This window comes from Actinoplanes sp. NPDC051343 (assembly GCF_044455125.1).
Classification (GTDB): domain Bacteria; phylum Actinomycetota; class Actinomycetes; order Mycobacteriales; family Micromonosporaceae; genus Actinoplanes.
This window is the reverse complement of sequence record NZ_JBITEL010000021.1, coordinates 57,203-113,124: the sequence shown is the minus strand read 5'-3', so window position 1 is coordinate 113,124 and position 55,922 is coordinate 57,203. Positions and strand designations below refer to the sequence as shown.

Below are 55,922 nucleotides of genomic sequence, written 5' to 3'. Positions count from 1 at the left end.
CGCGGCCCCGAGACCACCCTGGTCGCCGACGTCGCCTCCCCCGGCATCAGCGCGGCCGCCCGCGCCCCGTTCTACGCCGAGGCCCGCATCGACTGGTACCTGCTGGCCGAGCCGGACTTCGCCACCTACACCACGGTCACCCTCCACCTGCTCCACCGCGAGGGCACGGCGTACCTCCGCCACACGACGGCCCAGTTCGGCCAGACGCTGACCTCCCGGCAGCCCTTCCCCCTGACCGTCAGCACCACCGCCCTCCTCGACTTCTGACCCCTCTTGCTGTATGACTACTAGGCGTGCGACTATCTTCGGCATGACCGCATGCGACACTTTGCTGGTGAGCGAACTGCACCGCGATCACCCGGGGCCGTGGACCGAGGCCGAGTTCCTGGCGCTCGGCCCGACCCCCGAGCGCATCGAACTGATCGACGGGAGCCTCCGGGTGAGCCCGGCACCGAACCGCCCACACCAAGACATTTCATTTCTCCTGATGGTCGCCGTCCGTCATGCGGCCCGAGCCGCCGGGTTCCGCTCCTGGGAAGCGATAAATGTCCGGCTCAGTCCGCGGATCATTGTCATTCCCGATCTCGTGGTGGGCACGATGGACTACCTCGGCTCCGTGGCCCACGCCGCCGACGTGGCCATGGTCGGCGAGATTCTGTCGCCGTCCAACGAGGCGAACGATCGCGTCGAGAAGCTTCGCGACTACGCTGCCGCCGGCATCCCCTGGTACCTCCTCGTCGAACCCGACATGACCAACTACCGCTCGATCACGTTGCGGCTCTATCGCCTCGACGGCGAAAGCTACGTCGAGCAGGCGGTGGCGGCGCACGGCGAAATTCTGAAGTCCGACGCCCCATTCCCCTTCGCGATCGACACCGTGGCACTGATCGATTTCTAGTGGCAGGCCGTCAGCAGCGGCACCGTGGTCAAGCAGGACGCGGCGATGGCCAGGGAGACGGCCGCGGCGGCGCGCAGGGCGACCGTCGGGCGGTCGCGGTGGCGCCAGGTGGTCGGGAAGAGCTGTTCGATCGCTACCAGGACGATCCAGCCGAAGACCAGCAGGGGCAGGCGGTAATCCCAGGCCGGGTCGGCGAAGGCGCTGGCGTTGCCGGCCGCGCCGGCGTTCGGGCAAGCGCCCGGGTGGGCGTAGAGCAGGGTGGCGGCCAGGGCCAGGCCGCCGAGCAGCACGGCCCAGAAGCCGCCCAGCGGGGTCGGTCGTGACACGGTCCGCATGCTAGGGGGCCGGTGCCAGCCGGGAGGTCAGGCGCGGATGGTCATGCGTTCGACCCGGTCGCCGTCGGTGCGGAAGGTGAAGTGGGACGGGCCGTTGAAGCCGTCGCCGCCGACCTGCGCCAGGACCGTGACCTCGCCGGCGTGGGCGTGGTGGGTTGCCACGTCGGTGACCTCGAGGGAGACGTGGACGCCGATGAACTCGCGGTCGCTCCAGCGGCGGATCGCCTCGTGGCCTCGGAAGTGCCGGCCCCAGTCGTCGACCATGCCGTCCTGCAGGAAGCAGGTGAGGAAGGCGTCGACGTCGCCGGCGTTGGCGGCGTCCAGGGCCGCGCGCACCGGGGCGGGCAGTTCGGTGGTCATGGCCGGCATCGTCGCGCATCCGGCCGGGCCACAGCATCGGTCAGACGACTTCGTCACTTCGGGCGGAAGCTGGCGTAGATCAGGGCCAGGTCGTCCTTGTGGGCGTTCCAGTCGGCGTCGGCGGTCTGCCAGTAGATGGCGTACGCCTGGTGGGACGAGGCGAGAATGTTGCGGTTGTCGACGTGCTGGCGGGTGCCGCTGCCGTTGAAGGTGTACTCCCAGTCGGCCGACTTCTTGAGGTAGTTCACCGACTCCAGGCGGACCAGGTGATAGCCGGGGAAGTCGCCGTTCGAAACCCGGTAGGACGACTTCTCGCGCCAGTCGGCCAGCGGGTCGGACTTCGGCTGGTCGCTCTGGTCGATGCCGAGAACCCGGCCGTCGCCGCGGAAGTAGACCATCGAGTTCTTCTGCGACTTCGACCAGCCGTCCGGGACGTAGACCGAGAAGCCGGTCTTGTCGTGGTAGTCGTGCCAGCCGCCGGGCAGGGCGGGGCGCCCGGACGTGGCGGCGGAGGACGAGGACGAGGCCGGCGCCGACGACGAGGACGAAGAAGGGGCGGACGCCGATGTGGAGGCGGAGGCCGGCGGCACGGCGGCTACCGAGGACGACGGTCCGGGGGACGGCGGACGGGACGGCCCGGTGCTGGTGGACCGGCCTGCTGGCCGATGATCGGCGAACCACAGGGCGGCGCCGGCGATCAGAAGAACGGAGAGGACCGCCGCGGCGATTGCCACCCACTTCCGGCGGTTTCCGGCGAGCGCGGGCTGTTCCTCGGCCGGAACCGGGGCGAAATCCTCGGCCGGGGCCGGAACCTCGGCGGGGGCGGGGACGAGATCCTCGGCCGGGGCCGGGCCGGGAACCGCGGGCGAGACCACGGCGGAATCCTCAACCGGGGCCGGGCCGGGAACCGCGGGCGAGACCAGAGCGGGATCCTCAACCGGGGCCAGGTCCGGAACCGCGGGCGAGACCAGAGCGGGATCCTCGACCGGGGCCAGGTCGGGAACCGCAGGCGAGACCAGAGCGGAATCGTCGGCCGGGGCTGGGGCGGGATCCTCGGACGGGGCTGGGGTCGGGGTCTCGGACGGGGCCGGGGCCGCGTTCTCCGGCGGCGCAGCCGGAGTGGACGGGTCGTCGACGGCCGGGGGTTCGGCCGGCGCGGTCCCTTCGCGTACATCCGGAGCCGGAATCGACGCCCGGCCGTAGGCGCCGCTCGCAGCGGAACGCAACATCTTGGCCGCGTCCTTGGCCGACGGCCGGTCGGCCGGATCCTTCTGCAGCAACGCTTCCAGAAGCGGGGCCAGAGCGCCCGCCTGCGTCGGCGGATCCGGAGGCGAGACGGTGATCGCGGTCAGCGTCGCGGCGACCGTTGGCCGGCGGAACGGGGATTTGCCCTCGACCGCGGCGTAGAGCGTCGCGCCGAGCGACCACAGGTCGGAGACCAGGCCCACATGCTCGTTCTTGGTGCGCTCCGGCGGCATGTACTCGGGCGAGCCGACCAACGCGTCGGACATGCTGTTCGACGGGTCGTCGGCGATCGCGGCGATGCCGAAGTCGGTCAGCATGACGCGTCCGTCGTCGGCGATCAGGACGTTCGCCGGTTTGACGTCGCGGTGCTCGACGCCGGCCCGGTTCGCCGCCACCAGCGCGTCGAGCAGGTCCAGACCGATCTTGGCGACGCGGCGCGGCGGGAGCGGGCCCTCGGCCTTGAGGACCTCCTGCAGGGACCGCGACGGCACGTACTCCATGACGATCCACGTGCCGCCGTCGACCTCGAGCACGTCGAAGACCTGAACAACCCCCGGGTGGCTGAGCCGGGCGGTCGCCCGGGCCTCCCGGAGGGTACGCCGGTGGACCCCCTCGGGATCCGAAAGTCCCGGCGGGGGAACGATCTCCTTGACGGCGACGTCGCGGTCGAGTACCTGGTCATGTGCACGCCAGACGCGGCCCATACCACCGCGACCGACGGATTCGCCCAGGCGATAGCGGGCGGCGACGAGGGCGGGCATGTCATCGATGTACCCCGAACCTCGCAACCTCAGACCTACGGAGCGACGCCAGTCCGCCACACATGTGTCATACTCGTCAGCCAGGCTCGAAAGTTTCAGGCCGGATCACGGAACTTATGCAGATCGCGGAACTCATGCAGGGAGTGGCGGATGGCCTCCGGCGGACAACGGGTCACCATCGCGACGATCGCGGAAGCGGCCGGAGTTTCGGTTCCCACCGTGTCACGAGTGCTCAACGGGCGCACCGACGTGTCCCCCGAAACCCGCGACAAGATCGAGATGCTCCTCCGCGAGCACGACTACCGCCCCCGTAACTCTCGGCAACCGCTGCGGGCCGGCCTGATGGACCTGGTCTTCCACGACCTCGACAGCCCGTGGGCGGTCGAGCTGATCCGCGGCGTCGAGGACGTGACCCACGCGGCCGGCGTCGGCACGGTCGTCTCCGCGGTGCACCACCGCACCGCATCGGCCCGCCAGTGGCTGCAGAACCTGCGCGCCCGCGCCTCCGACGGCGTCATCCTGGTCGTCTCCGACGGGGCCGGCCCGGTCCACTCCGAACTGCACCGGCTCAACGTCCCGATGGTCATCATCGACCCGGCGGGCGGCGCTGCGGCCGACGTTCCGACGATCGGCGCGACGAACTGGTCCGGCGGCCGCACCGCGACCGAGCATCTGATCTCGCTGGGCCACCGCCGCATCGGACTGGTCGAAGGCCCGAAAAGCCTGCTGTGCAGCCGGGCCCGCCTCGACGGCTACCGGGCGGCGCTCGAGTCGGTCGGCATCCGCGTCGACCGGCGCCTGATCGAACCGGGCGACTTCCGCCACGAGGGCGGCTTCGCCGCCGCCGACCGCATGCTCGAACGGGAGGAGCGCCCGACCGCCATCTTCGCGTCGAGCGACCAGATGGCCCTGGGTGTCTACGAGGCGGCCCGCCTGCGCGGCCTGCGCGTGCCCGAAGACCTGAGCGTGGTCGGCTTCGACGACCTGCCCGAGGCGCGCTGGTCGTCCCCGCCGCTCACCACGGTCCGGCAGCCGTTGGCCGACATGGGGGCGCTGGCCGCCCGCACGGTGCTGCGACTGTCCCGGGGCGAGGCGGTGGAAACGCCGCGGGTCGAACTCGCCACCGAACTGGTCGTACGCGAGAGCACCGCCCCGGTCAAACCCGCCTGACGGTCCGGCCGTGAACGGGACCGAGATGCTGGGCGCGCTGCTGGATCGGTCGGTGGCGCGCATCGCGGGGCTGCTGGCGGACGGTCGGCACTTCGACCGCCTGGAGGTCGTGCGGACGTCCGACGTGTGGGACAACAACACGTACCCGTTCTTCGCCGTCGCCCTGACCCGCCGGCCGTGGCTGCGGGAACGCCGGGCCCGCACGGCGCTGCGCTGGATGGGCGCGGCCCGGTCGGAGTGGATGACCTCGCTGGCCGGCGAGCCGGTCGAGCGCTTCCTCGGGCCGCGGCCGAGGCTGACCGACGTCCTCGATCCGCCGGACCTCACCGGGGCCGTCATCACCTCCTTCCAGATCGAGCGGACCGGACCGACGCTCACCGCTTTTCTGGGCTGCGGCTCGGCCGACGTCCGCCTCGACGATGTAAAGGCGTTCCGCTTCGACAGCACGGACACGGCCGGCGTGACGTTGTCCGGCGACGGCGCCCTCCGTCTGGGCGTCGACGGCTTCATCCGCGCGGCCTCGGCGAGTTACGGCTACCACTACGAGCCCGCCTCGCCGTCGCCGGGCCGGCCGCTCGTCGCCGTCGCCGGCCCGGCCGCCGGAGCCGCCTCCGCGCTGATCCGGGCCATGCAGGAGATCCGCACGGTGCGGTACGCGAAACGGGTCGGCTGGTTCGCCCTCGCCGACCTGTGCGACACGCTCGCCGGGGCGGGCACCCGTGTGCTCGCTGCGGCCCGCCGGCACGGCGCGGCCCGCGACCGCGCCTTTCAACAGCTGACCGCCGAGTGGGAACGCCCCATCGGCGTCCGGCTTCCCGCGCCCACCACCCCCGGTCGCCCGAGGCCCGGCTGCTCCACGCCGGCTACCACGGCCCGGAATCCGCCGTCATCCTCAACTACGCCGCCCCGGACCGGGACGGCCGCTGGACCCTGCACGCGGAGGAGATCGCCCAGCCCCACCGGCTGGTCCTCACCGACGACGCCTTTGCGTGACCTCGGTGGCGCCCTCCTTCAATACCGGCAGCGACCAGCCGGGGTCGGGCCGGAAATCGAGCCAGCTGCCGTCGAACGGGAACCGCCCCGCCTCGATGTCCCCGGCCACGCGCTCCCCCTCGGCCCGGATCTGGAGGGCCTGGGCGGCATCCCAGTACGCCGGGTGCCCGATCCGCTCCAGGTATTCGTCCTCGTCCTTCCATCGCCACGTGCGATCCGGCTGCACCACGATGTCGAGTGCGTGGTCGAAGGTGTCGACGCCGCCGTCCCACCGAACGGGCGGCGCCTCGAGGTTCACGTACCACCGGTCGAACGTGAAGTCGGCCCCGAACATCCACCACACCGAGTGGGCCCGCCCCGGCCGGAACAGATGCAGCACATGCCGCCCGCTCCACGTCATCGGCGCGAGCCGCCACTCCACATCGGACCGCCGGGCGAACGGAACCTCCCGCCGATCCCTGCCGTCCACAGTGCGCCGCATCAGGTAGGGCGTCCCGATCGGCCGCCACGCGAGCAACCCGCGCTCGTCCTCCAGGACCACCCGCTGCGGCATCACCAGCACCAGCCCGCCGTCACCGCGGAAGTCCCGGTAGACCATCTCGCTGCTCACTTCACCACTCTCCCCTTCGTACCGCCCGGTACGGTGCGCACCATGCGGCTTCTTCTCTGTTCCGCCGGCGTCCAGAACCCGACCATCCGCGACGCGCTGACCGACCTCCTGGGCAAACCGATCGCCGAGTCGCACGCCCTCTGCATCCCCACCGCGGGTTACGGGAGCACCTACGGGCCGGCCGGGCCGTGGCGTTTCATCAGCGGACGGTCGGCCGCACGCATGGTCGACCTCGGGTGGAAGTCGGTGGGGGTGCTGGAGCTCACCGCCCTGCCCAGCGTCGACCGGCAACGGTGGGTCCAGTGGGTCCGGGACGCCGACGCACTGCTGGTGAACGGCGGCGACACCGTGTTCCTGGCGCACTGGATGCGGAAGTCCGGGCTGGCCGACCTCCTGCCCGCACTGCCCGAGATGGTGTACGTCGGGTCCAGCGCCGGAAGCCTCGCGCTGACCCCCGGTGTCACGCAGGACGCCGACGACTGGAAGTCGCCGACCGGCGACACCCGCACGCTCGGAATGGTCGACTTCTCGATCTTCCCGCACATCGACAACCCGGAGTTCCCGCACCAGAGCATGGCCGCCGCGGAACGGTGGGCGGCCGAGATTCCGGGTCCGGCGTACGCGATCGACGACGACACCGCCATCAAGGTAGCCGACGGCCGGGTGGAGGTCGTCTCCGAGGGCAACTGGAAACTGTTCACCGCCCCCTCGTGGGATGTCGGTGACCTTCCCGTCCTCGAGCTGGCCGCGCCTGGACCGGAGCGCGAGTCCGGCATCGCCGCGATCCTGGCCGGCACCAAGACGACGATGACCGGGCTGCCCGAGCTCCACGAGCGCGCCGGCGAACCGCTGCCCGCGGCCGGTGACAAGCTCTGCCTCGTCGATTCGGACGGACGCCCGGCGGCCGTCATCGAACTGACCCGCGTGGACATCGTGCCGATCAGCACCGTCACCGACGACTACGCCCACGCGGAAGGCCGCGGCTACCGCGACGCCACCCACTGGCGCGCGGCCCACGAGACCTTCTTCCAGAGCGACTTCGTAGCCGAGTTCCTCGGCCACACGCCCCGGTTCGACGACGACACACCCGTGGTCACGCAACACTTCCGCGTAATCGGCCGCCCACCTCTCGACAACGCCTAGGGATGGAAAGCCCGCCCCCGACGGTGACCAACGCGATCTGCCGGGTGAAGCGGTCCGGGTCACCGCGGCGGGCCCGGTTCGGGAAGACCGGATCCGCGAAACCAACGAGGCGAGGTGGCTGGGAGCAGGGGCCCCGACGCACAAAGCCCGGCCGGCCCCTGAAGGCCGACCGGGCGAAATGCGAACCGACGTTACTTGCTGAATCCGGCGGTGAGGCCGGAGAGGAGCTGCCGGCGCCCGATCGCGTACATGATGATGATCGGGAGGGTGGTCAGCGTGACCGCCGCGACAACAGCCGGCACGTTCACGTTGAACTGACCCTGGAAGCTGACCAGCGCCAAGGGGATGGTGCGCTGGTCCGGGCTCTGGGTCAGCACCAGCGGAAGCAGGAAGCCGTTCCAGATGCCGATGCCGTTGTAGATCGTGACCGTGACCAGGGCGGGCCTGGTCAGCGGCAGCGCCAGCCGCCACAGTGTGCCCCACTCAGTGGCGCCGTCCATGCGCATCGACTCGAAGAGTTCCTTCGGCACGTCCCGGATGAAGTTTGACAGCACCAGGACGGACAGCGGGATCGCGAACGAGATCGACGGCAGGATGATCGCCAGCAGACTGTCGTACAGCTGAAGGCGGATGATGATCAGATAGACCGGGATGATCACCGCCTGGAGCGGGATCGCCAGGCCCATCAGGAACAGCGAGTTCGTGTAGCGGAGGAAGCGGTTGCCGGAGCCCCGGACGATCGCGTATGCCGCCATGAACGAGATCGCCACCGCCGGAATGACCGCGCCCGCCGTCACGACGATGCTGTTCAGGAAGTAGCGCACGATGTCGTTCTGGAAGACCAGCTTGTAGTTGTCGAGCGTCGGGTCCTTCGGCGGCAACAGCGCGTTGGTGATGAAGTAGTTCGACGACGTCTTGAAGCTGGTGATGACGATCCAATAGATCGGCAGCATGACGATGATCAGCCAGACCCAGCTGAGGGAGCCGCCGATCCAGTTGAACTTCGCGACCTTGCCGCCGGGCGGGGTGTTCCGCTTGGCCGGGGCGGTTGCTTCGATCGTGGCCAAGACTCAGACCCCTTCCAGCTGGCTCTCGTCACCGCGGCCGCCGAGGCGCCGCAGCAACTGGGCCAAAATCAAACCGACCAACACCAGGATCACCGCGATCACGCTCGCCGGGCCCATAAGATCGGCCATGAAGCCCTTCCGGTACATCTCGACCGCCAGCGCTCGTGTCGCGTGGCCGGGACCACCCGCGGTGAGCACCCAGATCAGGTCGAAGAAGGTCAGCGATCCGACGACCATCAGCGTCGAGGACGTGATGATCGTGTATTTGATCTGGGGCAGCGTGATGCTGAAGAACTGCCGCACCCGGCCGGCACCGTCGATCTGGGCCGCCTCGTACATCGAGATGGGGATCTGCCGTACCGCGCCTTGGTAGATCAGGGAGTGGAAGGGCACGTACTGCCACGACACCACGAACACGAGCGTGCCGATGGCGAGCGTGGTGTTGCCGAGCCAGTCCTGATTCAGCCAGCCGACCTTGAGCGCGTTGCCGATACCGAAGTTGGGGTCGAGCAGCGCCTTGTACGTGATCGAGATGGCCACCGAGGACAGCAGCAGGGGGATGAAGTACAGCACCGCCAGGAAGCCGCGGTACCTCTTGGACGCCGCCAGGAACACGCCGAGCAGGATGGACAGCGGCGTCTGCACCACCCAGGAGAGCGCCATGATCTCGAAGGTGACCCAGAGCGCGTGCGGGAGCTCGGGATCCTTGAGCTCCGCCTTCCAGCTGGTCAGCCCCGAGAAGTGAACGGTGCCGAGACCGTTCCAGGACGTGAAACTCAGGCCCAGAGCGCCGAGCAGCGGGACGATCCCGAACGCGAGGAACATCAGCAGCGCCGGAATCGCCATCCACACGACGGAGCCGCTCCGCCCGCGCTGCGTGTTTGTTGGCTCCTTCACGCGTACCGCGGGCGGAGCGAGCGCTGTCATTTGCCGATGACCCCGTTCATGTTGTCGATCCACTGCTGCGGCTTGATCTGCCCCTGGAACAGCTTGGCGATGTTGTCCAGCAGCGTGTCGGCCGCGGTCGGGCTCAGCGCCTGGTCCCACGACTGCGCGAACACCTTGGCGTTCTGCGCGATCGACGACATGTCCTTGAGGAACTGCGCGTCGTCGCCGGTGTAGAGGCTGTCGGCGCCGGTGAGCACCGGGACGCCACCCGACTTGACCCAGCTCGCCTTCTCGTCGTCGTCGACCAGCGTGGTCGAGAAGAACTTCTTGGCGATGTCCTGCTGGGCCGCCGAAGCCTTCGACGAGATCGAGAGGTACTGACCCGGGTTGCCGACCGTGTTGGTCGGGTCACCCTTGCCGCCCTCGACCGGCGGGAAGTTCATCCAGCCCAGACCACCCGACTTGACGAAGTCGCCGCCGTTGGCCTTCTGGATGCCGTACGACCAGGAGCCGTGCACCATCATGGCCGCGCGGCCGGTGTAGAGCAGCGCCTGGTCGGCGTTGGAGTCAGCGGTGACCGAGGAGAAGCCCTTCTCGAAGCCGCCCGCGTCGATCAGGGCGACGATCTTGTTGAGCATGTCCAGCACGGCCGGGTCGGACCAGGCGTTCGCCTTGCCGGCGAAGACGTTGTTGAAGACCTCGGAACCGGCGGTGCGGTCGAGCAGGAACTCGAGCCACATCATGTTGGTCCAGCGGGACTGGCCGGCGAGCGAGAACGGCGCGACGCCCTTGCCCTTGAACACCGACACCAGGTTCATGATGTCGCCCCACGACTGCGGGGGCTGCTGCTTGTACTTGTCGAAGATCTTCTTGTTCCAGAACAGCACGATCGGCTGCACGGTCTCGATCGGGAGCGCGTAGACCTTGCCGTTGACCGTGGCGGCACCGAACGACGACGGCAGGATCTTGCTCTTGACGGCCGCGTTCTGGGTGAGCCAGTCGGTCAGGTCGACGACCTGGTTCGCGTCGACGTAGCTCTTGAGACCACCGCCGCCCCAGCCCCAGATCATGGTCGGGGCCTGACCGGCGCCGATCGCGGTCTTGATCTTCTGCTTGTAGTCGTCGTTGGCGAAGAAGTTCGGGGTGATCTTGGTGCTCGGGTTCGCCTTGTTGAACCGGTCGATCGACTGCTGACGAATCGGCTGGCCGGGCGGACCGCTGAGCGACCAGTAGGAAGCCGCGCCGCCCCCACCGCCGCCACTGCTGCCGCTGTTGTCCTTAGGACCGGAGCTGCCACACGCCGCAAGGCCGGCCGCAGCTGCTGCGCCGGCCGTCAAGCCGAGGAAATTCCGTCGCGAAACTGGACTATTGGACACGCTGATCTCCGTACTCGACGGCCGCGTCCGGACGCGGCGCGTGGATCTTCGTGGCTGGATGGATCTCGCCTGGGTTGCCCTGGTTTGTTGCGGGACAGGCATCACATTTACTGCAAGTTTCGCGCTGTGACCGCAAGTTAACGTGAGGTTTCGTTAACGTAGGGTTTCACCCTGACCATGTCAAGAGTCTTGCTATGGTCACGCTCCCAGCGCAAGAGTAGACGCTGTTGACGTGACCAGTCTGAGATCATCTTGAAACACCTCCAGGCGAGATCTTGGGCTGTAAAAATACTGAAAGTTTCGGAAAACATGAGGAGTTGCCGCGTGATCGACGAACATGGGGCCGAGCCCTGGCGAGACCCGGCCCGCCCGGTCGCCGAACGCGTCGATCTGTTGCTGGGCGCAATGACCCTTGATGAAAAGGTCGCACAACTCGGCAGTCGGTGGGTCGGAAACGACATGTCGGACGAAGAGCCCGCACCCGCCGACGAGGGCGAAACGCTCAACGTCGCACCGATGGCCGACGTCTTCGCCGCCTCCGGCACGATCGCGCTGGAAGAGGCCAGCCGTAACGGCCTCGGTCACCTCACCCGCGTCTACGGCAGCGTGCCGCTCACCCCCGCCCAGGGCGCGGCCGAGCTGATCCGCCAGCAGCGCATCGTCATCGGCAACTCGCGGCTCGGCATCCCGGCGCTGGTACACGAGGAGTGCCTGACCGGCTTCACGACCTTCGGCGCCACTGTCTATCCCGCCGCCATCGCCTGGGGCGCGACCTTCGACCCCGACCTCGTCGAGCGGATGGCCGCCGCGATCGGCCGCGACATGGCGGCACTCGGGGTCCACCAGGGCCTCTCCCCCGTACTCGACGTGGTGCGCGACTACCGCTGGGGCCGGGTGGAGGAGACGATCGGCGAGGACCCGTACCTGGTGTCGATGGTCGGCACGGCGTACGTGCGGGGGCTGCAGAGCTCCGGGGTGCTGGCCTGCCTCAAGCACTTCGCCGGGTACTCCGCCTCGCGGGGCGCCCGCAACCACGGGCCGGTCCCGATGGGCCGCCGCGAGCTGCTCGACGTGATCTTCCCGAGCTTCGAGACCGCCCTCCGCGAGGGCGGCGCCGCCTCGGTGATGAACTCGTACTCCGATGTCGACGGGGTGCCGGCCGGCTCCGACCGGTGGCTGCTCACCGAGGTGCTGCGCGAGCAGTGGGGCTTCACCGGCACGGTCGTCAGCGACTATTGGGCGGTGCCGTTCCTGGCCACGATGCACGAGACCGCGGCCGACATGGAGGACGCCGGTGCTCAGGCGCTGACGGCCGGCATCGACGTGGAGTTGCCCGACACGGTCGGTTTCGGGCCGGGACTGCTCACCCGCGTACCCCAAGAGGCCGTGGAAACCGCGGCCCGGCGCCTGCTCACCCAGAAGGTGTCGCTCGGCCTGCTCGACGAGGGCTGGACGCCGGAGGCGTCCGTGGCCGGCGCGGACAGCGTCGAGCTGGACTCGGCCGGCAACCGGGCCCTCGCCCGTGAGCTGGCCGAGCGCTCGATCGTGCTGCTCGAGCCGGGTGACGTGCTGCCGATCGCCCCGGCAACCGGCCGGATCGCCGTCGTGGGGCCGTGCGCCGGCGACCCGCAGACCTTCATGGGCTGCTACGCCTTCCCCAACCACGTGCTCCCCCGCTATCCGGAGGCCGGGCTGGGCATCGCGGTGCCGACCGCGGCCGAGGCCCTGCGCGCTGAATTCGGCGGAGCCGAGATCGTGCACGAGCCCGGCTGCGCGGTGCTCGGGAACGACCGGACCGGCTTCGCGGCCGCGGTCGCCGCCGCGAGGGACGCCGACCTCTGCGTGGCGATGGTCGGCGACCTGGCCGGGCTCTTCGGCCGCGGTAGTTCCGGAGAAGGTTGCGACGCGGAGGACCTGCGGCTGCCCGGTGTGCAGGCCGACCTGCTCGACGAGTTGCTGGCGACCGGCACCCCGGTCGTCGTCGTGGTCGTCTCGGGGCGCCCTTATGCCCTGGGTGGCGTGCACGAACGGGCAGCCGCCCTCGTGCAGGCGTTCATGCCCGGCGAGGAGGGCGGGGCGGCGATCGCCGGCGTGCTCTCCGGCCGGGTCCAGCCGAGCGGAAGGCTGCCCGTGCAGATTCCCCGGCACACCGGCGGGCAGCCGGGCACCTATCTCCAGCCGCGCCTGGGTGCGGAGAAGTCCGAGATCAGCAATCTCGACCCGACGCCGCTGTTCCCGTTCGGCCACGGCCGCTCCTACACCAGCTTCGAGGTCGGCGAACTGCGGATCAGCGCAGCCGAGGTGCCGACCGACGGCGAGTTCACGGTGAGCGTGCGGGTGCGCAACACCGGTGAGCGGGCCGGAGACGAGGTCGTGCAGCTGTACCTGCGCGACGTTGTGGCTCAGGTTACCCGGCCGGTGCGTCAGCTGGTGGGGTTCGCCAGGGTGCCGCTGGAGGCCGGCGAGGCGAAGGAGGTCACCTTCCACGTGCACACCGACCGCACCTCTTTCACCGGGCGCGACATGGTGCGCATTGTGGAGCCGGGATCGATCGATGTGCAGGTGGGAAGGTCTGCGGGAGACCTGCCGCTGCAGGGTTCGGTGACGCTCACCGGGCCGGTGCGGGTGGTCGGTGCCGGCCGCCGCCTGACCACGCCGGTCGAGGTGAAGCCGGCCGGGGGACTGTTATAGAAATGCGCCCTTCCCCGGGGCGCATCGAGAGGCATTACCGGGTGAGAGGGGCCCGGCAGGGAGCGGGGGTGCGTTTCCTGCCGGGCCCGAGCCTTCGCGCTGGGCCTTCCCGCTAGGAAACCAGGGCGGGCGACGTGCTCGCTGCGGGCGCGTCGGGCTCGGACTCGTGCGGTGGGCGGCGCCCGGCAGCTTCGGCCTCGACCTGGTGCAGCTCACCCGGCCGGTCCTGCGCGACCTGCGCGACCAGACCGGCGAGACGGCTTGCCTCTACGTACGCGGCGGCGGCTTCCGCACGGTCGTGGCGCTCGCCGAGACCCGGCACGTCGTCATGCGGCTGTTCATGGTCGGCATGGTGATGGTGCTGCACGCCGGCTCGGCCGGAAAGGTGTTCATGGCGTACGACCCGGCCGCCCGGCAGGCCGCGGTCAGCCAGGGCCTCACCCGGCTCACGCCCCGCACGACCGTCGGCATCGACCTGCTCGACAAGCAGCTCGAAGAGGTACGCGACCTGGGTTACGCGGCCAGTTTCGAGGAGCGCGACTCCGGGGCGGCCTCGATCAGCGCACCGGTGTTCGGCATGTCCGGCGAGCTCGTCGCGGTGCTCGGCATCGGCGCACCCACCCAGCGGCTCGGGCCGACCGACGTGGGCCGGCTGGCACCGGCCGTGCAGGCGGCCGCCGAGCGGGCGTCACACCAGCTCGGCTTTCGACCGGCTCTCAAGGACGGCTAGGTCACGCTCGGCGTAGAGGCGGTGCTCCCACTCCTCGCTGAGAACCACCCGCAGGCACTCGGCGACCGGGAAGGCGCGCGCGGGCGGCCAGCCCGGCCCGTCGACCGGCCGGGTCTCGCTCGCCAGCGTCCGCTCGTCGAGGCCGTCGACGAACTCGCGGACGGTCGCCATTCTGGACTGCCGCAGCGCCAGCGCCTCGTCGAGGGACGGCCGGGCCGCCCGGTCACGGGGCACACCAGGCGTGTCCTCCATGCCGTCCCACGGCAGATCGAGCGGATCCCACGGTGACGGATCGCCGAGGATCGCCCGCCGCACCCAGCAGTCGGTGGCGAAACTCAGGTGACGCAGCGTCTCGATGAACGACCACTCACCGTCGACCGACTCGTGCAGCAACGCCGGGTCGAGCCGGCGGGCCCGTTCCACGGTGCCCGCCCAGAGGCGCTCGACCACGTCGTACGCCTCCCGGAAACCGTCCGGCGTGGTCGGCCGCATCTTGGGCCGGTCCGGGTAGCGCCGGTCCAGTTCGGCCTCGACGAGCGGGCCGACCTCGACGCCGTTGACGACCAGGCGGCCGATCTCGGCATGGATGTCGAGGTCGATCACCTCCGAGTCGTGGATGGTGACCCGGTTGAAAATCACCCCACGCATCGTGACGTCGACGAATTCCTGGTTCACGAACTCAGGCATGCCAGCAGGCTAGAACAGACGAACGTTTCAGCGGTCCGCGCGCAGGTATACACACCCATGAGGGTCATGACGGTCAATCTGCTCTCGCCGGACCACGCCGGCTGGGACCGGCGGTGTCCGGTGTTCCGGGCGGGGATCGCACGGTTGCGGCCCGACCTGATCGCCCTGCAGGAGGCGGCACGAGGCGCCGGTTACGACCACGTCCGGGAACTGCTCGGCCCGTCCTACCACGTCGTTCACCACTCCCGGCAGTCCAGCGACGGTGTCGGCGCGGCCCTCGGGAGCCGGTGGCCCGTCGGTGCGGTGCACGAGCTGGACCTGCGCATCACTGACCGGGCCGACCTGCCGTGGAGCGCGGCCGTGGCCGCTGAGATCGAGGTGCCGCAACCGATCGGTACCGTGTTGTTCGTCCACCACAAGCCGGCCTGGCAGCTCGGTTACGCAGTCGAACGTGAGCGGCAAGCCGTCGCCTGCGCTCGCTTCGTCGAAGAACTGGTCGCGGGTCGCCGCATGCACGTGGTGCTGGCCGGGGACTTCGACGACACCCCCGACTCGGCCGGCATACGGTTCTGGACCGGGAAACAGTCTCTGCACGGCACGAGCGTCGCCTATCGAGATGCCTGGGAAGCGGTGCACCCGGCCGATCCCGGGCACACGTTCACGCCGGCGAATCCGTTGGAACGGGCCGGTGAGATGTCGCTGGAGCTGGGCCGCCGGATCGACTACGTCATGGTCCGCTCCGGGATCCACGGGCCGACCCTCGAGGTGGCGGACTGCCGCCTGGCCTTCGACGAGCCGGTGGACGGAGTGTGGGCCAGCGATCATTTCGGGGTGGTGGCCGACCTGGCGGCCCCCGAGCATCCGCCCGGGGCGTGGATACCGGGTGGCGCCGCGACCCGCTGACCGCCGAAAACTGTCGGGGGGTCCGGATAGCCTCCCGGCATGTCTGAAACTCCCGCGACCGACGCGCGCCACCCCGCCGACGTGGTGACCGGCATGGTTCGTCAGGTGCTCGCGCTGGCCGAGACGTGGACGCGATGGGATGGCCGGCCGCTGGCGGCCGACGACCGGATCTATACGCCGCACAAGGCGATCCGGCGGGTCACCGACCATCTCATCGACCACCTCGCCGAGATCGAGGCGCGTCTCGCCGGCGTGACCACCATCCCGGACCGGTGGCACGCCTCCGCGGTCACGACGCCCGCCGACCTGGCGCCGTTCACCAGCGACGACCTGGACGAGGCGCGCAGCCGGCTGACCCGCCTCGCGCAGATCTTCGAGGTACGGCTCCGGCTGCTCCCGAACGCCCGGCTCGACCAGCGCGACGACGACGCCTGGTCGGTGCGGCAGATCGCCTTCCACCTGGAGGAATCCCTCTACTACGCCGACGCGGTCGGCCCGGCTTAGGGTCTGTCCTGCCGGTTACGAGGGGCTGCGGCGTGGCCCAGCCGGCGCCTGACGGCGGCCGCGCCACGCCAGCATCCAACACCGGGATGCGGGCGCGTCGCGCTCGACGTCAGACACCACCTGGACCTCGCCTCGCTCCCGCGTGACCGGCAGGACAGACCCCTAGACCTCGCGGCAGAGGCCCGCACCGGGATCGATCTCGATGACCACCTCGTGCGGGATCGTGCGGGCCAGGGCGACGGCCGGGTCGAGGCCGAGCAGGTGGCGCAGCAGCATGCGGCCGACCATCTCGTGGGCGACCAGCAGCGGGCGGCGGCCCGTGATCCTGCTGAGCGCCCGGCCGACGCGGATGTCGGCGTCGGCGTAGCTCTCGCCGCCCGGGAAGCGGTACTCGTACTTGCCGGCCGCCCGCCTCGTGCGCTCCCCCGGGAAACGGGCGTCGACCTCGTCGTTGGTCAGGCCGGTGAAGGCGCCGTGGTCAAGCTCGGCCAGATCGTCGACGATCACGGGTTCCAGGGCGAGGGTTTCGCCGAAAATGCGCGCGGTCTCGCGCGTACGCCCGAGCGGGCTTGCGAAAATCGCATCGATGGCCATCGGTTTCAAGGCCGCCGCATGGCGGCGGGTTTCCCTGCGGCCGTACGCCGTGAGCGGCGAGTCGAGGCGCCCCTGACGGCGTCGCTGCACGTTCCACTCGGTCTGCGCATGCCGGGCGAGGAAAACCGTTTCCCAGGAATCCACCGCACCAGTCTGGCCGCCGGTCGCCACGCTGCGCGCCCGGGGCGCCCCAGGCCCGGAGCCAGCGCCCTCAGCGGGCCCACCACCTCGGCCGTGTCGGCCATCGCCGGGACCTTCTCCGGACTGACGAAGGCGACCGCCTCCAGGGCGGCGAGGCCCGCGTCGAGCGGGCCGCGTCCGAGATGGACCTTGTCGGCGGGCGGGATGACGGTGGGCTCGATCTGGAAGCCGTCGCGCAGAAGCACCTCGGTGATGGCGACCTGCTTGACCGGGGAACTCATTCGACCACCCCGCCCGGCCTGAGCTGGGCCTTCTGGTGCCGGCTGAGGCCGAGACCGTCGAGGATGTGGTCGGTGTCGGCGCCCAGGTCCGGGCCGAGCCAGCGGGTGGCGCCGGGATGCTGCTCGAGCCGGGGCACGATGCCCGGGAACTTCGCGTCCCCCGACCCGGTCCGGTGGGTTTCGAGCATGCCGCGAGCCGCGTAGTGCGGGTCCTTGACGATGTCGGCCGCGGTGTAGATCGGGCCGGCCGGCACGCCCGCGTGGTCGAGGGCGGTCAGCACCTCGTCGAGTGGGTGCCTCCCGGTCCAGGCCCCGATCGCCGCATCGATCTTCTCCTGGTGGGCGACCCGGCCCCGCGTTGTCGTCCAATTCGGGGTGCTGCGCCAGGTCGTCACGGCCCGCCAGGTGCATCAGGCGGCGGAAGATGGCGTCGCCGTTGCCGCTGATCACGGCCCAGCCGTCGTCGGCGCAGCGGTAGGTGCCGGACGGCGCGACCCCGGGCAGGCCGCTGCCGCTGCGCCGGGGCTGGATGCTGAACACCTCGTAGTCGGGAACGAGCGACTCCATCAAGGAATAGATGCGCCGCCGAAGCCGGGGCGGTCGCGGTAGGGGCCGGTCGGGCCGTACCCCGAGATGCGCACCAGCACCACCCTCCGGTTGACCCGTTTGATCTCGTCGGGTCCGAGGCCCCAGCGCTCCAGCGTGCCCGGCCGGAAGTTTTCCAACACCACGTCGCTGCGCGCGGCCAGCGAGAGCGCCAGGTCACGGCCGGCCGGCTCGCGCGATCGATGGCGATCGAGCGCTTGTTGCGGTTGAGCCTGCGGAAGAGCAGCGAGGTGTCACCGCCGTGCAGCCGCCATCGGCGTAGCTCGTCGCCGGTGGCCGGCCGCTCGGCCTTGATCACCTCGGCCCCGAAGTCGGCCAGCAGCCGGCCGGCCGTCGGCGCAGCGATGAAGGTGCCGAGCTCGAGGACGCGGAGGCCGGTAAGCGGCCCGCTCGCGTTCGTCATCACACCCTCCATCCATATAGTGAGTAGCTAACCCACACCGTGGTTGGCTGAGAGGGAACGTCAACCGGGCGTCCACCGAGTGGAACGACGAACTGGCAACCAGTTGGCCGATTGTCACGAAGATCAGTTACGGTTCTGCGGTGTTCCCCGAGCGCCCACGCCCTTGGCATCCGGCGGCCGGCCGTCCCAGCGACGACCAGCTGATGGATCTGCTGCGGGCGCGCCTCCGCGAGATCGCGCCGGCGGTGGCGGCCGGCAGCCGGGTCGATCACGGCGTGCTGGAAGGTCGGGGCTGGTCATGGCTGGCACTGCCCAACCACACCGGCCGGCCGAGCCACTTCGACATCGGCTTCACACTGCACTCGTCCGCCGTGATCGCCGACTGCATCAGCGGGACGGGGCCACTCTCCGACGCGGTGGCGCAGGTGGTCGACGTGTGGGCGCAGACATCGGCGGCGTGCTTCCGGGAGCTGGTCGCGCCGGGCAGCGCGCCGGCCGCCCACCGGCGAGGGCCGTCCGATCCGGGCGGCGTTCCGGGGTGGCGCTCGGTGGTCTCGGACGTGATGGGCTACGGCACCGAGGCGGTGGCTTTGCGGGAGGCACTGGGGTCGCGAGGCGTGTTGGGTGAGCTGAGGTTGACGCTGGCCCGGGGCCGCCACAACGGCATCAAGGTCTACCTGCACAAGACCTCCACCGAGACGACCGGCGAAGTGCGGGTCAACGGGGTGCTCGACCCGGCAGCCTCCCAGGCCTTGGCGGCGATGGAGTGGCCCGAGACGAAGGTGCCGGCTACGGCCCGCTTCTACGCGGTGGCCATCCCCGCGGAGTGAGTCTTCCGGCGGGCTGACTACGCATCGACGGAACCACCGAGCGTCACCGGTCGAGGCGAAAGAATTCGAGCCGTCCACCGTTTTGGTAATTCGGGAATTCGCGAGCGCGAGGCACGCTGGATCATTCTCGACGCGCCGGTCGAACTACCAATTTGACCACTCGCCAGCGCCGTTGAGATAGGTATATTCGTGCTTCATATCGGTCGGCGGGCTCCGGCCCCTCCGGCGCCGGCGGCCGCGCCGGCACACCGATCCACTCGAGCTCAGCCATACCCACGGCTTCCGCTCCCGCCGTAGGCATGGACTCTGACTCAACCGGACCGCCGGCCCGCGCTCAGTCACGCTGGCCCCAGCCGGCTCGGGCCGAGCCAACCGAGTTCCCTCCGTGCAGCCTTTCGCCATCTCCTCGATCAGGTGGCGAACTGGTCCCATAGCGCCCCACCGGTCGAGGCGCAGACGGCCGTCAAGAGTCCCGCCTGATCGAGCTTGGCCCGGCTCGCTCGGCGCAGCGGCCAGGGACAAGCAGCGACCGGGGTCAAGCTGCGGCCGGGGTCAAGCGGGGGTCGCGGTCGCCAACGTCGAGGACCGGCCAGGGATCACACGGCGGCCTGGGATGAAACGGCTTCGGGGCTGAAACGGCGATCGCGGTCGCCGGGGCCGAGCAGCGGCCGGGGATCGATCAAACGGCGACCTGGGGATGAACGGCGGCCAGGGTGACACCGCGGCCAGGGTCACCGGGGTCGAGCAGCGGCCGGCCCGGGGAAGCCACGGCGGCGACCGCGATTGGGTGACCCTGCGGTTGTTTGCGGCGGCGCTGCGCCGGGTCCGGCGCTGCGCCGGGTCCGGCGCTGCCAGGATCAGCTGCGGGCGCTCACCCAGGCGAACGGCCGGGTCGGGCGGCGTACCGGACCTGGCGCGCGAGAGTACGAATTTCACCGCGCAGAAGAACGCTTTCACCGCCCGCAGGCGATTCACCGCGCGCAGGAGAACGCAGCTTCACCGCGCGCAGGAGAACGCATTGCGATCCCGCAATTGAGCCGAGCCCGTTGCCTTGAACCCGCACGACTTGACGCTTTCGCGCCCTCGTCCGTGCCATTTCGGAAACGGCGGCCGCCGCCGCGCCGATCACGCTGCGTGTTGTCCCGCTCGAGCCCGCGCACGACCGGAGGCCGGTCCGTCCAGTTGATCTGCTGAGATCGTTAACAACCCGCCCTTGACCGCCGCCCGCTTGATCAACTAGCCGGAAACGCCCGCGATACACCTAGGATACCGTGCGTCACCTCGGCTAACGCCGACGAACTAGGGTTTTTCCACGTCAGGACTGCCGCGGGGTTTCGTCACGAACGAGTAACGGCGCTGAGCTGAGGGGTTGACACCGTGTTGTCGGGCCGCGCATGTTTGCGTTCACAATTTGGACGCGGGCGATCACCCACCATCGATCGGCTGCCTCGTGAGTCACGCGCTCCCCGCTGACGATTAGACAACTGCAAAGGACCAGATGACATGAAGGCAAGTCGCAGATCCACCGCCGCGGCCGCCGCCATCACCACGGCTGCTCTCCTGACCGCCTGCAGCACCGGGACGACCACCGGTTCCGGTTCGAACGGCGGTGACAGCTCCCCCGCTCCCGTGTCCACCACGCTCGGTGCCGCCACCAACGGCGTCCCCGCCGCGATCACCGCGGCCGGCGGCACCGAGCTGCTCTCCACCCCCAAGCCGACCGGCGTCGAGGCGCAGTACGGCCCGGTCTGCAAGGGTGCCGACCTCGGCATCGGCAAGATCGACTTCAAGAAGGACACGATCGGCTGGGCGCAGTCCGAGAAGGAGGCCAACCCGTTCCGCATCGCGTCGACCAAGTCCCAGGTCGAGACCGCGAAGTCGAAGGGCTGGAAGCTGCTCACCACGAACGCCCAGTCGAACGTGCAGCAGGAGAACAGCGACATCAAGGGCATGATCGACAAGGGCGCGAAGGCGATCATCTTCTCGCCGATCAACTCGACCGGCCTCGGTGACGCGATCGCCTACGCCAAGTCGAAGCACGTCGCGATGGTGCCGGTCGACCGGAACATCACCGGCGTGCAGGGCTGCAAGGACGTCGGCCCGCAGCTCGGATCCGACTTCGTCGAGCAGGGCCGGCGCGCCGCCGACGCCATGATCAAGGCGACCGGCGGGACGGCCAACCTGGCCATTCTGCTCGGTGCCCCGGGCGTCAACGTGACCGACGACCGTACGGCCGGCTTCCTCGACGAGCTCAAGCAGAAGAACGCCAGCGGCATCAAGGTGATCTTCCAGCAGACCGGTAACTTCACCCGGGAGGACGGCAAGAGCGTCACCGAGACGCTGCTGCGGGCACACCCGGACGTCAACGCCATCTACGCCGAGAACGACGAGATGGGCCTGGGCGCGCTGGCCGCGCTCGACGACGCCGGCAAGTCCGGCACCGGCAAGGTGCACATCGTGTCGATCGACGGCACCAAGGGCGCCGTGCAGGCGATCGTGGACGGCAACTTCGACGCGGTGATCGAGTCGAACCCGGCGTTCGGACCGGCCGCGCAGACCGCGCTCGAGGCGTACGTGAACGGCGACGGTGCCCCGGCGGTCACGATCACGACCGACAACCAGTACGACAAGTCGAACGCCCAGCAGGCCATCTCCTCGGGGACGGCGTACTGAGATGACCACGCCGGTATTGGCGGTCACGTCGGCCAGTAAACGGTTCGCCGGTGTGCGGGCGCTCGAGGACGTCTCGATCGAGCTGCACGCCGGGTCCGTACACGCGCTGGTGGGCGAGAACGGGGCCGGGAAGTCGACGCTGATCAAGCTGATCACCGGCGTGTACCCGCTGGACAGCGGGCAGGTACGGCTGCGGGGTGAGGACGTCGCGTTCGCCTCGCCTCGCAGCGCCCAGCAGGCCGGGATCGCGACGATCTACCAGGAGGTGCACCTCGCTCCGCAGCTGAGCGTGGCCCGCAACTTCTTCCTGGGCCGCGAGCCGACCCGCTTCGGCGTGGCGCTCGACCTCCGCAAAATGATCAAGGAATCCGAAGAGGCGCTGAAGCGCTACGGCATCGTGGCCGACGTCCGGCGCCCGCTCGGCGAGCTGGGCCTCGGCATCCAGCAGATGGTCGCGATCGCGCGGGCGATCGAGGCCGACGCCGGCGTCGTGATCATGGACGAGCCGACGAGTTCGCTCGAACCGCGCGAGGTCGACCGGCTGCTCGAGGTGGTCGCCCTGCTCAAGGAGCAGGGCGTCGCCGTGGTCTACGTGTCGCACAAGCTGGACGAGATCTTCCGGGCCTGCGACACGGTCACCGTGCTGCGGGACGGCAAGCTGGTCTCGACCGGCCCGACCGCCGAACTGACCCGCCGCCAGCTGATCGCCCGCATGCTGGGCCGGGACGCGGCCGAGCTGGACGAGGGCAACCGGACGCGCTTGGCAGCGAGGCAGGCCCAGACCGAAGCGGAACCGGTGCTCAAGGCCGAACACATGACGAGGCGACTGATCCTGGAAGACGTTTCGGTCGTCGTGCGGCCGGGCGAGGTCGTCGGTCTGGCCGGCCTGCTCGGCTCGGGCCGCAGCGAGACCGCAAAAGCGATCTTCGGGGCGCTGCCGTTGGACGGGGGGACGATCGAGGTCGACGGCACCGAGCTGCGCCGGCAGACCCCGGCGTCGCGCATCGAGCACCGCATCGCGATGCTCCCGGAGGACCGCAAGGCCGAGGGGATCATCCCCGGCATGTCGATCCGCGACAACATCGGCCTGGCCGCGCTCCCCCAGCTCACCAAGGCCGGGCTGGTCTCGCGCAAGCGGGTCGACGACATCGTGAAGACCTTCATGGACCGGCTGCGGATCAAGGCGTCCGGTCCCCATCAGCGGGTCGCCGAGCTCTCCGGCGGCAACCAGCAGAAGGTGCTGCTGGCCCGCCTCCTCTGCCTCAACCCGCGGGTGCTGCTGCTCGACGAGCCGACCCGGGGCATCGACGTCGGCGCCAAGGCCGAGGTGCAGGCCCTGATCGCCGAGCTGGCCGAGAAAGGCATGGCCGTGGTGCTCATCTCCAGCGAGCTCGAGGAGGTGGTCGAGGGGTCGGACACCGTGGTGGTGCTGCGCGACGGCACCCAGCTCGGCCGGCTCGTCGGCGACGACATCACCGAGGACGCCATCATGGACCTGATCGCCGACGCGGCCGCCGAGCGGGTCGAGGCCGAAGAGGCGGTGACCGAGAAATGACGGTCCTGGAAAAGGTCAGATTCAATGACCGTACGGCCGTGAGCACGTGGATCAGGGAACACGGCGTCTACCTGGCACTGCTGATCCTGGTCGTCTACAACGTGACCGCGACGACGAACTTCGTCACGGTCGACACGCTTCAGCTGCTGTTCTCGCAGCTCCCGCCGGTCATCATCGTCTCGCTCGGGATGGCCATGGTGATCGGCACCGGCGGTGTCGACCTGTCGGTCGGCACCACGATGGCGATCGCGAGCGCGGTGCTGGCCAAGGCGGTCATCGCCCCGAGCCAGGGCGGCTTCGGCGCCCCGATCGCGGCCGCGATCGTGGTGGCGGTGCTCGCCGGCCTGCTGGTCGGTGTGTTCAACGGCGTGGTCGTGGCGGTCGCCCGGGTGCAGCCGATCGTCGCCACGCTCGGCGTCCTGGTGGCCGGCCGCGGCATCGCCCTGGTCATCACCGGGGGCGCGCTGGTCGAGCTGTTCGTGCCGTTCTTCGCCCAGGTGCGGCTCGGGAAGTTCCTCGGCATCCCGTACGTCATGATCGTCGCCGCCCTGCTGGCGGTGATCGTCTCGTTCCTGGTCCGGAGGACCGCCTTCGGTTACCGCCTGCTCGCCATCGGCGGCAACCGGCGCGCGAGTGTGCTGGCCGGCCTTCCGGTCAAGCGCACCCTGATCACCGTCTACGCGCTCTCCGGCATGCTGGCCGCGGTGGCCGGCGTGATCGCGACGGCCCGGCTGCGGGCCAGCGACCCGTCCTACATCGGCCTGCTCTACGAGCTCAGCGCGATCACCGCGGTGGTGGTCGGCGGCACGGCGCTCAACGGCGGCCGCGTGCGGGTGCTCGGCACGGTCACCGGCGCGATCCTCATCCAGCTGCTGGAGACCACGCTCGTGTCGCACAACGCGCCCGACTCGGTCGCCCGCATGGTCGAGGCAGTGATCATCATCGCTGCCGTCTACATCCAGCGTCCGACAAGGGGTTCAAGGTGACGCGCGCCGCGACTAGCGAAACTCCGGTGGCGGTCGCCGCCGACCACGGCGGCCGGGAGGCCGCCCGCGCCCGGGCCCGGGCGCTGACGTCGCTGATCTCCCGCAACGGCGCGGTGGCCGTGCTGGTGCTGGTCGTCGTCCTGGGCACGATCCTGGTGCCCACCTTCGGCAAGCCGGACAACCTGCGGAACGTGGCGCTGGCGGCCTCGTTCATCGGCATCATCGCGGCCGGGATGACCTTCGTGATCATCAGCGGCGGCATCGACCTGTCGGTCGGCTCGACGTACGCGCTGGCGGTCATCCTCAGCGCCGACTTCGCCCAGCACGGCTCGTTCGCCGCGATCGCCGGTGCGCTGGTCATCTGCGGGTTCGTCGGGCTGGTGCAGGGCGTGATCGTGTCCTGGTTGCAGCTGCCGCCGTTCATCGTCACGCTGGCCGGGCTCACCGGCATCCGCGGGGTGGTCTACTACATCACCCACGAGGGCAACGACCACCCGCAGATCGCCGGCTTCCGGGCCTTCGAGACGCTCGGCACCGGCAAGCTGGCCACCGTCGGTACCCCGGTGTGGATCATGCTGGTGGTCTTCGCGATCGGCTGGTGGGTGCTCAACCGTACGGCCTTCGGCCAGTCGGTGCAGGCGGTCGGCGGCAACGAGTCGGCGGCCGAGCTGATGGGCCTCCCGGTCAAGCGGACGACGACCATCGTGTACGTCGTGAGTGGCCTCTGCGCGGGCCTCGCCGGCATCCTGACCACCGCGCTCTCCGCTGGCGGCCAGGAGGCACGCATCGGTGACTCGTACGAGCTGCAGGCGATCGCCGCGGTCGTGATCGGCGGGACGCTGCTCGCCGGCGGGGTCGGGTCGATGGTGGGCACGCTCGCCGGGATTCTGCTGCTGTTCGTCATCCAGAACCTGATCGTGCAGGGAGCCAACCTCAACTCGTACGTTCAGCAGGTGGTCTCCGGAGGCTTCCTGCTGGTCGTGGTCATCGTCCAGGCGATCCTCAGTCGCCGAGCATCGTCGGCCGACGCATGAGCGCCGGCCCATCGCTGCCGCCACCGATCCGGGGGCCGGTGATGTCCGACGTCGCGGCCCGGGCCGGGGTGTCGCATCAGACCGTCTCCCGGGTGCTCAACGGCCACCCGCACGTCTCGGCGACCACCCGCACCCGGGTGCTCGCCGCGATCGCCGAACTCGGCTACCGGCGTAACCTGTCGGCCCGGGTGCTGGCGACCGGCCGCTCCAACGTGGTCGGCGTCGTCGCCCAGAACACCACGCTCTACGGGCCGTCGAGCATGGTCCAGGCGATCGGCGAGGCGGCGCTGGGCGCCGACCTGTCGCTCACGGTCGGGCACGTCGCCGGGTACGACGCCACCACGGCGTCCCGGCGGATCGTCGAGCGGCTGGTGCAGCAGGGCGCGGCGGGCCTGGTGTTCATCGCGCCGGTCGACGCGGCGGCGGAAGCCATGCAGGTGGTGCCGCCCGGCATACCGATCGTGACGGTGGACGGGCTTCCCGAGTGGAAGTGCGCCAACGTCTCCGTCGATCAGTACGCGGGCGGCGCCCTGGCGACCAAGGCGCTGCTGGACGCCGGCCACCACACGGTCTGGCACGTGGCCGGCCCCGAGCAGTGGCACGGCAGCCGGGCCCGCGAGCAGGGCTGGCGGACCGCGCTCGCCGAGGCGGGACGGGAAGCGCCGCCGATGACCCGGGCCGGGTGGTCGGCGGCGTCCGGCTACCAGTGCGGCCGGATGCTGGCCCGCATCCCCGACTGCACGGCGATCTTCGCGACCAACGACCACGTGGCGCTCGGGGTCATGCGGGCACTCACCGAGCACGGCCGCCGGGTGCCCGAGGACGTCAGCATCGTCGGGTTCGACGACGTGCCGGAGGCCGCGTACTTCCATCCCGCGCTGACCACCGTCCGGCAGGAGTTCGCCGAGGTCGGCCGGGAGTCCCTGCGCCTGCTGCTGGACCAGCTCAGCAGCGGGTCGCGATCCACCGAGTCCGTGCTGGTGGAGCCGGCGCTGGTCCGGCGCGACACCGTTTCAACAAGGAGAGCCTCATGACCGATCTCGTCGTCGGAATCGACTTCGGGACCCTGTCCGGCCGCGCCGTGGTGGTGCGGGTGCGGGACGGGGCCGAACTCGGTTCCGCGGTCCACACGTACGCCCATGGGGTGCTGGATCGGCACCTGCCCGACCGTCCCGATCGGGCGCTACCGCCGGATTGGGCGCTGCAGGCTCCCGGCGACTACATCGAGGTTCTCAAGACCGCCGTGCCGGCCGCGCTGCAGGCGGCCGGGGCCGATCCGGCCGACGTGATCGGGGTGGCGACCGACTTCACCGCGTGCACGGTGCTGCCGACCGCCGATGACGGCACTCCGCTGAGCGACCTGCCTGAGTTTGCCGACCGTCCACACGCGTACGTGAAGCTCTGGAAGCACCATGCCGCCCAGCCGCAGGCTGATCGGGTGACCGAGCTCGCCGCGAAGCGCGGCGAGCCGTGGCTGCGGCGGTTCGGCGGGATGATCTCGAGCGAGTGGGAGATCGCGAAGGCGCTCCAGGTGCTCGAGGAGGACCCGTCCGTCTGGGCCGCGACCCGGCATTGGGTCGAGGCCGCCGACTGGATCGTGTGGCAGATGACCGGGGTCTACGTCCGCAATGCCTGCACCGCCGGTTACAAGGGGCAGTTCGTCGACGGCTCCTATCCGTCGGAGGCCTATTTCGCCGACCTGAACCCGGCCTTCGCCGACTTCGCCGCGACCAGGCTGGACACACCGATCGGCCAGCTCGGTGCGGCGGCGGGGACGCTGACGCCGCAGGCCGCGGAGTGGATGGGGTTGCACACGGGCGTCGTGGTCGCGGTCGGGAACGTCGACGCGCATGTCTCGGCGCCGCCGGCCCAGGCGGTCGGACCGGGCCGGATGGTCGCGATCATGGGCACGTCGACCTGTCACGTGATGAGCAGTGACGTGCTGCGCGAGGTGCCCGGCATGTGCGGGGTGGTCGAGGGCGGCATCGTGCCGGGTCTCTGGGGTTACGAGGCCGGGCAGTCCGGGGTCGGCGACATCTTCGGGTGGTTCGTCGACAACTGTGTGCCCGCGTCCTACCGCGACCTGGCCGCTTCCCGCAATGTCAGCGTTCACGAACTGCTCACTTCGTTGGCCGCCGAACAGCCGGTCGGGGCGCACGGGCTGATCGCCCTCGACTGGCACTCCGGCAACCGCTCGCCGCTGGTCGACCACGAGCTGTCCGGGGTGTTCATCGGGCAGACGCTGGCCACGAAGCCGGAGGACGGCTATCGGGCGCTGATCGAGGCGACCGCCTTCGGCACCCGGCTGATCATTGAAACGTTCCGGAACTCCGGTGTCCCGGTCGAGGAGCTGATCGTGACCGGTGGGCTGCAGAAGAACCCGTTGGTCATGCAGATCTACGCCGACGTGACCCGGATGCCGCTGCATGTGCTCGACTCGGATCAGGGGCCGGCCCTGGGATCGGCTCTGCACGCGGCCGTGGCGGCCGGGGCATATCCGGACATTCGAGCGGCCTCCGATGCGATGGGGCGCGTGGCCCGGGACGCCTGGCGACCCGATCTTGCGGCGGCGGAAAAATACGACGCCCTGTATGCCGAATACGTCGCACTCGTCGACTATTTCGGGAGGCACGGGAACGACGTCATGCGCCGCCTCCGCAAGATCCGCCGAGAGGCGCTGTCGTGAGGGAACTGATCCGCGACGTGCTCGAGGCCAACCGCCGCATCCCGATCGCCGGACTGGCGACACTGACCTGGGGCAACGTCAGCGGCGTGGACCGGTCGAGGGGCGTCTACGTCATCAAGCCGTCCGGGGTCCCCTACGACGAGCTCACCGAGGACTCGATGGTGATCGTCGACATCGCGTCCGGTGACGTGGTCCGCGGGCACCTCAAGCCGTCGGTCGACAGCGAGACCCACCGCTTGCTCTACCAGGCGTTCGAGTCGATCGGAGGGATCACCCACACGCACTCCACCGAGGCGGTCGCGTTCGCACAGGCCGGCCGGGACATCCCGGTGCTGGGCACCACCCACGCCGACAACTTCGACGGCCCGGTGCGGGTCACCCGGCAGCTGACGCCGGCCGAATGCGAGACCGACTACGAGCGCAACACCGGCCAGGCGATCCTCGACACGCTGGCCGGCGACCCCGACTCCGTACCGGCCGTGCTCGCCGCCAGCCACGGCCCGTTCACCTGGGGCGCCACCGCGGCCAAGTCGGTCGACATCGCGATCGTCTGCGAGGCGGTCGCCGGCATCGCCTTCCGCACCCTGGGGCTCAACCCGGCCGCGGCGCCGCCCGAGCATCTGATCCGCCGCCACTACAGCCGCAAGCACGGACCCGACGCCTACTACGGCAATCTTTCGGAAGCAGGATGACGATCATGAACCCTTTCGACGGCCGCGAGATCTGGTTTCTCACCGGGAGCCAGGGCCTCTACGGCGAAGAGACGCTCGCCCAGGTCGCCGCGCAGTCCCAGGAGGTGGTCGCGCAGCTCGAAGCCGCCGACGGCATTCCGGTACGCATCGTCTGGCGCCCGGTCCTGACCGACTCGGCCGGCATCCGGGCCACCATGATCGCCGCGAACGCCGACGACGCGTGCCTGGGCGTCATCGCCTGGATGCACACGTTCTCCCCCGCCAAGATGTGGATCAGCGGGCTGGAGGCGCTGCAGAAGCCGCTGCTGCACCTGCACACGCAGGCACACCGGTCGCTGCCGTGGTCGACGATCGACATGGACTTCATGAACCTGAACCAGGCCGCGCACGGCGACCGCGAGTTCGGCTACGTCCAGTCCCGTCTCGGGGTCGTCCGCACGACCGTGGTCGGGCACGCGTCCGAGCCCCGGACCGCTCAGCGCATCGGGTCGTGGGCGCGCGCGGCCATGGCGGTCGCCACCATGAGGTCGCTGCGGCTGGCCCGCTTCGGCGACAACATGCGGGACGTCGCCGTGACCGAGGGCGACAAGGTCGAGGCCGAGCGGCACTTCGGGGTCTCCGTCAACACGTACGGGGTCAACGACCTCGTGGCCGTGGTCGACGACGTGGCACCGGCCGAGGTCGACGCGCTCGTCGCGGAGTACTCGGACCTCTACGACATCGCACCGTCGCTGGTCAAGGGCGGCGAGCAGCACGAGTCGCTGCGCTACGGCGCCCAGCTCGAGGCCGGCCTGCGCCGCTTCCTGACCGACGGCGGGTTCCGGGCGTTCACCACCAACTTCGAGGACCTCGGCGGCCTGCGCCAGCTGCCCGGCCTGGCCGTGCAGCGCCTGATGGCCGACGGGTACGGCTTCGGCGGCGAAGGCGACTGGAAGACCTCGATGCTGCTGACCACCCTGAAGGCGGCCGCCTACGGCCTGCCCGGCGGCACCTCGTTCATGGAGGACTACACCTACCACCTCGGCCCGGGCCCGCAGCGCATCCTCGGCGCGCACATGCTCGAGGTCTGCCCGTCGATCGCCGGCGGACGGCCCCGGCTCGAGATTCACCCGCTCGGCATCGGCAACCGCGAGGACCCCGTACGCCTGAAGTTCTCCGCCGCGCCCGGCCCGGGCGTGGTCGTCGGAATGTGTGACATGGGCGACCGTTTCCGCCTCGTCGGCAACGTCATCAACGTCGTTCCGCCGGACGAGGAACTGTCCGCCCTGCCGGTCGCCAGCGCGGTCTGGGAGCCCGCGCCCGATCTGCCCACCTCGGCCGAGTGCTGGCTGATGGCCGGGGGTCCGCACCACACCGTGCTGAGCACCGCGCTGGACGCCTCGACGATCGACCAGTTCGCCGAGCTGACCCGCACCGAACTGGTCATGATCGATGCCGGCAGCACCCCGTCCGGCATCCGCAACGAACTCCGGTGGAACGCCGCGTATCAGCTGCTCGCAGGCGGCCTGCGGTAAGGGGATATCCTGCCCGCAACAGGTGGATGCGGGGTGCGGGTGAACGGGAAACGCGGTCGGCCGCCGGGCATGATGGACGTCGCCCGGCTTGCGGGGGTCTCTCATCAGACCGTCTCCCGCGTGCTCAACGAACACAAGAACGTCAGCGAGAAGACGCGACTGAAGGTCCGGGCGGCCATCGCCGAGCTGGGTTACCGGCCCGACGGTGCCGCGCGGGCCCTGGTCACCGGCACCTCCAAGGTGATCGGGGTCGTCGCGCAGAACTCGTCGCTCTACGGCCCGGCGTCCATGCTGACCGCGTTCGAGGAGGCCGCGCAGGCCACCGGTTTCGCGGTCAACGTGGGCAGCGTCCGCAGCCTTGACGAGCGTTCGATCGCCGACGCGGTCGAGCGTCACCTCGACCAGCGGGTGGCCGGCCTGGTCGTGATCGCGCCGGTTTTCTCGGCCGGGCCGGCCCTTGCCCAACTGCCCGACGACATCCCGCTGGTGACGATCGACGGCGACCCCGAACGGTCGAGCACGCTGGTCACCGTCGATCAGGTGGCGGGCGCGCGGGCGGCGACCGAGCATCTGCTGGCGGCCGGACACCGCACGGTGTGGCACATCTCGGGCCCGTCCGACTGGTTCGACGCGGCCGGCCGGGTGCGCGGCTGGGAAGCGGCGCTGCACGCCGCGGGCGTCGAGGTGCCGCCGCTGCTGACCGGCGACTGGAGCGCGGCCAGCGGCTATCGCAACGGCCAGCTGCTGGCCCGGCTGCCCGAGGCGACCGCGGTCTTCACGGCCAACGACCACATCGCCCTGGGGCTGCTGCGCGCGCTCAACGAGCACGGCCGCCGGGTGCCCGACGACGTCAGCATCGTCGGTTTCGACGACGTGCCCGAGGCGGCCTATTTCACGCCGCCGCTGACCACGATCCGCCCCGATTTCGACGCGGCGGCGACGGCCAGCCTCGAGCTGCTGCTGGAGCAGATCAATGACGGCCCGGGCGACCACGCCCGCCGCACGATCGCTCCCGCGCTGATCGTGCGAGACAGCGTCGCGTCACCCTCACACTCTTGACTTCGTCGTTGTGATCGTTCACATTTCTAGGTACAGACCACGCCTCAGCGCGCGGTGTGAACGTGCACAGGTTCCCGCCGGGCCCATCAGGGGAGTGATGGTCCCGGCGGGTCACGCGTAAGCTTCGCCCGTGCCTCTGCTGCTGGTCCTCGATGGAAACAGCCTGATCCATCGCGCGTACCACGCGGGCTCAGCCGAGGGCCAACTCTCCGACGACGGCCGTCCGATCTGGGCGCTGCGCGGGCTCGTCGGCTACCTCGCCCGGGCAGCGGCCTCACTCAACCCCGATGCGGTGATCGTCGGCTTCGACTGCCCGCTCTCCTCGGCTCGACGCATCGACTACCCGGCCTACAAAGCCCATCGGCCGGAAAAACCCGCCGACCTTACCGAACAGATCGGCGGTGCCCCCGCCCTGCTGCGGGCCGCCGGCGTCTGCGTGGTCGTCCCTTCCGCGTACGAGGCGGACGACGTCCTCGCCTCAGCAGCCTTCTCGGCGCGTCGATCCGCCTGGCAGTCAGTGCTGATGACCAGCGACCGCGACGCCTTCGCCCTCATCGACGACAACACCTCGGTGCTGCGCGTCCGCAACGGCGGCTTCGACGAAGCCGTGCTGATCGACGCCGACGGCCTGCACGCGGTCTGCGGCGTACAGCCCGGCCAATACCGCGACTTCGCCGCCCTGCGCGGCGACCCGTCCGACAACCTGCACGGCGTACGCCGCTTCGGCGCAACCACCGCCGCCAAGCTGTTGCACAACTTCGGCTCGGTCGACGCCGCCTTCGCGGCGGAGGCCGCAGCCGTACGCGAAGCCGTAGGCGAGCTGGCGGCCGGCCACTTCCTCTCCCCCGAGTCCCGCGAGATCGTCGACCGCAACCGCCGCCTGATGAGCATGCGCGCCGACCTCGACCTGCCGCCCCTGTCCGACGCCCGGCTCCCCCTCGACTACCTGACGATGCGCCGCGCCCTGCTGGGCCGCGGCATCAACCTGGGGCCGTCCCTGTGGGCGCTCGTCGGCGGCGCCGCACCCGCGGTCGAGGAGACGATCCCCGAACAGCGCCCGTGGGTCTTCCGCAGCGGCCTCACCGCCCGCCGCGATCCGACACCGGGCCAGATGGCCCTGTTCTGAGAAGGCCGGCGCCGCGAACCCCCGTAGGATGTGGCCGGTGGGATGGGAGGCACTCGGGCGCTGGGGTGAGGGCGTCACCCGCCTCGAACCGCTCACCGGCGGAGTCGCCAACGACGTGTGGAGTGTGCGCGTCAACGGGCGCCTCGCGGTCGGCCGTCTCGGCGCCCGGAGCGACGCTGATCTCGCGTGGGAGACCGGGCTCCTCCGATACCTCGACCGCGAAGGCCTGACCGTGCCGCAGCCGATCCCGACAACGGACGGCCGACTGTTCGCCGACGGCCTGGTGGTGATGACCTACGTCGAGGGCGGGCCACCGGAAACGGAGTCCGACTGGCGCCGGGTGGCCGGCACGCTGCGCCGGCTGCACCAGTTGACGCGGGGCTGGCCGCAGCGCCCTGGCTGGCGTTCGTCGACCGACCTCCTGCAGGCCGCGACCGGGACGAAAATCGACCTCGGCGCGATGCCCCCGGAAGGTGTTGCGCGGTGCCGGGCAGCGTGGGCGCGACTCGCGGGCCGCCGGACATGCGTCGTCCACGGCGACTCCAACAACCTCGGCAACGTCCGCATGACCGCGGAGCGGGTCGCGCTGATCGACTGGGACGAGTCGCACGTCGACGTCCCCGATCTCGACCTGGTACTGCCCGACAACGCCGCCGACCTCGACGACACCGCACACGACATCGCCGCGCAGGCGTCGGCCGCGTGGGAGGCCGCCGTCTGCTGGGACGACGAGTACGCAGTCGGGCGGCTGGCCGAAGTGCGAGCGCTCGGAGACGCATTCTCTTAAGCGCGCATTCACTCCGCGTTTCCTTCGGGCGCTGCTCAAACGTTGCGGCGGCGGCACGGCGGGCTCGGCGGGCTCGGCGTGAGCGGTGGCACGGCAGGCTCGGCGTGAGCGGTGGCATCGGCCGAGGCATCTGGCTATGGCGCCGGTTGCGCTCGATCCGAGGGCCGCATGGTTCCGCAGGGCGTCGGGCGGAGGTGGTCCTCGCCGTCTCCGCCGCCACGGCACGACCAAGTACCCCATCCGAATCCCGCGTCGGGCGAGGGTTGATCGGTCGGTCCGGACTGGCGGGCGGTCGTTCCGTCGGGTGGGGCCGGTTTTCCAGGGTGAGAACGCTGGTGCTCGCGCGGACGCCGGGGCCGCCACCGACCGAGCCGATGCGGCCTGCTGCTCCTCGTCGGCCAGTTGGAAGTCGGCGACGTCCCGCGGAAGGCGCCCCGACTTCTCTTCCGTCTCCGCCGGCGGCACGTCCACGGTCCCGCGGAGGCGCTGCCGCCAGCGCGCCTTTCTCGTCCTGGCCAGCCATGTCAGCCGGGCGGTCCGACCGGGCTGGCGTGCGACGCCGGTGCGCCGGTCACTCGGGGCAGGCGGCGTTGGTCGAACCTGCCTACGGCATGATCACTTAACGTGACATCGATAGGTATCGTCCACCTTCGAGGGCAGGGCTCAAAGATGGACGGGGGCATCGATGGCATCCGACGATCTGCCACTGCCGGTGGTCAATTTCCTCAACGTGATCGGGATGCCGTGGCCGTACATCGACGAGGACACCGTCGCGCGGTTCGCCGGCCTGACCCGCGCCTTCGCCCAAGCGGTAGAAAACACGCACGTCGAGGCGACGCGTGCGATCGACGCCATCGCCGACGCGCACCAGAGCGCCTCGACCGACGCCATGTCCTCGGGCTGGCAGGCGTTGTCGGCGAAACACATCTATGCAGTGATCGACGCGTGTCAGGTCCTTGCCGACGCGCTTGACGTCGCGGCCGCCTACATCGTTGCGCAGAAGGCCGAGGCGGTTGCCGTCCTGATCGGCATGGCAGCGGCCTTCGTCGCCGATCAGGCCGCCGCGGTTGCGACCTTCGGGGTGGCCGAAGCCGCCGTGCCTCTGATTATCGAGGGCGCTGAGCGCCTGGTGAAGTCGCTCGTGATGGATCTCGAGCAGTACGTCATCGGGCGGGTGATCGAAGCCGCGGCCGAACCCTTGTTCGCCCAGGTGGAGAACGCGATGTACGGCCTCGACTGGTCCGGGTCGGGAGGTGCCGGAGGCGGCGCCGGTCGGCAGATCTCGGTCGATCCGGCCGCGGCGCAGGCCCAGCTTGCGGTTCTGCGCCGCCACGCCGCGACGATGCGGTGCCGCGGCAAGAAATTCGCTGCCGCAGTCGGCGAACTGGGCTTCTGATGGCCGGCGGCGAACTGGGCGCGGCGTTCAAGGCTCTGGCCAAAAGCGCGGCGGGGGCCGCCGAGCGGATCACGGCAAAGGTCGCGCAGTTCGCCGAACGTACGGCCGAGATCGAGGAAACCAATCTCGGTGCGCTGGCGCGCGCAGATCAGAAGGCGGCTCAAGCCATCACGTCGGCCGGCCGGAGCCCGGTCAACGTGCTGCCGTCCTCGGGGGGCACCTTCGTCACGACGCCCGGAGGCCGCACCTACGACGTTCCGTCCGGGTGGCAGGGCCGGGTGGCCGACAACGGCAAAGGCCTCGTGTTCCAGAAACCTGGCTCCACCGGTAACAACGACCTGATCCGGATCATGGATCCCACCACCACTTACCCGAACGGGTATGCGCGTGTTCACAACGAGTATGGTCAGCCGGTGGACGTGAACGGCAAGCCGAGATCGCGGGCCGAGACGCACATCCCGGCCGAATATGAAGGGCCGTGGCCGGCATGGCCGAAGTAGTGGGGAACGGCTTGCCGCTCGGACAGGCGGCTGTCTTGCAGGTTCGGGTCGACTTTGCCTTGACGCTGGTGCTGAAGCGCGGCGAGGACGCGTTCGAGGTTCGGATCGAGCAGCCGTTCGAGTTTGTCGCCGCCGACGGTGGTGTTCACGCGCTCGATCCGGAGGGTGATCCGGTGCGGCTCGGGCCGGTCCTGGCGTGTGCGCGGACGGTTGTGGCCGGAGCCACCGTGTTCGAGGACGGGCGGCTCGAGGTCGGATTTGCGGACGGCAGCGTGATCCGGGTGCCGGTCTCCGAGGAGTACGAGGGCTGGAACCTGGTCGGGCCGGACGGGCTGCGGGTCGTCGCCGGGCCGGGGGGCAAGGTCACCAACTGGTCGGGGGTTGGTTAGAGGGCTATGCGGTAGCCGACGCCGACGGTGGTTGTGATGAACGCCGGGTTGCCCAGTTTGCGGCGCAGCCGGCCGATCGTGACCGTTACCGTGTTGGTGAACGGGTCGGCGTTCTCGTCCCGGACCTGTTCCAGCAGGTCCTCGGCGCTCAGGTAGCCGGGTGCCGCCTGCAGCAAGGCCTGCAGCAACTCGAACTTCTTGACCGACAGGCTCAGCGGGACCCCGTCGCGGGTTGCCGTGCGTAGTTGGGCGTCGAGTTCCAGGCCGGCCGCCCGGAGGATGCGGCCCCGGGCCTGGGGACGGCGGCGAGCCAGGGCGCGGCAGCGGAGGACCAGTTCCGGGAAGTGGAAGGCTTTGGGCAGGTAGTCGTCGGCGCCCAGGGTCAGGCTTTCGACCCGGTCGTGGGGGAACCGGCGGCGGTGAGCATGAGGACCATCGGGCGGGGGTCGTCGGCCGTGATCATCTGGCTGAGGGTGTCGCCGTGCAGGCCGGGGAGATCGCGGTCGAGGACGACCACGTCGTAGGCGCGTGACGTCCAGCTTGTCGAAGGCGGTCAGCCCGTCCGCGGCTACGTCGACGGCCATGCCCTGATCGCGGAGGCCCTCGGCGATCACCTCGGCCAGCGGGGCGGCGTCTTCGACCACAAGCCCCTCATGGCAGCGTGATCTCGACCTGGAGGCCGCCGTCGGGTACGGCCGAGAGGGACACCGTGCCGCTGGGCGGTCGCGATGGCGTGCACGATCGACAGGCCGAGGCCGCGGTGCGGTCGGGGGCCAGCCGTTCGAACGGGCGGCCCAGCCGAGGCAGGGACGCCGGGTCGAGGACCGGGCCGCTGTTGGCGACGACCATCGACCGGCCGGTCACGGCCACGCGGATCCAGCCTCCGGGCACGTTGTGCACCACCGCGTTGTCGATCACGTTGGAGACCATACGGGCGAGCAGCACGCGGTTTCCGGTGACGGGCCCGGCCGCCGAGGTGTCCGCGTACACCCGCAAGCCGTCGGTTTCCGCCGAGCGCAAGGCATCGGCGGCGAGGTCGCCCAAGGCGACCGGGACGCGGGATCGTGTAACGCAGCCGGACGCTCATGGGTTCAGCATGTCGGGCGGGACCTGACAGCGGTATGACGCTTTCAAACGGGGCCGATGCTGAGCCCGCCGAGTGATCTGAGCGGCGATGGAGGCTGGCCGACATCGCCTCCTTTGCGGGCACTCTCAGCCTGCCCCACGCGGACACGGGGGACACCTCGGCGATTTTCGGATATCTGCGAGAATGTCGCGCTTATGAGGACCCGTGAGGCCAACCGGGCCCGGCGACGCGCCGCCCTTCTCGCCGCGGCGCGCGGGCTGACGATCGAGCGCGGCTGGGCGGCCGTGCGGATGGTCGACGTGGCGACGGTGACGGGGTTGAGCCGGCAGACGGTCTACAACGAGTTCGGCGGGCGGACCGGGCTGGCCGACGCCCTCGTGACGGCCGAGGTGACCCGGTTCGTGCAGACGATGCGGACCGACTTCTTCGGCAGCCGGGCCGACAGCCACCGGGCCGTCGAAACCGCGGCGCTGCACGCCATCCGCGCGGCGACGGGCAACCGGCTCGTCCACGAACGCCAGCTGTTCCCGCGGCCGCCGACCAGGCTCGTCCTCGACCCGGCGGCCGCGGTGATCCGCGAATGGGCGGCGACGTACCACCCGGACTGTCCGTCCACGACGGTCGAGCTGGCCGCCGAGTCGGTGGTGCGGCTGACGCTCAGCCATCTCCTGCTGCCGCTGGCCGCGCCCGAGAAGACCGCGGCCACGCTGGCCGACGTGTTCGTGCGCTTGCTCAATTAGCCTCAACCAACGTCAACCAGGCAGTGTCGACGGGCCCTGCCGGGTCAGTGCGGGGGCGATCAGCGTCGCCCCGTCGGCCAGGGCCAGCAGGTGGGGCCGCTCCCCCTCGGTGGCGGCCGCCGCCAGGGGTCCGCCGACGGCCAGCGAACCGGCCCGGGGCAGCACGACCGGGCTCCGCCAGCGGGGCCGGCCGTCCGTACCGAAGGCGTGCGTGGCGGTTTCGCCGCCCGCCACCGGGCCGCCCGCCGACCAGGTCACGCAGCGCAGCATGCCGTCGCCGACCGGGATGGTCAGGGCCGGGTCGAGGTAGGCGGTGACGAGTTCGAGCGCTCCGTCAGCGCGGGCCAGGGCCAGTGCGGTGCCGTCCGGCGACCAGGCGCAGTCGATCACGGGGGCGGCGAGCGCGCGGGCGGCCGGGCCGGTGCCGCGCCACAGGTCGCGGACGGCGACGGCGCCGTCCGGCCCGATGGTCGCTACCAGGCCGTCCGGGGAGACCGCCAGACGTACGCAGTCGGTGATCTCGCCGAGGTAGGTCTCGGCCATGGCGTTCCAGATCGCGGCCTGGTCGAAGCCGAACAGGCAGATCAGATGCTGACCGTCCGGCATCCACTCGACCGACCGGATCGGTCCGGGGTGCCCGGCCAGCGTGGCGATCCGGGCCGGCGGCCGGTCGTCGACGACCCGCGAGATGCCGGCCTCGCCCTCGCTGGTGCCGGTGGCCAGCAGGTCGGCGGCGCCCGGGTTCCAGGCCAGGCCGGTGACGGCGCCCGGCACGGTGTACGCGGTAAGCAGCACCGGCCGGGCCGGATCGACGGTGTCCCAGACGAAGATGCTGCCGTCGGCCGATCCGCTTGCCAGCCGCCGGCCGTCGGCCCGGAAGGCGACGGCTCCGACGGGCGCGGCGTGCCCCACGCCTGTCGATCCGGGAATCACTACGCCATGCTGTAGTTCCCGGCACCCAGAGTCAATGACCTGCGCACCTGCGGTCTTGACAACGGTGACGGTCTGTGTGGTTCGGCGGCTTTCGCCGGGGAAAGACCACCCTTATGAGTACGCGGAAACTATCGGTCTATGCCGCCACGACCACCGTCGTGGCGGGGACCGCCGCCGCCTCCGGCCGGGCCGTCAACACCGGGACGGCCTGGTACCGGACCCTGAAGAAGCCCTCCTGGCAGCCGCCGCCGTGGACCTTCGGCGCCGTCTGGACCCCGCTCTACGCCACCATCGCGTGGTCGGCCGGGCATGCGGTTCTGCACACTCGGGGACGCGCCCGGCGGGACCTGCTCACCGCGTACGGCGTCAACCTGGCCGCGAACGCGGCCTGGACCTGGATGTTCTTCGCCCGTCGGAGCACCGTGGCCGGACTGGTCGGAACGCTGGCGCTCGACACCAGCAACGCCGACCTGATCCGGCGCACGGCCCGCCACGACCCGGCGGCCGCCAGGGCTCTGCTCCCCTACGCCGCGTGGTGCCTCTTCGCGACCGCGCTGAACGCCGCGATCGCCGGGAAGAACCGACCCTAGGCTCGGGAGACGTGGTAGTGCGCGATCTGCCGTCCGGTCAGGACCACGGTGAGCATCACCGGGAGCGGGTCGCGGTCGGCGAAGCTGAACTCGGCTTCGATCCAGCCCACCGTCGCCTCGCCGAGAGCGCGTTCGGAAAGGATGCGGTAGGCGACCGTCATGCCCAGCGGCTGCGAGTCGTAGTACTCGGCCACCCCGGCCCGGCCGACCGAGTACGGGTGCAGGCCCTGGAAGACGGCGTCGGACGTGAAGAGGGCCGCCACCTCCTCCGGCCGGTGCCCGGCGATCGCCGTCTGCCAGCGGCCGAGCACCTCGTCGAGAATCGTCATGGTTCAGTGTCCCGCCGTCTGGCCGCCGTCGACGTGCAGGATCTCGCCGGTCACGAACGGGGCGTTCTGAAGGAAGACGATGGCGTCGGTGATGTCGGAGACCTCGCCCATCCGGTTGACCGGGTGGGTGGCGGCCATGTAGTCGTAGGTCTCCGGGCTGTGCATCGGGGTGCGGATGACGCCCGGGGCGACCGCGTTGAAGCGGACGTTCTGCTGGGCGAACTCGATCGCGAGCGCCTTGGTCGCCGAGTTGAGGCCGCCCTTGGTCAGCGAGGCGAGCGACGAGATCAGGCTGCTGTTGGCGTGCTCGGCGAGGCTCGTCGTGATCGTGACGACGTGTCCGCCGCCGGTCTTCAGCATGGCCGCCACGGCCGGCTGGGTGACCGTGACGAAGCCGCGCAGGTTGATCGAGGTGATGGCGTCGAAGTCGTCGAGCGTGTACTCGGCGAACGGCTTGGCGATGAAGACACCGGCGTTGTTGATCAGGGTGTCGATCCGGCCGAACTGCTCCAGACCGGCTTCGACGATGCGGCGGCCCACCGCCGGGTCGGCGATGTCCCCGGCCACGGCGAGTACGCCCGGATCGTCGGACGGCGTGATCGAGCGCGAGTTCGCGACGACCGACCAGCCGAGCTTGCGGTAGGCGGCGACGGTGGCGGCACCGATGCCCTGCGAGGCTCCGGTGACGATGGCGACCTTGGACATGTTCTGCTCCCTTGGTTGTTGCTTCTGCAACGAAGCATCTATCGCAAGACGACCGGTCGCCAGGACCTGTTTCCTCCCTCCTGAGAGGCTGCGGCTCTTTGTCGTACCCCTGCGGCAGGATGCCGGGCATGAGGTACTCGGTGAACGTTCCGAACTTCGGAGAGTTCGCGTCACCCGAGGCATTCGCCGAGGTGGCGCGGCGGGTCGAGGCGGCCGGATGGGACGCCCTGCTCGTGTGGGACCACGTGGTCGGCGAAAAGGCGGAACGCTGGTCGATCGCCGACCCTTGGATCCTGCTGACCGCCGCCGCCCTGGCGACCACCCGCATCCGGCTGGGCACGGCGATCACCGCGGTCGCCCGCCGGCGACCGACCAAGCTGGCTCGCGAAGTCACCACCCTCGACCGCCTCACCGGCGGCCGCATGATCCTCGGGGCCGGCCTGGGCGAGCCGGTCGACGACGAATACGGCGCGCTGGGCGACACGACCGACCGCCGGGTGCTCGCCCGCCGGCTCGACGAGGGCCTGGAAGCACTCGACCGGCTCTGGTCGGGCGACCTGGTGACCTACCACGGCGAGCACGTGACGATCGACGACATCACCTTCCGGCCGACACCGGTGCAGCGCCCCCGCGTGCCGATCTGGGTCGGCGGCATGTGGCCCAACAAACCGCCGATGCGCCGGGCGGCCCGGTGGGACGGCGCCATCCCGGCCACCGCCGGCGTCGCCGACGCAAGACCGCCGTCGATCGAGGAAACCGAGGAACTGGTGCGCTTTCTGCGCACGCAGCGCCGTTCGTACGGGCGGGAGGCCGAGCCGTTCGACATCGTGCTCGGCGGCCTGAGCCCGTCGTCGTCCCCGGCGGCCCGCGACCTGATCGGCCCCCTGGCCGACCGGGGCGTCACGTGGTGGGACGAGCGCCGCCCGTGGGGTGACGAGATGAGTCGCCTCGAACCGGTCCTCCGCCGGATCGATCAGGGGCCTCCCCGAATCGCTTAGGCAGCAACAGTGGTGCGCCGAGCAGCAGCACTCCGGAGACGGTGATCGCCGCCAACGGGCCGGTGAGCGTCGCGATAACACCCCAGAGCACCATGCAGGTGGCCTGGGAGAGCTTGCTGGTGATGCTCCACGCGCTGACGACCTGGGCCGCGTGCTCGACCGGCGCGCGCTGCAGACGCTCGGTCCCCGAGATCGGATTGAAGACGCCCATGCACCCGATCAGCAGGCCCTCGACGACGATCACGGTGAGAAGGCCGGGAATCCCGGGACGGGTGAAGGCGAGGCCGAGCGGGAAGATCGATCGCAGCCAGCCGGTCACTATCAGCACCCGGTAGCGTCCGTAGCGGGCGGCCAGTGGCGCGGAGAGGCGGGCGCCGGCGAAGCCGCCGAGGCTGGGCACCCCGAAGGCGAGGCCGTACTGCCAGGCCGGGAAGTGGTACCGGCCGAGCAGGAGCACCGCGAGCAGCGGGAGGGTCGCCATGATCAGCCCACTGGTGATCATGGCGTTGAGGAACAGCGGCCGCAGCACCGGATCACCGAGGATGATCCGCCAGCCGGCCGGGAAGTCACCGGCGCCGGAACGTCCCGGCGTCGCGACGTCGCTTCCCCGGATGCGGCCGACCGCGAGCGCGGACAGCAGGTAGCTTCCGGCGTCCGCGGCGACGGTGACGACCGGGCCGAGCAGGCCGATCAGCGCCCCGCCCAGGGGTGGTCCGGCCGCGGTCGCCACCCAGGCGGTGCCCTCGAACCGCCCGTTCGCGGCCAGCAGGTCGTCGCCGTGCACCAGGTGTTTCAGGTACGCGCCGGAGGCCGCCGTGAACACGATGTTCGCCGTCCCCGAGACGATCGACACAACCAGAAGTTGACCGAAGGACAAACGGCCGACGAGGTACGCGACTGGCACGCTCACCATCGCCACGAACCGGACGACGTCCATCCCGATCATCACGGGGCGCTTGGCCCGGTGCTGGATCCACGGGCCGAGCGGCACCGCGACCACGGCCGCCACGGTGAGCCCGGCGGCTTCCAGCACCGACACCGCGAACGCCGACGAGTGCAGCACCTTAACGGCGATCAGGGGGAACGCACCGAAGGCGATCCACGTGCCGTATGTACTCACCGCGTAGGCCGACCACAGCCAGCCGAAGGCTTTCATGCCGACATCCCACCGGCCGCGCGCCGGGGCATCAAACAACCCGTCCCCGGCGCGCCACAACCGATGGTTGAGCGGTTCTAGGCTGGGGCGGTGGATACCGAGGCGGTGCGTTCGTTCGTCCTCGCCGCGACGCTCGGCCAGTTGCAGCACGCCGCCGACGAACTCGGCGTCACCCAGCAGGCCGTCTCGAAGCGCATCGCCGGCCTCGAGCGGGAACTCGGGGTGCGCCTGTTCACCCGCATCTCCCGCGGGGTCGAGCTGACCCTCGACGGGCAGGCGTTCCTCGCCCACGCGCGGGACGTCGTCACGCACGTCGACCGCGCGGTCACCGCGGTCCGGCCGGGGTCGCGGGCGCTCCGCATCGACGTCCTCGGTCTGCGGTCCGCACAGGCGGTCATCCTGCACGACTACTGGCGGGCACACCCCGAGACCGACCTCGACGTGGTCACGATCCGGGTCGACGACCCGCGGCAGGCGGCCGCGGCGGTCCGGGCGGGCGACGTCGACGCCACTTTCCGTACGATCACCGACCCCGCCGCGCTGCCCGACGACCTGCAGATGGTCCGCGCGTTCGACTCGCCGCTCGAACTCCTCGCCGGCCCGCACCATCCGCTCGCCGCGGCCCGGACGCTGACGCCGGCGCAGCTGCGCGGGCACCGAATCTGGGTGCCGGGCATAGCGCCCCGCACCGAATGGGGCGAGTTCTACGACCAGCTGACCACCGCCTTCGACCTGCGCGTCGACACGGCCGGTCCGAACTTCGGCGCCGAGGTGCTGCTGGACGCCCTCGCCGAATCCACCGACCTGGCCACCCTCGTCGGCTCGCGCGACCGCTACGTCTGGCCGGCCGGCTACGACCTGCGCCGCATCCCGCTCACGAACCCGGCGATCGCCTACCCGATCTCGCTCATCATGCCCCGCACCCGCCCGCACCCGGGCCTGCGCCCGATCGTCAGCCACTTCCGAAACCTGACCCCGCCACCCGGGAAAACCTGGCGCCCGTCCTGGGCAACGCCCAGCGACGCCACGGCAGCGAGCTGATCGCGTAGTGCGGTTGGCGGTAGTCCCCTTTGACGACAAGGGTTCCAGCGGGGCCCCGACCCTGCCCCGGGCCCGCAGTTCAGCGGCCGGCTTGTCGTCTTCTACACCGGTGAGCCTCCCGCGTGGGCGGCGACAGCTCCAGGGACCAGGTTCCGAGCACGCAGCTGTATCGCACCCGCCAGCCGTCCTGGCGTTCGAAAAGTCGGCTGCCGCTGAGTTGGCCGGCGCGCGAGTGCTCGCGGGTGGTGAACCCGTGATGATGCAGCCACGTGGTCGTTCTGGCTACCCGTTCGGGTTCAGGTAGCCGACCATCGGGGCCTTCGTCCAACGTGGCTGCGGCTTCGAGAGCGGTTACGGTGTCGACATCTACGAGGGCAAGGTTCCGTCATCGCCTGGACGCCCCACTGCAACGTCACGTGCGGTGCCGTCCGGGAACCGAGTGTAAACATCCCCTGGCCGCTGCCACGGGCCTGCGGCCGGAGAAGTCGGGAGTGTCCCGGCTGGACCTCGCGCTGGACACGCCGGACCGGCAGCGGGTGATGCCGTTCTGGCAGGCCGTGTTCGGCATGATCCGCGCCGACGACCCGGAGCTGGGCATCGATCTGCACGATCCGGCCGGCGTGCTGCCCCGGCTGTGGTTTCAGCCGTCCGGTAACGAGGAGCCGCGCCAGCGCTGGCATCACGACGTGTTGATCGACCCGGCCGAGGTGCAGCCGCGGATCGCCGCCGCGGTCGCCGCGGGCGGCCGGCTGGTCAGCGACGCGGAGGCGCCGTCGTTCTGGGTGCTGGAGGACCCGGACGACAACCGGGTCTGCCTGTGCACCTGGCAAGGCCGTGACTGGACGGGTCAGCAAACGCCTAGAGACGTTTGACTGTCTTGGTGAAGCGCGCCCGGTAGGTCGACGCGCTCAGGCCGTAGTGGGAGCGGAAACGCCGGGCGAAGTAGTTCTGGTCGGGCCAGCCTACCGACTCGCCGATGCGGCTGATCGGCTCGTCGCTGTGTAGCAGCCGCTCGGCTGCCAGCTCGACCCGCTGCCGGGACAGGTAGGCCATCGGCGGCAGGCCGGTCGCCGACTTGAACAGCCTGACCAGGTAGCCCGGCGCCAAGTGCAGTGAGGCCGCCAACCCGGTCAGCGTCCACGGGTGGTCGGGGCGTTCTTCGAGCATCCGCATCGCCGTGAGGACCGCCGGGTGGGTTTCGGGCCGGCCGACCGGCTCCGGTGACGTGCGGGCGACGGCGCGGGCCATCGCGCTCAGCACCAGTGACAGCCAGCCGACGATGTCGCCGCGGTGGGTTTCGACGGGCATCGTCCGCATCTCGTGCAGGGCGTCCAGATGTCGCACGCACTCGTCGAGCCCGGACGGGTCGAGGTGGCTGGTCAGGATGCCGCGGCGCTGGCCGGAGTAGGGGCCGGTCCACAGGAGGTGGCCGATCCACGGGTCTTCGCGGGTCCAGGCGAGTTCGCGGGCCAGCAGGTCGGTCGAGAAGCAGCAGTTGTAGAGGTCGAGCCCGCGGGCCTTTTCGTAGCCGTGCCAGACGCCCGGCCGCAGCACCATGACGTCGCCGACCCGCAGTTCCCGCTCGCCGGCCAGGGTGTGGTGGGCGCCCGCGCCGTCCATCACGACGGCGATCTCGACGAAGCTGTGGGTGTGCACGGGGTGGGTGCCCTCGTGCAGGTAGTGGCCGGCCCAGGCCAGCGACCCGTCGACGAAGTGCAGCAGGGTGCGGGTTTGTTCCACCGGGGGCTCGGCCATGGCACACCCTAGGCTCCGAGGTGAATTTTGTGCTAGGTCCGGTTCACGTCGGGCTATGTCGCGGGTCACGCCAGACCGCAGGATCGGTGGCACACGCAACCCCGGCGCCATCACTTCGAAACATTTGAACGGTCGTACGGGCGCCGGTATTTGAAACGTATCAGGAGCGACATGCCGGAACTTGCCGCACCCACCAACGTCCGTTTCGACCATCATCGTCCCGATACCAAGGGCATCGGCACCGCCACCCCGCGGATCTCCTGGCAGATCCCGGCGGCCCCGGACGACTACCGCCAGACGGCCTACGAGATCGAGATCAACGGCTCGGCTCACCGGGTGGAGACGCCCGAATCGCCCGAGCAGATCCTGGTGCCCTGGCCGGGTGCGCCGCTCACGGCGCGGGAGTCGGTTTCCGTACGCGTACGAGTGCGCGACCGAACCCACTGGAGCGAGTGGAGCGAACCGGCCACTGTCGAGGCCGGACTGCTCTCCCCCGGCGACTGGACCGCCCGCTTCGTCAGCCCGCGCACCGCCCTCGACGAGCCGGCCCCGATCCTGACCGGCACGATCGACCTGCCGGCGGACGCGGTCAAGGGCCGCCTCTACATCACCGCCCACGGCATCTACGTGGCCCACCTCAACGGCCACCGCGTCGGCGACGAGCACCTGGCCCCCGGCTGGACCGCGTACGACCACCGCCTCCGCTACCAGACCCACGACGTGACGGGGTTGGTCCGGCCGGGCGGGAACCGCCTGGAGATCCTGCTCGGCAACGGCTGGTACCGCGGCCGGCTCGGCTTCCAGAACCGCCGCGCCGTCTACGGCGACCGCCTGGCCGCCCTCGCCCAGCTCGAGGTCACCACGGCCGACGGCACGGTCAGGGTGCTGGCCACCGACGGCCGCTGGACCGCCCGCGAGTCGGCGATCGTCGCGGACGACCTCTACGACGGCCAGCGCACCGATCTGCGCCGCAAGGGTGACGAGAAACGAGCGGTCGACGTGCTCGACGCCGACCTGGGCGTCCTGGTCGCACCCGACGGCCCGCCCGTCCGCACCACCGAGATCCGGCCCGCGACGGCAATCTTCACCTCGCCGAGCGGCCAGACCCTTGTCGACTTCGGGCAGAACCTGGTCGGGTGGGTCCGCCTCACCGTCCGCGGCGGCCGGGCCGGCGACACGGTCGTCGTCCGCCACGCCGAGGTCCTCGAGGACGGCGAGCTGGGCGTCCGCCCGCTGCGCACCGCCCGGGCCACCGACGAGTACGTCCTGGCCGGCCCGGACGAGGTCACGCTCGAACCCGAGCTGACCTTCCACGGCTTCCGCTACGCCGAAGTCACCGGCGCCGCGGAGATCGAAGCGGTCGAGGCCGTGGTCATCGGCTCCGACCTGGAACGCACCGGCTGGTTCGAGTCGAGCCACGAACTGCTCGACAAGTTCCACGAGAACGTCGTCTGGGGCATGCGCGGCAACTTCGTCGACGTACCCACCGACTGCCCGCAACGCGACGAACGCCTCGGCTGGACCGGCGACATCCAGGTCTTCTCGCCGACCGCCAGCTTCCTGTTCGACTGCGCCGGCTTCCTCACCAGCTGGCTCGCCGACCTCGCGGCCGAGCAGCAGAAGGACGGCTCCGTCCCGTACGTCATCCCGGACGTGATCCGCCGGCCCGGACCGGCCACCGCCGCCTGGGGTGACGCCGCCACCATCGTGCCCTGGGTGCTCTACCAGCGCTTCGGCGACCGCGAGATCCTGCGGCGGCAGCTGCCGAGCATGCGGGCCTGGGTCGACCGGATGGCCGCGCTGGCCGGCGACGACCTGCTCTGGGCGGGCGGTTTCCAGTTCGGCGACTGGCTCGATCCCACCGCGCCGCCCGACGATCCGGCGCGGGCCAGGGCCGATCCGGACGTCATCGCGACCGCCCATCTGGCGCGGTCGGCCGAGGTGGTCGCCCTGGCTGCCGCGGCTCTCGGCGACGCCGAGACCGAGCGGACGTACGCCGGTCTGGCCGCGCGCGTCCGTGACGCGTTCGCCCGCGAGTATGCGACCGAGGGCGGCCGGATCCTCGACGACGCGGCCACGTCGTACGCGCTGGCGCTGCAGTGGGCGCTGCTCCCGGGGGTGGAGCAGCGAGCGCGGGCCGGCCGGAGGCTGGCCGACCTGGTGCGGACGGCCGGTTACCGGATCAGCACCGGTTTCGTCGGGACGCCGCTGATGACCGACGCGCTGACCGACGCCGGAGCGCCGGAGGTCGCCTACCGGCTGCTGCTGCAGACCGGATGCCCGTCCTGGCTCTACCCGGTGACGATGGGCGCGACCACGGTCTGGGAACGCTGGGACAGCATGCTCCCGGACGGCTCGATCAACCCGGGCCAGATGACGTCGTTCAACCACTACGCGCTGGGCGCGGTCGCCGACTGGATGCACCGGCGGGTGGCCGGCCTGGCGCCCGCCGCGCCCGGCTACCGCCGGATCTCGGTGCGGCCGGTCCCGACCGGCGATCTCACCCACGCCGCCGCGCGGCACCGCACGCCCTACGGGGAGGCCGCGGTGCGCTGGGAACGGACCGACGGCAGCCTCCGGCTGCAGGTCACGGTGCCGGTCGGGGTCACCGCTACGGTCCAGCTGCCGGGTGGTCCGGTTATTGACGTACGCCACGGGACGCATGAATTCACGGCTTCCGACGCGTACGGGAAAGCAAGCGTGCTCCCCGCGGAGCCCACCATCCGGCAATTGATGGACCACCGTCCGAGCTGGGATCCGGCGGTGGCCGCCGCTCGCGAAGCGGCCGTGGTGGCCGACGAGGCCGCGCTGGCCCGTCGGCTCTCCCCCTACCTGGACGCGCCGGCGAGCGACCTCGTCGACGCGGCGACCGGCGGCGAATTCCATCCCGGCGCCGACACCATGCGTAACCTGCTGCGTAAGGAGAAATAACCGTGCGAAAGCCACAAATAGTAGCCTTGTCGGCCGCCCTCGTCTTAGCCGTCGGCGGATGCAGCGCCGGCAGTCTCGGCTCGACCGACGACAGCAAAGGCAAGGTCTCGCTGACCCTGCTGGTCGACAACGCCGAACAGACCGTCGCCACCGGCAACCAGCTGGCCAAGGACTTCACGGCCAAGAACCCCGACATCACGATCAAGGTCGAGACGCGGCCGCAGGGCACCGACGGCGACAACCTGATCAAGACCCGCCTGGCCACCGGGACCATGGACGACCTGTTCGAATACAACACCGGGTCGCTGTTCCAGGCGATGGCACCGGAGAAGAACCTGGTGGCACTCGGCGACCAGTCGTGGGCCGGCTCGCTCGACAAGAACTTCTCCAGCACGGTCACCTCCAACAACCAGGTCTACGCGGCGCCGTGGGGCGAGTTCATGGCCGGCGGCATCCTCTACAACCGCAAGGTCTACGACAAGCTGGGCCTGCAGGTGCCGAAGACCTGGACCGACTTCATGGCCAACAACGCCAGGATCAAGGCGTCGGGCGTGGCGCCGGTGATCCAGTCGTACGGTGAGACTTGGACGTCGCAGCTGTTCGTGCTCGGCGACTTCCACAACGTGGCCGCGGCGTCGCCCTCGTTCGCCGCCGACTACACGGCCGACAAGGCGAAGTACGCCACGACCCCGGCCGCGCTGGCCGGATTCCAGCACCTCCAGCAGGTGCACGACCAGGGCCTGCTCAACAAGGATTTCGCGTCGGCCAAGCTGCCGGACGCGGTGCGTGAGCTCGCGACCGGCTCGGGCGCCCAGTGGCCGATCCTGACGTCGGTGATCAGCGAGCTGGCGGCCGACGAGCCGGACCACCTCAACGACGTCGGGCTGTTCGCGATCCCGGGCGCCGACGCGACCTCCAACGGGCTGACCCTGTGGAGCCCGGCCGGCGTCTACATCCCGAAGTCGGTGACCGGCGCCAAGCTGGACGCGGCGAAGAAGTTCACCGCCTTCCTCGCCAGCCCGGACGGCTGCAACTCGCAGGTCGCCGCGTCGGCGCCGACCGGGCCGTTCCCGGTCAAGGGCTGCACGCTGCCGGCCTCGGTGCCGCAGGTGGTCAAGGACATGCAGACCTACATCGACGCGGGCAACTCGAGTCTGGCCCTCGAGTTCCTGTCGCCGGTGAAGGGGCCGTCGCTCGAGCAGATCTGCGTCGAGGTCGGCTCGGGAATCCGGGCGGCATCTGCCGGGGCCGCACTTTACGACGAGGACGTGAAGAAGCAAGCCCAGCAGCTGGGACTCGCGGGATGGTGACCGTCGCGTCCCGTCGCTCGTCGCAGGCCCGGCCGCGCACCCGCGCGGCCGGGCCCACCCGGCGCCGGAGCCCCTATCCGAACTGGTTCTACGTGCCCGCGGCCGTGGTCTACGCGGTTCTGTTCATCGTGCCGACCGTGACGTCGTTCTACTTCAGCCTCACGCGCTGGAGCATCTTCACGTCGAAGTTCACCGGCCTGCAGAACTACGTGACGTTCTTCCAGGAGCCGGCGCTGGTCTCCGGCCTGCTGCACACGCTGATCTACGCGGTGATCACGTCCGGGCTCAAGGTCGTGCTCGGTCTGGTGCTGGCGGTGCTGCTCACCTCGCAGATCGTCGCGCGCGGCTACCTGCGCTCGGTGGTGTTCTTCCCGGTGCTGGTCAGCACCATCGGCGTCGGGCTGACCTTCACCGTGCTGATGAACCCGCAGACCGGCCTGATCAACCAGTGGCTGGCGACCGTCGGCATCCAGGGGCCGGGCTGGCTCACCGATCCGCACTGGGCGCTCGTGTCGGTGGCGCTGGTCGACGTCTGGAAGGGCGTCGGGCTGGCCACGCTGATCTACATCGCCGGCATCGTGTCGATCCCGCAGGAGTACTTGGAGGCGGCCCGGGTCGACGGCGCTTCGTCGTGGGACACGTTCCGGCGCATCGTCCTGCCGCTCGCCCGGCCGGCGACCGTCACCGTGATCACCCTGTCGCTGATCGGCGGGCTGCGCTCGTTTGACCTGATCTGGGCGATGACGCGCGGCGGGCCCGGCTTCACCTCCGACGTGATCGCGTCGGTGATCTACAAGCAGTACCAGGCCGGCTTCTACGGCCTGTCGACCGCCGGGAACGTCATCCTGTTCATCGTGGTGACCGCGATTGTGCTGCCGTTGTCGCGCTTCCTGAACCGCAAGGAGGTGTCGCTGTGATTGTGAAAAAGTGGCTGATCAGCTCTGTCGCCATCGTCGCTTCCCTGATCGTGTTCGTGGTGCCGTTCGCGTTCATCGTGCTGACCGCGGTGAAGGACCGGCCGCAGGCGTCGCTTCTCGACTTCAGCTGGCCGCACCACTTCCGGCTCGTGCAGAACTTCGTCGACGTGGTGAAGGCTCGCGATTACATGGTCATCATCGCGTTCATCAACAGCACGGTCCTGACCGTCTGCAGCGTTGCCGTCATGGTCGTCCTGGCTGCGATGGTCGCCTTCGTGCTGCAGCGGCGCATCACCCGCTGGACCGGCCTGATCAACTTCCTGGTGCTCTCCGGCCTGATCATCCCGCCCGCGGTCGTACCGACGATCTGGGTGCTGCAGAAGCTCGGCATCTTCCAGACCATGGTCGGCCTGATCTTCGTCGAGGTGGCGTTCGGCCTGTCGTTCTGCGTACTGCTGTTCCGCGCCTTCATCTCGACGATCCCCCGCGAACTCGACGAGGCCGCCATCATCGACGGCGCGGGCCCGGTCCGCCTGTTCTTCCGGGTCGTCCTGCCGCTGCTGCGCTCGGTCATCGTGACCGTCGTGGTCGTCCAGTCGGTGGCCGTCTTCAACGACTTCACCAACCCGCTCTACTTCCTGCCCGGCGACCGGAACGCGACCGTTCAGCTCACCCTCTACAACTTCTCATCGCAGTTCTCGACCTCCTACAACCTCCTCTTCATGAACATTCTGCTGATCACCGTGCCGCCCCTAATCATGTTCCTGTTCTTCAACCGCCAGATCGTGGCCGGCATGACCGCGGGCGCCGTGAAAGGCTGACATTCGTTCAAGACGCTGCGGTCGCCGAGGCCCACAGTGGAGGCATGACTGATCTGGCCGCGCTCGTCGACGGACCCCTGGACGCCCCGCCGCTGCTCCTCATCCACGGCACCGCGGCGTCGAGCGAGTCGTGGTCCCTACTGCTGCCGTACCTGACACCGGCCCACCGCGTGATCCGCGTCGACCTGCCCGGCCGCGGCCGTTCCCCGGCGGACGGCAGCCTCGACGTGGCCGGCCAGGCTTCCGCGATCGGCGCCACGGCTGGACCGCCTCGGCGTCTCCTTCGCGGTGGTGGCCGGCCACTCCTCCGTTCGCCTCCTTCGTGGCGACCCCGGTAGCCCTCCGGAACTACCTGGCCGAGAGCGCGCCGCCCGCCCGCCTGTCCGCCCTGGGCAAGCCCCTGCTGGTGCTGTTCGGCACCGAGGACCAGCGCTGGCGCCCGTCCTCGGCCAACGACTACCTGGCGGTGCCGGGCGCCGAGGTCACCTTCCTCCCGGACGTGGGCCACACCCCCATCATCGAAGCCCGGCGGAGACGGCGTCCCGGTTGCTGGCCTTCACCGGCCGAACGTCCGATCGACGCCGGGCCCGGCTGTCGATCCGGGTCGTCTGCGCGAAAACTTCAGCAGGCTGGTCAGCACCGGATAGGTGGCCAGCAGAACCGTCAGCACGAGCAGCTCGGGGGCGCTGCCGAGCAGCAGGTCCGGCTGGAGGGGGAAGCCGGCGGTGTAGCCGATGCCGTACACGACGGCCGCGTACACCAAGGCGCCGAGCGTGAGCGAGCCCGCCAGGCCCCAGATCGCCCCGCGGGCGCTGGAGGAACGAGGGTGCCGGATCAGCCGGGTCCACCGCCAGGCCATCGCGAGGAGGAGCACCGCGAAGGACAGGTCGATGAGCAGGTACCGGTTGCGGTATTGCCGGAGGAAGCCGATCGCCGGGGCCGGCTGCCCGGCCAGCACGCGCATGCCGGCGACGTAGGCGTCGTCGTTGGCCAGGAGCTTCGAGTTCTGCGCGGTCAGCACGGCCAGCGCGGTGTGCCGTACGGGGAGCAGCCCGATGTCGTTGTGGAAGCCGGTGACGTCGCCGGAGTGGGACACCAGGGGTGTTCCGTTCACCGCGCCGGTGTACCAGCCCAGCGCGTAGCCGTCGGTGTACGGGTCGGCGTCGGCGGCCGGCACCGTCACCTGCCGCTCGTGCAGCAGCCGCATCGACGCCGGTGACAGGAGCCGGTGGCCCTGGTAGGTGCCGTCGCCCAGCTGCATCGTGAGGTAGTGGCCCAGGTCCTCGGGGGTCGCCACCAGGTAGCCGTCCGGCAGCGCGCCCGTGAAGTCGGCCGGGCGGGAGCGGACGTGCACGCCGAACCAGGGCACGGTCGCCTCGACCAGGCCGGCCCGGCTGTCGCTCATGCCGAGCGGGGCGAGGACATTGGTGCGCAAGTACGACGCGTACGGCTCCCCCGACACCGTCTGCACGACCAGGCCGAGCGTGGCGAAGTTGAGGTTGCAGTACCGGAAGCGGGCGGCGCCCGGGGTGACGGTGGCGATGCGGCGTACGCGTTGTTCGAGCGTGCGGCCGGTGTGGGTGACGTCGGCGACCCCGGCGCCGGTCGGCAGCCCGGACGACTGGTCGAGCAACTGACGGATCGTCGGCGCGCGGCCCGGCGTGGCGGTGCGGAACCACGGCAGGTAGGCGGTCACCGGGCGGTCCAGCTCGACCCGGCCCCGATCGACCAGCTGCAGGACGGCCAGGGCGGTGAACGACTTGCTCAGGGAGCCGAGGACGAACGGCGTCCGCGCGGTCACGCCCTTACCGCGCGTGCCGACGGTCACCGTGCCGTCCGGGCCGACGACGACGTACGCGGCGGCCGGCGGGTCGAGTGCATCCAGCTCGCGGGCGACCGCGCCGGCGACGGTGGCCGGCATCGCCGCCTGGACCGGGGCCGGCACCGCACCGAACAGGACGGAGACGGCGGCGATGATCAGCACCAGGATCTTTCGCGTCATGGTTCGATGCTTCAGCGACGCGGCCCGCGGCTCCATCCGGCCACCACCCCGGCCGGCGGTAGGGCTAGCCGGAAGCGCCGAAAGGCGGAATTGGCCCGACCCGGGTACCGTCGGTCCGGTGAGGCGGTTGTTGCTCGCGGTGCTGTTGTTGGTGCTCGTCGGCTGCGGCGTGTCGCGGCTTCCGAGGCCGGGCGAGACCACGTCCGCACCCCAGCCGGGCAAGGCCACCGACACCGTCACCAAGTCGATTCAGGACGTCGAGCGGTTCTGGTCGGGCGAGTTCCCGAAACTGGCCGATGGCAAGACGTTCCAGAAGGTGCAGGGCGGCTACCACCCGTACACCCGGAGCGTGCCGCCTCCCGACTGCGGTGACCAACCGGGTCAGTACCAACCGAACGCCTTCTACTGCCCGACCGGCGATTTCATCGCCTGGGATGCGCAGACCCTGATTCCGCAGCTGCAGTCCGATTTCGGATCGCTGCTGGTCGGGGTGGTGTTCGCGCACGAGTACGGGCACGCCATCCAGGTGCGGCTGGGCACGACCCGGCAGCCGACCGTGGTGCTCGAGCAGCAGGCCGACTGTTTCGCCGGAGCGTGGCTGGGTGACGCGCTGGCCGGTCACTCGAAGGTGTTCAAGAACGTCAGCGCCAAGCAGCTCGACAACACCGTCGCCGGGTTGCTGATGCTGCGCGACCAGCCGGGGACGCCGGCGATGGACGAGGGCGCGCACGGCAACGCGTTCGACCGCATCCGGGCCCTGCAGGACGGGGTGGAGCAGGGCGCCGGCAAGTGCGCGCAATACAACGCCGACACGCTGCCGGTGACCGAGGTGCCGTTCACCGATCGGGCCGACGCGCAACGGGGCGGCGACCTGCCGTACAACGACGCGGTCCAGCTGCTCGCGCAGGACGTTCAGGGCTACTGGGAGCGCACGTTCCCGCAGCTCGCCGGTCAGAGCTGGCAGGATCTGCAGGTCGAGCCGTTCGACGGCGGCAAGCCGGCCTGCGACGATCCCGATTCGACCGCGCAGGGTGCCGCGTTCTTCTGCCCGTCCAAGAATTTCGTCGCGTTCGACAACGGGCAGCTGGGGCCCGCGCTCTACAAGCGGATCGGTGACAACGCGGTCGGCATGCTGCTCGGCGACCTGTTCGCCCGGGCCGCGCAGGACCGCCGCGGCCAGTCGACGACCAGCAAGGCGGGGCAGCTCGCGGTCGACTGCCTGGCCGGCTCGTGGACGTACGACATCCTGAACCGCTCGGCGGCCGACCGGAAGCAGGGCGGCGTCACGCTGTCACCCGGCGACCTGGACGAGGCGGTGGCGGCGCTGCTGGCGTTCGGGCGGGCCGAGGACGGCAGCGGGCCGACCGCGTTCGACCGGATCGCGGCGTACCGCAACGGGGTGCTGCAGGGGCTGGGAGCCTGTTCCTAGGATTCACTCATCCGGGGCCGCGGTATGGCGACCGCCGGCGCCGGCTGCCAGCCGGTCTGGAAGGCCAGCACCACGCTGAGCAGCACCGTCACGACGATCGCATCGATCCAGTAGTGGTTGCCGGTGACCAGCACGACGAACAGCGTGATGATCGGGTGCAGCAGCCAGAGCCGGCGCCACCGGCCGTTCGTGGCGCCGATCAGGGCGATCGCGACCGCCAGGGCCCAGCCGACGTGCAGCGACGGCATCGCCGCGTACTGGTTGGTGAGCGTGTCGCTGGTCGGCGAGCCGTAGACCTCCGGCCCGAATATCTTGCCGGTGTCCTCCATGCCCATCGCGGTCAGCATGCGCGGCGGCGCCAAAGGCATCAGCAGGTGCACGACCAGGGCGGCGGCGGTCAGCCAGGCCAGCATCCGCCGGGTGCGCACGTAGTGCTCCGGACGCCAGATCCACATCCAGATCAGGCAGGCCGCGGTGATCGGGAAGTGGACGTACGCGTAATAACAATTTGCTAACTTGATCAGCCATTCGTGGCCGACCGTCACCTGCTGGAGGGTGTATTCGCTCGGAAGGTGGACCAGCCGTTCGAAGTGCCAGACGTCGCGCGCGTTGGCGAGCGCCTCGGCCACGTGCCCCTCGGCCGCGACCCGGCCCAGCTTGTAGGCGAGGAACAGCACCACGACCAACGCGACCTCGCGGAGCGCGCGCCGCGTGTTGGCCCTGAGCTTGGACGGTGCTAGCTCGCCTTCGGGCGCAGACTCCTCCAGCATCACGCTCACGGCGCACTCCCTCTCCCCGTCGCGGCCCGCGCTCTCCCCCCGGATAGCGCTGGTTCCCCCCGGACTGCGCTGGCGACCAGCTTCGTCCGGGCGATCTTCGCAGATGATCGCAACTCCGGGATATGACGGTCTTCACCCGAAGGTATGGCGGTGTTCACCAACAAATCGGACCTGGCCAGGAAGATCTTTCCGACCGGGTGCGCTGGGTGACCGGGCGGTCGGCTTTCCGCTACATCAGAGCCTCATCGACCCCTAGCCAGGGTCGTTCGGGGGCCGGTAGGCTCGGTGACCTGGTCAGGTGCGTCTTGACCACGGTCGGCGCCGCGCGGGGGGTCGCAGTCCCGAGAGGTCGCCGGGTCGACACGCGATCGACTGCGATTGAGGTCGCCACGTGAGTCCCGACGACGTGCACCAGGTTCGCATCGAGCATGCGACCCGCACCCTGGGTGAACAACCTCTGGGTTTCGGGGTCCTGGCGGGGCCGGGGTTCGCGGTCACGACCGCCGCGGTGCTGCGCGACGCCGGGCCGGTCGTCGCGCTGCGGTCGCCGGGCTCGGACGCGCCGATCGCGGCGGAGGTGGTCGAGGTGCTGGGCTCGGAAGGGCTGGTGCTGCTGGAGGTGGCAGCGCCGGGTTTCGACGTACCCATCAACCCGTCGATGGCCGACCAGGTGCTGCGCTTCCGCCGCTTCGGGGCGGCCGGCCTGCTCGCCGAGCTGAAATTCGGTGGCGAAGACGGCGGCGAAGGCGAAGGCTCGACGGCAGACACGGCGAGTGCAGAGGCAGG

55 protein-coding genes and 3 pseudogenes (2 of these 58 running past the window's edge) are annotated in these 55,922 nt (G+C 70.2%); 37 read left to right on the top strand and 21 right to left on the bottom strand.

All coding sequences use genetic code 11. The features are described from left to right. On the top strand, nt 1–267 hold the 3' end of the coding sequence (locus ACIA5C_RS44725) for a Uma2 family endonuclease (protein ID WP_396066639.1). The gene continues 291 nt to the left of window position 1, outside the view; 267 of the gene's 558 nt are visible here — the last part of the coding sequence; its start codon lies beyond the left edge, outside the window; its stop codon occupies nt 265–267. 67 nt (nt 268–334) lie between these two features. Then, nucleotides 335–898, top strand: a complete 564-nt coding sequence (locus ACIA5C_RS44720; protein ID WP_396066637.1) for a Uma2 family endonuclease — start codon at nt 335–337, stop codon at nt 896–898. Here ACIA5C_RS44720 and ACIA5C_RS44715 read toward each other — a convergent pair. The 3 genes from ACIA5C_RS44715 to ACIA5C_RS44705 are packed head-to-tail and all read right to left on the bottom strand — an operon-like array spanning nt 895 to nt 3,599. Further along, nucleotides 895–1,224 (bottom strand): hypothetical protein, encoded by a 330-nt coding sequence (locus ACIA5C_RS44715; RefSeq protein WP_396066635.1) that lies wholly within the window; start codon nt 1,222–1,224, stop codon nt 895–897. The genes ACIA5C_RS44720 and ACIA5C_RS44715 overlap by 4 nt on opposite strands. A gap of 36 nt (nt 1,225–1,260) precedes the next feature. After that, nucleotides 1,261–1,593: a nuclear transport factor 2 family protein gene (locus ACIA5C_RS44710; RefSeq protein ID WP_396066633.1), complete on the bottom strand. Its 333-nt coding sequence runs from the start codon at nt 1,591–1,593 to the stop codon at nt 1,261–1,263. Nucleotides 1,594–1,646: 53 nt separating this feature from the next. After that, nucleotides 1,647–3,599, bottom strand: coding sequence for a protein kinase (locus ACIA5C_RS44705; RefSeq protein ID WP_396066631.1), 1,953 nt, complete (start codon nt 3,597–3,599; stop codon nt 1,647–1,649). A 150-nt stretch (nt 3,600–3,749) separates the two neighbouring features. On the opposite strand from ACIA5C_RS44705, the gene ACIA5C_RS44700 reads away from it, so the two are divergent. Beyond that, nucleotides 3,750–4,769, top strand: a complete 1,020-nt coding sequence (locus tag ACIA5C_RS44700) for a LacI family DNA-binding transcriptional regulator (RefSeq protein ID WP_396066629.1) — start codon at nt 3,750–3,752, stop codon at nt 4,767–4,769. A gap of 786 nt (nt 4,770–5,555) precedes the next feature. After that, nucleotides 5,556–5,762: a hypothetical protein gene (locus tag ACIA5C_RS44695; RefSeq protein WP_396066627.1), complete on the top strand. Its 207-nt coding sequence runs from the start codon at nt 5,556–5,558 to the stop codon at nt 5,760–5,762. On the opposite strand, the gene ACIA5C_RS44690 is transcribed toward ACIA5C_RS44695, so the two are convergent. Then, nucleotides 5,740–6,372, bottom strand: a complete 633-nt coding sequence (locus ACIA5C_RS44690) for a DUF402 domain-containing protein (RefSeq protein ID WP_396066625.1) — start codon at nt 6,370–6,372, stop codon at nt 5,740–5,742. The genes ACIA5C_RS44695 and ACIA5C_RS44690 overlap by 23 nt on opposite strands. Before the next feature lie 42 nt (nt 6,373–6,414). Between ACIA5C_RS44690 and ACIA5C_RS44685 the strand changes: the two genes are divergently transcribed. Beyond that, a complete protein-coding gene (locus ACIA5C_RS44685; protein ID WP_396066623.1) occupies nt 6,415–7,515 on the top strand; it encodes a Type 1 glutamine amidotransferase-like domain-containing protein in 1,101 nt (366 codons plus the stop codon). A 191-nt stretch (nt 7,516–7,706) separates the two neighbouring features. On the opposite strand, the gene ACIA5C_RS44680 is transcribed toward ACIA5C_RS44685, so the two are convergent. The 3 genes from ACIA5C_RS44680 to ACIA5C_RS44670 all read right to left on the bottom strand — a co-directional run bounded on the left by ACIA5C_RS44680 (nt 7,707) and on the right by ACIA5C_RS44670 (nt 10,807). Further along, complete coding sequence (locus ACIA5C_RS44680) at nt 7,707–8,582, bottom strand: carbohydrate ABC transporter permease (RefSeq protein WP_396066621.1); 876 nt, start codon at nt 8,580–8,582, stop codon at nt 7,707–7,709. 3 nt (nt 8,583–8,585) lie between these two features. Then, nucleotides 8,586–9,428, bottom strand: a complete 843-nt coding sequence (locus tag ACIA5C_RS44675) for a carbohydrate ABC transporter permease (RefSeq protein ID WP_396066619.1) — start codon at nt 9,426–9,428, stop codon at nt 8,586–8,588. A gap of 77 nt (nt 9,429–9,505) precedes the next feature. Beyond that, the gene (locus tag ACIA5C_RS44670; RefSeq protein WP_396066617.1) at nt 9,506–10,807 is read right to left on the bottom strand and encodes an extracellular solute-binding protein; all 1,302 of its coding nucleotides are present in this window, start codon (nt 10,805–10,807) and stop codon (nt 9,506–9,508) included. Between the two features lie 348 nt (nt 10,808–11,155). Between ACIA5C_RS44670 and ACIA5C_RS44665 the strand changes: the two genes are divergently transcribed. Together ACIA5C_RS44665 and ACIA5C_RS44660 are read left to right on the top strand one after the other, a co-directional pair. Then, nucleotides 11,156–13,537 (top strand): glycoside hydrolase family 3 N-terminal domain-containing protein, encoded by a 2,382-nt coding sequence (locus ACIA5C_RS44665; RefSeq protein ID WP_396066615.1) that lies wholly within the window; start codon nt 11,156–11,158, stop codon nt 13,535–13,537. Between the two features lie 166 nt (nt 13,538–13,703). Next, nucleotides 13,704–14,267 carry an IclR family transcriptional regulator gene (locus ACIA5C_RS44660; RefSeq protein WP_396066613.1) on the top strand — a complete coding sequence of 188 codons (564 nt, stop codon included), beginning with the start codon at nt 13,704–13,706 and terminating at the stop codon, nt 14,265–14,267. Here ACIA5C_RS44660 and ACIA5C_RS44655 read toward each other — a convergent pair. Then, nucleotides 14,226–14,954 (bottom strand): DinB family protein, encoded by a 729-nt coding sequence (locus ACIA5C_RS44655; RefSeq protein ID WP_396066611.1) that lies wholly within the window; start codon nt 14,952–14,954, stop codon nt 14,226–14,228. The two genes, ACIA5C_RS44660 and ACIA5C_RS44655, sit on opposite strands and share 42 nt — an antisense overlap. A gap of 66 nt (nt 14,955–15,020) precedes the next feature. Here ACIA5C_RS44655 and ACIA5C_RS44650 point away from each other — a divergent pair, with 66 nt between their 5' ends. Together ACIA5C_RS44650 and ACIA5C_RS44645 are read left to right on the top strand one after the other, a co-directional pair. Further along, entirely contained in the window at nt 15,021–15,857 is an 837-nt protein-coding gene (locus ACIA5C_RS44650; RefSeq protein WP_396066609.1) for an endonuclease/exonuclease/phosphatase family protein, read from the top strand. 39 nt (nt 15,858–15,896) lie between these two features. After that, on the top strand, nt 15,897–16,361 hold the full coding sequence (locus ACIA5C_RS44645; RefSeq protein WP_396066607.1) for a hypothetical protein: 465 nt from the start codon (nt 15,897–15,899) through the stop codon (nt 16,359–16,361). A 162-nt stretch (nt 16,362–16,523) separates the two neighbouring features. Here ACIA5C_RS44645 and ACIA5C_RS44640 read toward each other — a convergent pair whose 3' ends face one another. The 4 genes and pseudogenes from ACIA5C_RS44640 to ACIA5C_RS44625 all read right to left on the bottom strand — a co-directional run bounded on the left by ACIA5C_RS44640 (nt 16,524) and on the right by ACIA5C_RS44625 (nt 18,386). Further along, nucleotides 16,524–17,099: a histidine phosphatase family protein gene (locus tag ACIA5C_RS44640; RefSeq protein WP_396066605.1), complete on the bottom strand. Its 576-nt coding sequence runs from the start codon at nt 17,097–17,099 to the stop codon at nt 16,524–16,526. 274 nt (nt 17,100–17,373) lie between these two features. Continuing rightward, complete coding sequence (locus ACIA5C_RS44635) at nt 17,374–17,772, bottom strand: CoA transferase (protein ID WP_396066603.1); 399 nt, start codon at nt 17,770–17,772, stop codon at nt 17,374–17,376. 55 nt (nt 17,773–17,827) lie between these two features. After that, a pseudogene (locus ACIA5C_RS44630) lies at nt 17,828–17,944 on the bottom strand (hypothetical protein); the annotation flags it as partial. Beyond that, nucleotides 17,944–18,386, bottom strand: a pseudogene (locus ACIA5C_RS44625) (CoA transferase). The pseudogenes ACIA5C_RS44630 and ACIA5C_RS44625, both read right to left, overlap by 1 nt. A gap of 140 nt (nt 18,387–18,526) precedes the next feature. Between ACIA5C_RS44625 and ACIA5C_RS44620 the strand changes: the two are divergent. From ACIA5C_RS44620 to ACIA5C_RS44545, 16 genes are all read left to right on the top strand, one after another. After that, nucleotides 18,527–19,216 (top strand): DUF6348 family protein, encoded by a 690-nt coding sequence (locus tag ACIA5C_RS44620; RefSeq protein WP_396066601.1) that lies wholly within the window; start codon nt 18,527–18,529, stop codon nt 19,214–19,216. A 697-nt stretch (nt 19,217–19,913) separates the two neighbouring features. Further along, nucleotides 19,914–20,252, top strand: a complete 339-nt coding sequence (locus tag ACIA5C_RS44615) for a hypothetical protein (protein ID WP_396066599.1) — start codon at nt 19,914–19,916, stop codon at nt 20,250–20,252. A 467-nt stretch (nt 20,253–20,719) separates the two neighbouring features. Then, nucleotides 20,720–21,889, top strand: coding sequence for a substrate-binding domain-containing protein (locus ACIA5C_RS44610; protein WP_396066596.1), 1,170 nt, complete (start codon nt 20,720–20,722; stop codon nt 21,887–21,889). 1 nt (nt 21,890) lies between these two features. Beyond that, entirely contained in the window at nt 21,891–23,444 is a 1,554-nt protein-coding gene (locus ACIA5C_RS44605; RefSeq protein WP_396066593.1) for a sugar ABC transporter ATP-binding protein, read from the top strand. Between the two features lie 38 nt (nt 23,445–23,482). Beyond that, nucleotides 23,483–24,430 carry an ABC transporter permease gene (locus ACIA5C_RS44600; RefSeq protein WP_396066591.1) on the top strand — a complete coding sequence of 316 codons (948 nt, stop codon included), beginning with the start codon at nt 23,483–23,485 and terminating at the stop codon, nt 24,428–24,430. Then, nucleotides 24,427–25,464: an ABC transporter permease gene (locus tag ACIA5C_RS44595; RefSeq protein WP_396066589.1), complete on the top strand. Its 1,038-nt coding sequence runs from the start codon at nt 24,427–24,429 to the stop codon at nt 25,462–25,464. Before ACIA5C_RS44600 ends, ACIA5C_RS44595 begins: the two co-directional genes overlap by 4 nt. 41 nt (nt 25,465–25,505) lie before the next feature. After that, the gene (locus ACIA5C_RS44590; RefSeq protein ID WP_396066680.1) at nt 25,506–26,498 is read left to right on the top strand and encodes a LacI family DNA-binding transcriptional regulator; all 993 of its coding nucleotides are present in this window, start codon (nt 25,506–25,508) and stop codon (nt 26,496–26,498) included. Further along, entirely contained in the window at nt 26,495–28,150 is a 1,656-nt protein-coding gene (araB, locus tag ACIA5C_RS44585; protein WP_396066587.1) for a ribulokinase, read from the top strand. The genes ACIA5C_RS44590 and araB overlap by 4 nt, the downstream gene beginning before the upstream one ends. Further along, nucleotides 28,147–28,842 carry an L-ribulose-5-phosphate 4-epimerase AraD gene (gene araD / locus ACIA5C_RS44580; RefSeq protein ID WP_396066585.1) on the top strand — a complete coding sequence of 232 codons (696 nt, stop codon included), beginning with the start codon at nt 28,147–28,149 and terminating at the stop codon, nt 28,840–28,842. Before araB ends, araD begins: the two co-directional genes overlap by 4 nt. A 5-nt stretch (nt 28,843–28,847) precedes the next feature. Then, complete coding sequence (araA, locus tag ACIA5C_RS44575; RefSeq protein ID WP_396066583.1) at nt 28,848–30,356, top strand: L-arabinose isomerase; 1,509 nt, start codon at nt 28,848–28,850, stop codon at nt 30,354–30,356. Between the two features lie 69 nt (nt 30,357–30,425). After that, a complete protein-coding gene (locus tag ACIA5C_RS44570) occupies nt 30,426–31,415 on the top strand; it encodes a LacI family DNA-binding transcriptional regulator (RefSeq protein ID WP_396066678.1) in 990 nt (329 codons plus the stop codon). A 130-nt stretch (nt 31,416–31,545) separates the two neighbouring features. Beyond that, nucleotides 31,546–32,541, top strand: a complete 996-nt coding sequence (locus ACIA5C_RS44565) for a 5'-3' exonuclease H3TH domain-containing protein (RefSeq protein WP_396066581.1) — start codon at nt 31,546–31,548, stop codon at nt 32,539–32,541. Nucleotides 32,542–32,578: 37 nt separating this feature from the next. Continuing rightward, nucleotides 32,579–33,328, top strand: coding sequence for a phosphotransferase enzyme family protein (locus ACIA5C_RS44560; protein WP_396066579.1), 750 nt, complete (start codon nt 32,579–32,581; stop codon nt 33,326–33,328). A 685-nt stretch (nt 33,329–34,013) separates the two neighbouring features. Beyond that, a complete protein-coding gene (locus ACIA5C_RS44555; protein WP_396066577.1) occupies nt 34,014–34,724 on the top strand; it encodes a hypothetical protein in 711 nt (236 codons plus the stop codon). Further along, nucleotides 34,724–35,224 carry a hypothetical protein gene (locus ACIA5C_RS44550; RefSeq protein ID WP_396066575.1) on the top strand — a complete coding sequence of 167 codons (501 nt, stop codon included), beginning with the start codon at nt 34,724–34,726 and terminating at the stop codon, nt 35,222–35,224. Before ACIA5C_RS44555 ends, ACIA5C_RS44550 begins: the two co-directional genes overlap by 1 nt. Further along, nucleotides 35,212–35,613 (top strand): DUF6188 family protein, encoded by a 402-nt coding sequence (locus ACIA5C_RS44545; protein ID WP_396066676.1) that lies wholly within the window; start codon nt 35,212–35,214, stop codon nt 35,611–35,613. The genes ACIA5C_RS44550 and ACIA5C_RS44545 overlap by 13 nt, the downstream gene beginning before the upstream one ends. Here the strand turns inward: ACIA5C_RS44545 and ACIA5C_RS44540 are convergent. After that, nucleotides 35,610–36,257: pseudogene (locus tag ACIA5C_RS44540) on the bottom strand (response regulator transcription factor). The gene ACIA5C_RS44545 and the pseudogene ACIA5C_RS44540 overlap by 4 nt on opposite strands. A 7-nt stretch (nt 36,258–36,264) precedes the next feature. Continuing rightward, nucleotides 36,265–36,603 carry a sensor histidine kinase gene (locus ACIA5C_RS44535; protein WP_396066674.1) on the bottom strand — a complete coding sequence of 113 codons (339 nt, stop codon included), beginning with the start codon at nt 36,601–36,603 and terminating at the stop codon, nt 36,265–36,267. A 291-nt stretch (nt 36,604–36,894) separates the two neighbouring features. On the opposite strand from ACIA5C_RS44535, the gene ACIA5C_RS44530 reads away from it, so the two are divergent. Continuing rightward, a complete protein-coding gene (locus ACIA5C_RS44530) occupies nt 36,895–37,440 on the top strand; it encodes a TetR family transcriptional regulator (RefSeq protein WP_396066573.1) in 546 nt (181 codons plus the stop codon). A 12-nt stretch (nt 37,441–37,452) separates the two neighbouring features. Here the strand turns inward: ACIA5C_RS44530 and ACIA5C_RS44525 are convergent, their stop codons facing one another. Then, complete coding sequence (locus tag ACIA5C_RS44525) at nt 37,453–38,373, bottom strand: WD40 repeat domain-containing protein (RefSeq protein ID WP_396066571.1); 921 nt, start codon at nt 38,371–38,373, stop codon at nt 37,453–37,455. Nucleotides 38,374–38,486: 113 nt separating this feature from the next. On the opposite strand from ACIA5C_RS44525, the gene ACIA5C_RS44520 reads away from it, so the two are divergent. After that, on the top strand, nt 38,487–38,963 hold the full coding sequence (locus ACIA5C_RS44520) for a TspO/MBR family protein (protein ID WP_396066569.1): 477 nt from the start codon (nt 38,487–38,489) through the stop codon (nt 38,961–38,963). Here the strand turns inward: ACIA5C_RS44520 and ACIA5C_RS44515 are convergent. Beyond that, complete coding sequence (locus ACIA5C_RS44515; RefSeq protein ID WP_396066567.1) at nt 38,960–39,292, bottom strand: hypothetical protein; 333 nt, start codon at nt 39,290–39,292, stop codon at nt 38,960–38,962. The genes ACIA5C_RS44520 and ACIA5C_RS44515 overlap by 4 nt on opposite strands. Nucleotides 39,293–39,295: 3 nt before the next feature. After that, entirely contained in the window at nt 39,296–39,997 is a 702-nt protein-coding gene (locus ACIA5C_RS44510; protein WP_396066565.1) for an SDR family NAD(P)-dependent oxidoreductase, read from the bottom strand. A gap of 128 nt (nt 39,998–40,125) precedes the next feature. Here ACIA5C_RS44510 and ACIA5C_RS44505 point away from each other — a divergent pair, with 128 nt between their 5' ends. Further along, nucleotides 40,126–40,995 (top strand): TIGR03619 family F420-dependent LLM class oxidoreductase, encoded by an 870-nt coding sequence (locus ACIA5C_RS44505; protein ID WP_396066563.1) that lies wholly within the window; start codon nt 40,126–40,128, stop codon nt 40,993–40,995. On the opposite strand, the gene ACIA5C_RS44500 is transcribed toward ACIA5C_RS44505, so the two are convergent. After that, nucleotides 40,898–42,151, bottom strand: a complete 1,254-nt coding sequence (locus ACIA5C_RS44500; protein ID WP_396066561.1) for an MFS transporter — start codon at nt 42,149–42,151, stop codon at nt 40,898–40,900. The two genes, ACIA5C_RS44505 and ACIA5C_RS44500, sit on opposite strands and share 98 nt — an antisense overlap. A gap of 90 nt (nt 42,152–42,241) precedes the next feature. Between ACIA5C_RS44500 and ACIA5C_RS44495 the strand changes: the two genes are divergently transcribed. Together ACIA5C_RS44495 and ACIA5C_RS44490 are read left to right on the top strand one after the other, a co-directional pair. After that, nucleotides 42,242–43,192, top strand: coding sequence for a LysR family transcriptional regulator (locus ACIA5C_RS44495; protein ID WP_396066559.1), 951 nt, complete (start codon nt 42,242–42,244; stop codon nt 43,190–43,192). Nucleotides 43,193–43,683: 491 nt separating this feature from the next. Next, nucleotides 43,684–44,064, top strand: a complete 381-nt coding sequence (locus ACIA5C_RS44490; RefSeq protein WP_396066557.1) for a VOC family protein — start codon at nt 43,684–43,686, stop codon at nt 44,062–44,064. Here the strand turns inward: ACIA5C_RS44490 and ACIA5C_RS44485 are convergent. Continuing rightward, the gene (locus ACIA5C_RS44485; RefSeq protein ID WP_396066555.1) at nt 44,051–44,947 is read right to left on the bottom strand and encodes a helix-turn-helix domain-containing protein; all 897 of its coding nucleotides are present in this window, start codon (nt 44,945–44,947) and stop codon (nt 44,051–44,053) included. The genes ACIA5C_RS44490 and ACIA5C_RS44485 overlap by 14 nt on opposite strands. A gap of 171 nt (nt 44,948–45,118) precedes the next feature. Between ACIA5C_RS44485 and ACIA5C_RS44480 the strand changes: the two genes are divergently transcribed. From ACIA5C_RS44480 to ACIA5C_RS44460, 5 genes are read left to right on the top strand one after another with little or no spacing between them, the layout of a single operon-like run. Next, nucleotides 45,119–47,878: a family 78 glycoside hydrolase catalytic domain gene (locus ACIA5C_RS44480; RefSeq protein ID WP_396066553.1), complete on the top strand. Its 2,760-nt coding sequence runs from the start codon at nt 45,119–45,121 to the stop codon at nt 47,876–47,878. A gap of 2 nt (nt 47,879–47,880) precedes the next feature. Continuing rightward, nucleotides 47,881–49,188, top strand: coding sequence for an ABC transporter substrate-binding protein (locus ACIA5C_RS44475; RefSeq protein WP_396066551.1), 1,308 nt, complete (start codon nt 47,881–47,883; stop codon nt 49,186–49,188). Next, the gene (locus ACIA5C_RS44470; RefSeq protein ID WP_396066549.1) at nt 49,182–50,105 is read left to right on the top strand and encodes a carbohydrate ABC transporter permease; all 924 of its coding nucleotides are present in this window, start codon (nt 49,182–49,184) and stop codon (nt 50,103–50,105) included. Before ACIA5C_RS44475 ends, ACIA5C_RS44470 begins: the two co-directional genes overlap by 7 nt. Then, nucleotides 50,102–50,926 (top strand): carbohydrate ABC transporter permease, encoded by an 825-nt coding sequence (locus tag ACIA5C_RS44465; protein ID WP_396066547.1) that lies wholly within the window; start codon nt 50,102–50,104, stop codon nt 50,924–50,926. The genes ACIA5C_RS44470 and ACIA5C_RS44465 overlap by 4 nt, the downstream gene beginning before the upstream one ends. A gap of 44 nt (nt 50,927–50,970) precedes the next feature. Continuing rightward, nucleotides 50,971–51,264: an alpha/beta fold hydrolase gene (locus ACIA5C_RS44460; RefSeq protein ID WP_396066545.1), complete on the top strand. Its 294-nt coding sequence runs from the start codon at nt 50,971–50,973 to the stop codon at nt 51,262–51,264. A 218-nt stretch (nt 51,265–51,482) separates the two neighbouring features. On the opposite strand, the gene ACIA5C_RS44455 is transcribed toward ACIA5C_RS44460, so the two are convergent. After that, nucleotides 51,483–52,928, bottom strand: coding sequence for a serine hydrolase domain-containing protein (locus ACIA5C_RS44455; RefSeq protein ID WP_396066543.1), 1,446 nt, complete (start codon nt 52,926–52,928; stop codon nt 51,483–51,485). A 118-nt stretch (nt 52,929–53,046) separates the two neighbouring features. On the opposite strand from ACIA5C_RS44455, the gene ACIA5C_RS44450 reads away from it, so the two are divergent. After that, nucleotides 53,047–54,357 carry a neutral zinc metallopeptidase gene (locus tag ACIA5C_RS44450; RefSeq protein ID WP_396066541.1) on the top strand — a complete coding sequence of 437 codons (1,311 nt, stop codon included), beginning with the start codon at nt 53,047–53,049 and terminating at the stop codon, nt 54,355–54,357. On the opposite strand, the gene ACIA5C_RS44445 is transcribed toward ACIA5C_RS44450, so the two are convergent. Further along, the gene (locus tag ACIA5C_RS44445) at nt 54,354–55,127 is read right to left on the bottom strand and encodes a phosphatase PAP2 family protein (RefSeq protein ID WP_396066672.1); all 774 of its coding nucleotides are present in this window, start codon (nt 55,125–55,127) and stop codon (nt 54,354–54,356) included. The genes ACIA5C_RS44450 and ACIA5C_RS44445 overlap by 4 nt on opposite strands. A 400-nt stretch (nt 55,128–55,527) precedes the next feature. On the opposite strand from ACIA5C_RS44445, the gene ACIA5C_RS44440 reads away from it, so the two are divergent. Then, a protein-coding gene (locus ACIA5C_RS44440) for a hypothetical protein (RefSeq protein WP_396066539.1) crosses the window boundary here: on the top strand, nt 55,528–55,922 show its 5' portion. It continues 121 nt past the right edge of the window; 395 of the gene's 516 nt are visible here — the first part of the coding sequence; the start codon lies at nt 55,528–55,530; its stop codon lies off the right edge, out of view.

Excerpts from the sequence above, each read along its gene's own strand:
- ACIA5C_RS44710 (WP_396066633.1), bottom strand. The coding sequence starts at position 1,593 with ATGACCACCGAACTGCCCGCCCCGGTGCGCGCGGCCCTGGACGCCGCC.
- ACIA5C_RS44705 (WP_396066631.1), bottom strand. The coding sequence starts at position 3,599 with ATGCCCGCCCTCGTCGCCGCCCGCTATCGCCTGGGCGAATCCGTCGGT.
- ACIA5C_RS44700 (WP_396066629.1), top strand. The coding sequence starts at position 3,750 with ATGGCCTCCGGCGGACAACGGGTCACCATCGCGACGATCGCGGAAGCG.
- ACIA5C_RS44685 (WP_396066623.1), top strand. The coding sequence starts at position 6,415 with ATGCGGCTTCTTCTCTGTTCCGCCGGCGTCCAGAACCCGACCATCCGC.
- ACIA5C_RS44675 (WP_396066619.1), bottom strand. The coding sequence starts at position 9,428 with ATGGCGATTCCGGCGCTGCTGATGTTCCTCGCGTTCGGGATCGTCCCG.
- ACIA5C_RS44665 (WP_396066615.1), top strand. The coding sequence starts at position 11,156 with ATGAGGAGTTGCCGCGTGATCGACGAACATGGGGCCGAGCCCTGGCGA.
- ACIA5C_RS44655 (WP_396066611.1), bottom strand. The coding sequence starts at position 14,954 with ATGCCTGAGTTCGTGAACCAGGAATTCGTCGACGTCACGATGCGTGGG.
- ACIA5C_RS44650 (WP_396066609.1), top strand. The coding sequence starts at position 15,021 with ATGACGGTCAATCTGCTCTCGCCGGACCACGCCGGCTGGGACCGGCGG.
- ACIA5C_RS44645 (WP_396066607.1), top strand. The coding sequence starts at position 15,897 with ATGTCTGAAACTCCCGCGACCGACGCGCGCCACCCCGCCGACGTGGTG.
- ACIA5C_RS44615 (WP_396066599.1), top strand. The coding sequence starts at position 19,914 with ATGAACGGCGGCCAGGGTGACACCGCGGCCAGGGTCACCGGGGTCGAG.
- ACIA5C_RS44610 (WP_396066596.1), top strand. The coding sequence starts at position 20,720 with ATGAAGGCAAGTCGCAGATCCACCGCCGCGGCCGCCGCCATCACCACG.
- ACIA5C_RS44605 (WP_396066593.1), top strand. The coding sequence starts at position 21,891 with ATGACCACGCCGGTATTGGCGGTCACGTCGGCCAGTAAACGGTTCGCC.
- ACIA5C_RS44590 (WP_396066680.1), top strand. The coding sequence starts at position 25,506 with ATGTCCGACGTCGCGGCCCGGGCCGGGGTGTCGCATCAGACCGTCTCC.
- araB (WP_396066587.1), top strand. The coding sequence starts at position 26,495 with ATGACCGATCTCGTCGTCGGAATCGACTTCGGGACCCTGTCCGGCCGC.
- araA (WP_396066583.1), top strand. The coding sequence starts at position 28,848 with ATGAACCCTTTCGACGGCCGCGAGATCTGGTTTCTCACCGGGAGCCAG.
- ACIA5C_RS44570 (WP_396066678.1), top strand. The coding sequence starts at position 30,426 with ATGATGGACGTCGCCCGGCTTGCGGGGGTCTCTCATCAGACCGTCTCC.
- ACIA5C_RS44555 (WP_396066577.1), top strand. The coding sequence starts at position 34,014 with ATGGCATCCGACGATCTGCCACTGCCGGTGGTCAATTTCCTCAACGTG.
- ACIA5C_RS44550 (WP_396066575.1), top strand. The coding sequence starts at position 34,724 with ATGGCCGGCGGCGAACTGGGCGCGGCGTTCAAGGCTCTGGCCAAAAGC.
- ACIA5C_RS44545 (WP_396066676.1), top strand. The coding sequence starts at position 35,212 with ATGGCCGAAGTAGTGGGGAACGGCTTGCCGCTCGGACAGGCGGCTGTC.
- ACIA5C_RS44530 (WP_396066573.1), top strand. The coding sequence starts at position 36,895 with ATGAGGACCCGTGAGGCCAACCGGGCCCGGCGACGCGCCGCCCTTCTC.
- ACIA5C_RS44520 (WP_396066569.1), top strand. The coding sequence starts at position 38,487 with ATGAGTACGCGGAAACTATCGGTCTATGCCGCCACGACCACCGTCGTG.
- ACIA5C_RS44515 (WP_396066567.1), bottom strand. The coding sequence starts at position 39,292 with ATGACGATTCTCGACGAGGTGCTCGGCCGCTGGCAGACGGCGATCGCC.
- ACIA5C_RS44510 (WP_396066565.1), bottom strand. The coding sequence starts at position 39,997 with ATGTCCAAGGTCGCCATCGTCACCGGAGCCTCGCAGGGCATCGGTGCC.
- ACIA5C_RS44505 (WP_396066563.1), top strand. The coding sequence starts at position 40,126 with ATGAGGTACTCGGTGAACGTTCCGAACTTCGGAGAGTTCGCGTCACCC.
- ACIA5C_RS44500 (WP_396066561.1), bottom strand. The coding sequence starts at position 42,151 with ATGAAAGCCTTCGGCTGGCTGTGGTCGGCCTACGCGGTGAGTACATAC.
- ACIA5C_RS44485 (WP_396066555.1), bottom strand. The coding sequence starts at position 44,947 with ATGGCCGAGCCCCCGGTGGAACAAACCCGCACCCTGCTGCACTTCGTC.
- ACIA5C_RS44480 (WP_396066553.1), top strand. The coding sequence starts at position 45,119 with ATGCCGGAACTTGCCGCACCCACCAACGTCCGTTTCGACCATCATCGT.
- ACIA5C_RS44470 (WP_396066549.1), top strand. The coding sequence starts at position 49,182 with ATGGTGACCGTCGCGTCCCGTCGCTCGTCGCAGGCCCGGCCGCGCACC.
- ACIA5C_RS44460 (WP_396066545.1), top strand. The coding sequence starts at position 50,971 with ATGACTGATCTGGCCGCGCTCGTCGACGGACCCCTGGACGCCCCGCCG.
- ACIA5C_RS44455 (WP_396066543.1), bottom strand. The coding sequence starts at position 52,928 with ATGACGCGAAAGATCCTGGTGCTGATCATCGCCGCCGTCTCCGTCCTG.
- ACIA5C_RS44445 (WP_396066672.1), bottom strand. The coding sequence starts at position 55,127 with ATGCTGGAGGAGTCTGCGCCCGAAGGCGAGCTAGCACCGTCCAAGCTC.